A 57671-nucleotide genomic window follows, 5' to 3' on the forward strand; every position below is an offset into this window, starting at 1 on the left:
TGAGCTGCGCGGGCGTCCAGGCGTAGAAGGCGCCTTCGGCGTGGTGGCCGGTGCCGTCGTCGCTGTCGGCGTCCAGCGCGGAGGCGAACCCGCCTTCGGCGGTGGCCAGTTCGGTGATCAGGAAGTCCGCGGTCTCCAGCGCGATCCGGCGCGCGAGGTCGGAGCCGGTGGCCCGCCACAGGTGCGCGTACACCCGGATCAGCAGCGCGTTGTCGTAGAGCATCTTCTCGAAGTGCGGCACCGTCCAACTGCGGTCGACCGCGTACCGCGCGAAGCCGCCGCCGAGTTGGTCGTAGATGCCGCCGCGGGCCATCGCCTCGCAGGTGTCGCGGGCCATCTGCAGGGCGCCCTCGGCGCCGGTCCGCGCGTGGTGCCGCAGCAGGAATTCCAGCGCCATCGACGGCGGGAACTTCGGCGCCCCGCCGAATCCGCCGCGCCGCGCGTCGTATTCACGGGTCAGCCCGAGCAGCGCCGCCGACAGTTCGCTGTCACCGGGACTGACCGCCGCCCCGTACGCGCCGGACCGCTCGGCCAGGTCCCGTACGATCCGGGCCGCGACGTCCGCGACCTCCTCGCGCCGGTCCCGCCAGGCCGCGACGACCCCCTCCAGCACGTCCCGGAACCCGGGCATGCCCTGCCGCGCGGCCGGCGGAAAATACGTCCCGAAGTAGAACGGCTCTCCCTCGGGCGTCAGGAACACCGTCATCGGCCAGCCGCCCTGCCCGGTCGCCGCCTGCACGGCCTCCATGTACACCGCGTCCACGTCGGGCCGCTCCTCGCGGTCCACCTTCACGGACACGAAGTGCTCATTGAGATACGCCGCCGTCCCCGCGTCCTCGAACGACTCGTGCGCCATCACATGGCACCAGTGGCACGAGCTGTACCCGACGCTCAGCAGCACGGGCACACCTCTCTTGCGCGCCTCCGCGAACGCCTCCTGCCCCCACGGCCACCAATCGACCGGATTGTCGGCATGCTGAAGCAGATAGGGCGAGGTCGCGGCACCGAGTCGGTTCACAGGGAACAGCGTTGCACATCCCTGTCCTGGGAACGGCCCGCAGCGGGGCCGCGATTCGACGCACCGCCACCAGTCCCCGGGTCCGCTGCCCCACGACACGGTGGACCGGCTTTATCCTGATTTGCGCATCCGGCGAGGAAATTCGGTCGGCTATCGTTCAGCGTCGTCCGGCGACGGGCCGCCCGTCGAAGGTCATGCGAAGGCGTGGTCCGCGGACTTCCGGCACGTGGTGCGGCGTTCGCGTCCCATACCCGTCCGGCCCGGGCGGGCGTCGGTGCCGACGTAGGCGACGATGCCTCGGGGTGGGCACCGCCCGCGTCCGGTACGGACCTCGTCCGGGCCGCCGCGGGCCAAGGCGTCGGGCGCCCTCGGCCCGGAGCCGCCCGGCGGTTGCGAATCGGCGGTTGTGAGCGGCGTCACAGGGAACCGCCGGGGGCACGGCGACAGGTAGGTGTGTGAAGTCATCTCTGCGGACCCGGCTGCGCGCCGGTGATCCAGAAGCGTTCCGGGAACTGTTCCAGGACATGGCCCAGGCCGTGCACGCCCTCGCGTTGCGCGCCACGGGCGACCGCACCACGGCGGAGGACGTCGTCTCCCTCACCTTCCTGGAAGTGTGGCGGCTGCGTGAGCGGTTGGACGCCGGCGACGACAGCGTGCGCCCATGGGTCTACGGCGTCGCCACCAATGTGCTGCGCAACCGCGCCCGCGCCGCCCGGCGCCACCAGCGCGCGCTGGCCCGGATGCCGCGGCCCGAGGACGTGCCGGACTTCGCCGGCGAGGTGGACGGCCGGATCGACGACACGGCACGGCTCACCGCGGCGCGCAAGGCCCTGGACCGGCTGCGGCGCGGCGAGCGCGAGGTCTTCCTGCTGTGCGTGTGGTCCGACCTGAGCTACGCCGCCGCCGCGCAGGCGCTGGACGTCCCGGTCGGCACGGTGCGCTCCCGGCTGTCCCGGGCGCGGGCACGGCTGCGCCGCCTCGCCGACGAGGAGTTGGAGGGAGCACAGCAGAAAACGGAACCCGGCCCCTCCCACCGACAGATACCGGGTGACCGCGACCACGCGGTCGGTTCGACACAGGAGAGCGCACGATGAACGTTCCTGACCGCGGTGAGGCGGCCGACCGGCACGACCTCGCCCGCATCCTGCCGGCCCCCGGCGTACCGGGAATGTCTCCTGTCCGGCTCCAAGCCCTTGAGGACAGTCTGATGAACGAGATCACCCGGGTTCCCGACACCGCCGCCACCGCCGATCCGCCGCGCGCCGCGCGGCCCGCACGCCGTATACCGCGCTGGTCGCTGGCCGCGCTGCCGCTCGCCGCGGCGGCGGTGGCGGCCGTCGCGGTCGCCTCGCTCGGTTCCGGCACGGGCCACGGCAGCGACGACTTCACCGCCATGTCGCCGGTGGTCGAGGTCCGGCCCGCCACCGCCGACGGCGTGGCGGCCTTCCTCGGCCAGGCGGCCGACGCGGCGTCCCGGCAGCAGGTCCCGACGGCGGGACCCGGCCAATTCGTGTACGTCGAGAGCGAGGTGGGCTTCAGCCACCAGACCGAGGAGCGCACCTTCGACGGCCCCGTCAGGCTCGACGCGGTGCACAAGCGCGAGGTGTGGCTCGCCCAGACCCCGGGACGGGACGGCCTGATCCGGGAGGGCGGCGACGACATCGTGCTGCACGGCGAGGGTCCGGCCGACGCCGACCCCGACACGCTGGCCTCCGGCCCCGCGGTGCTGACGGCGGCACAGGTCGCCGCATTGCCGACCGACCCCCAGGCCCTGCTCAAGCTCATTTACGCCAGGACCGCGGGGCAGTCGCCCGGCAAGGACGCGGCGGCCTTCTCCTGGATCGGCGACACCGTCGCGGAGAACATCGTCCCGCCGCGGGTGATGTCCGCACTGTGGCGGGCCGCCGCCCTGATCCCCGGCGTGGAGCTGGTCGGCGACGCGACCGACGCGGCGGGCCGGCACGGCACGGCCGTCGCGCACGTGGCGAACGGCGAGCGGACCGAGTACGTCTTCGGCTCCGGCAGTCACCTCTTCCTCGGCGAGCGCAGCTACCTGGTGAAGACCACCTCGGCGGGCAAGGCCGGGACGCTGACCGGCACGAGCGCGGTGCTCTCGCGCGGCGTCGTGGACAAGAAGGGGGAGGTGCCGGCGGGCGCGTCGACGTCCTCCTGATCCCCTCCGCCGCCGGCGTACGGGGCACGGCCGGGCGCGGGACCTCGCATGTGCCGAGGTCCCGCGCCCGCGCGCGTTCCGGCCGGTGGACGTGGCGGACCGCGCGTCGCGGATCCCGGAGAACCGCCGCGTCGTCCGGGAACCGCCGTACCGGCACGGACAGGTCAGGGGAAGGGCCGCGCACGGCGGCCCCGACAGGAGTCGACGCATGAAAGTTCTCACCGGGCTCCGACGGGCAGCACTCCCCGTCACCGCCCTTCTCCTCGCGCTCCCCGGTGTGGGCGCACCGGCCCAAGCCGCACCGACGCCCGCGACCGCGGGACACATCTCGCACACCGACGCGACGACGGCCGGCGCCCGGACCACCGCGGTGACCCTGATCACCGGCGACAAGGTCCTGCTCGACGCGGCGGGCCATGTGGTACGCACCACGCCGGGCCCCGGCCGCAGCGGCACCACCTTCCGCGGCGTACGGTCCGGGGACCACCAGTACGTGATACCGAGCGACGCCTTCCGGCTGATCGGCCGCGGCGTCCTGGACCGCCGGCTGTTCGACGTGACCGGACTGCTGGCCGCCTCGTACGACGACGCCCGGTCCCCCGAACTGCCGGTGATCGTCACCTACGGGTCGGCCGCGAGGACACCGCTGCGGGCGCGGGTACGGTCCCGGGCCGGGGGCCCTCCCGGTATCGCGCTGCCCAGCATCGGCGGCGAACTCGTCCGGGTCCGCAAGGCGGCCGGCGCCGGCGTCTGGAACACGCTGACCACCCCCGTCCAGGGGAGCGTCGAGCGTGCGGCCGCTCCCGGCGTCCGCCACATCTGGCTGGACGGCAAGTACCGCGCCGCCGTGGACCCGGACAGCGGTACCGCGCAGATCGGCGCCCCCGCCGCGTGGTCCGCGGGCTACGACGGCACCGGCGTGAAGGTCGCGGTGCTGGACACCGGCATCGACGCCACGCACCCCGATCTCAAGGGCAAGGTGGTCGCCGAGCACAACTTCACCCCCGCGCCGAGCGCGGACGACTTCGTGGGCCACGGCACCCACGTCGCCTCGACCATCGCCGGTTCCGGCACCGCTTCTGCGGGCCGTCACGAGGGCGTGGCGCCCGGCGCGCGGCTGCTCAACGGCAAGGTGCTCGACGACGACGGCTACGGCGACGACGCGGGCATCATCGCGGGCATGCAGTGGGCCGTCGACCAGGGCGCGGACGTGGTCAACATGAGCCTCGGCCAGGACGACACGCCCGGCGCCGATCCGGTCGAGGACGCCCTGAACACGCTGTCGGAGCAGTCCGGCACGCTGTTCGTGGTGGCCGCGGGCAACACAGGACCGGCCGCGGGCACGGTCAGTTCACCGGCCGCCGCCGCCGAGGCGCTCACGGTGGGCGCCGTCGACCACGACGACGTGCCCGCGGCGTTCTCCAGCCGCGGCCCGACCGCGGACGGCGACCTCAAGCCGGACCTCACCGCGCCGGGCGTGGACATCATCGCCGCCAAGGCCGCGCACGGCGTGATCGGCGACCCGGCGGGCGACGGCTACGTGTCGCTCAGCGGCACCTCGATGGCCACCCCGCACGCGGCCGGCGCCGCCGCCCTGCTCGCGCAGCAGCACCCGTCCTGGGACGCGCGGCGACTGAAGGCGCAGCTCACCGCGACGGCCGTGCCCCGCGCCGGAACGACCGCCTTCGTCCAGGGCACCGGCCGGGTGGACGTCCCCCGGGCGCTCGCCGGGACGCTCACCAGCACGCCGACCTCCGTCGGCTTCGGCCTCCAGCGTTTCCCGCACGACGACGACCAGCCGGTCACCCGGACCGTGACGTACGCCAACAGCGGGGACAAGGCCGCGACGGTCGATCTGTCCCTCGACGTGAGCGGCCCGGACGGCGCGCCCGCCGCACCCGGCATGTTCTCGGTCTCACCCGCTCGTCTGGTGGTGCCCGCGGGCGGTACGGCGACGGCCGCGGTGACCGCGGACACCCGGAGCGGCGACGTCGACGGCGACTTCGGCGGAGTCCTCGTCGCCACCTCCGCCGACGGCGGCGTGACCCGCACCGCCGTCGGCGTGCAGCGCGAGGCGCCGTCGTACGACCTCACGCTCGACTTCCGCGACCGGTCCGGCGCGCCGACCGCGAACGCCACCGGCGTCGTCTACGCGGCGGACGGCACCGCCTGGTTCGCCTCCCCCGACCTGGACGGAACGCTGACCCTGCGGCTGCCGAAGGGCCGGACCTCTGTCGTCAGCACCGTGTTCGCGTCCGACGCGGACGACGGACAGGGCCCGATGTCGGTGCTGCTCGACCCCCGCGTCGACCTCGGCCACGACACGACGCTCTCCGTCGACGCGCGCCGGGCCCGCCCCGTACGACTGGCGGCGCCCGACCCCGCGGCGGCCTTCGTCGGCGGCACGCTCGCGGTCTCCGACACTTCGGGTCCCGTGCCCACCACGTACGACTGGGACGTCGACGACTTCGGAAAGCTGTTCGTCGGCCAGGCCGAGGGGCGCCTTCCCGCCGGGCAGTACACGGCGGACTACACCGGCCAGTGGACGCGCCCCGCGAGCCCCGGCAGGACCGTGTCCACCTACCGCCTGGACTGGCGGCGGACCGGCGACCTCTCGGGTTTCACCGCGCGTCCGACGACGCGGGACGTCGTCGCCGTACCGCTCGCCGTGGGTGCGGCGGGTCCGGCCAGGAAGGCGACCCTGGTCGTCACTCCCCTTCTGCCCAGCGGTGGTTGGTACGCCTCGTATCTGACGGAGGCATCGCTGCCGGTGCGCGGGACCGACTACTTCCTGCGGTCCGGCAAGGTGCTCTGGCACTACGCCGTCGGCCGGTCCGTGACCGGTCCGGACGGGGAGGAGCAGCCGGTCGACACCTTCAGCGCCGACCCGCGCGGGTTCACCGCGCCGCGTCCGCCCGCGCTGCGCTTCGGCGTCGGAGTCTTCGGGCCATCGCTTCCGGCAGGCACCCCATGGCCCGACGACGACCGCGCCCCGGCCGTGGGCGGATACCGCAAGGGCGACGAACTCACGGTGAACGTGCCGCTGTTCGACGACTCGGCCGACCACCTGGCCGACTCGTCGTACACCACGGCGCGCACCACGCTCACCACCGGCGGCACGACCGTCTTCCGTACGGACACGCCCCCGGACGGCGCGCCGCACACCGTGCCGACCGGAGCCGCCGCGTACCGGCTCACCACCGACGTCCGCCGCGACCCGGCGCTGTTCCCGCTCTCGGACCGGGTGACGGCGCGGTGGACCTTCCGCTCGGCGCACACCGACACCGGAACGCCGGCCGCGCTGCCGCTGTCCGTGGTGCGCTACGCGCCGGCGCTGGCTCCGGACAGCAGCGCGCCCGCCGGGCGGCCGTACGCCGTGCCGTACCGCGTCCAACGCTCGGCCACGGCGGGCCGCGTCGCCAGGATCGCCTTCCAGGTTTCCTACGACGCCGGCCGCACCTGGCGCGCGGTGCCGTCCCGTGGTGGCCGTGTCCTGCTCCAGCACCCGCGCGTGGCGGCCACGGTCTCGCTGCGGGTGCGCCTGTCCGATACCGACGGCAACACCCTGACCCAGACGGTGCTGGACGCGTACCGGACGCGCTGACCTTCCGAGGGGGCGGGACGAGGGGGCGGGGTCCGCGGGGGCCCGCCTCCTTCGTCTTTTGCCGTTGCTGTCCGGTCACGGCGCGGAGGCATGAACTGCGTACCGCGCCGTTGCGTACCCAGGAGTGCGTGGGGCGGTGTCCTGTCGGTTTCCTTTTTTCGTTCTGTGGTGTGGGGGTGTGTGGGGGTGGAGGTGGGTGAGTTTGTTCGGTGGGTGTGTTGGTTGTTGACGGGGATGGAGTTTCCCCGGGGTGATGCTGTGCGGTTGAGGGAGTTGGTGGAGGGGCCGCATCGTGTGCTGGCGGCGGTGCTGGAGGAGTTCGAGGCGGTGATGGAGCGGGTCCGGCGGGGGGTGTCGGGGAATGTGTCGGGGCCGTGGAGTGAGAGTTATTCGGGGGCGATGTCGTCTTTTGTGGGTGAGGGGGGTGCGGATTATGTGCGGTCGGTGCGGTTGAGTGCGGTGCGGACGGCTGATTATGCGCGGGAGACGGGTTATCAGATTTCGTATACGCAGCGGATGATTGTTGCGCAGGTGGTGCAGTTTCTGGCGGAGTGGGCGTTGACGCTGGTTCTGGCGGTGTTCAATCCGGTGGGGGCGTTGCTGGAGCAGTCGTTTTTGCGGGCGTTGTACGGGGTGGTGATGCGGAGTGTGCTGGTGCGGCTTGTGGCGGTGGTGGGGGCGTATGAGGCGTTGAATGTGGGGCTGGCGGGGGCGATGGACGGGTTGGTGCGGTGGTCGCTGAGTGCGGAGGGCCGGCGTACGGATTTCGGGTCGGATTATGCGCGGCAGTCGGTGGGGTTCGGTGCGGTGCAGGGTGCGTTCACGGTGTTCGTGCCGTTCGTGGGGTCGGGTCTGGGGGGTGTGCTGTCCAAGGGGCTGGGGCGGGATGTGACCGGGGACGTCACCGGGGCCCTGGAGAACGCCCTCGCCCACCACGGGATACGGGACGTCACGCGGGATGTGTCGCGGGACACCACGCGGGATGTCGGCCGGGATTTCACGGGCGCGGGTGTGCGTGGGGTGCCGGGCGGTCTCCCGCCCAGGGGTGCGGTGCCGGAACCGGGGCCCGTGGTGGGGCCGGTGGGAGAAGGTTTCGCGCGGGAGGTGGGTTCGCTGGTGGGGTGGGTGGCGGGTCTGGCCGGGCGGGGGAGGCTGGATACGGCGGTGCCGGGGGTGCTGCGGGTCCGGGCCGGTGAGGTCTTCGCCCGGGACCTGGGGCCCCTGGTGGGTGCGGACGCGGCCCGGGAGGCGGGGCAGCGGTGGGCGCAGGCCCTGACCGCGAATCTCGGGCGCAAGAACCTGGGCCGGTCGCTGGATGATGCGCTAGAGGGTCTGCCGGTCGGTGCCCGGGTCCGGCAGGCCCTGTCCCACGAGGTCGCCGCCGTGCTGGGCCGGGACTGGGGACGCACCGCAAGCCACCTGGCCGGTGACGCGGCCGCCAACGCCGCCCACCAGAACATTTCCGAGGGCGTCTACAACGCCGCGACCACGGGGAAGTTCACCACCAGCTGGGCAACCGGGATCTCCGGGGCCGCCGCCGGACTCGCCGGCCACGCCCTGGCCTTCCACGCCACCAATCTCGGCTCCGGCCTCCGCACCAAACTCGGCCTCGACACCCCACCCCCCACCCCAACCACCACCAGCGGCACACCCACCGCTGACATCAAGACCAGCACACCCGACATCACCACCAGCCCGGCCGAAACCGGACCCGGCACCGACAAGCCCGCCCACACCACCGGCGAACCCCACACCACCAGCGACAGCACCCCCGACCGTACGGCCATGCCCGGTGACCAGATCCCGACCGCGACAGGCCCATCCCTCCCCACGGCCACCCCCCTGCCACCCCGGACCCCCCTCAACCGACCCGGCACCCTCGACCACCCAGCCACCACCCGCCCGAACACCACCACCAACACACCCACCACCAGCAGCAACACCTCCACAAACTCAGGCAAAGACCATCCCACCCGAACCCCCACCCTTCGCACTTTCCACTTCACCGAACCCACCCCCGGCGCCTGGACACCCACCCCACCCCGACCCACACCCACGACCACCACCGGGTCCGACGCCGCCACCAACATCCGGCCCGACATCGCGGAACCTGTGGCCCTGGCGCGGGAGGAACTACCGCCCCCGCTCGATCCCACGTCGACGCGGTTCGCTGAAAGCCGCACCACCGATGAGCCGAAGGAGAAGCGGTTCGAGCTCGACGGACAGCGTCACGTCGATCCCGAGCGCCCCGATACCGTCTTCGACCATGACCCGGACGCCCCCGTCCGGCTCGAGCTGAACGGCGGGTGGACTCGCTTCTCGTCCCAGGAGCGCCACGACCTGCTGCACTTCGTCAAGGGCCACCTGACCACCCGCCCCGAGAATCTGCCGATGCCCGACGAGGACGACATCGCCGTCCTCTGGCACGACCTCACCCGCCTCCAGCAGCGACTTCCGCTGTCCCAGGTCGCCGAACACATCGCCCGCCTGTGGCTGAGCCCCGACCCGCCGAAGGTCCGCGGCGGCATGCTGCCCCACCGCCACGAGCGCGGCGCGAGCGCCCGCCGCGACGCCTCCGCGCCGTACCCCCGTCGTACGCCCGCGTCGCGGGGGAACTCGCTGTTCAGCGCGAGCGCCAGCCCCGCACCGGAGGACGCGCCGGTACCGACACCCGCGCCCGAGGAAGCGCCGGCACGGACCCCCGCTCTGCGGGCGCTGGTTCTGCCGCCCATCCTGCCTCGGCAACAGGAGAGGACAGCCGACGCGGACGTGGCCGCTGCCGAGGACTCCGCCGAGGAGTCCGATTTCCTGGCGGCGGCGCTGGCGCGGGAGGAGACGGACGAGTCCGACGCCAGTGAGTCCGACATCGACGACGCGGCGGAGAACGCAGGGGCTGTGACGGACGACGAGCGGTCGTCGATCCACGCACAGCCCAGCGCTTCCGCTCATCGGCAGCTGGGAGACGCCGCACGGGAACCGGTGTCGTCGCAGCCGGCCGGTCCACGGCCTCGCTTCACCCTTGCGTCAGTCGGACTCACCGTTGAGCAGAGGCGTGCGGTGGCGGCGCTCCTGAAGCGCGACGCCAATCGTGGCGCGACCCTTGGCGGTCTGTGGGACCACATCAATGCCGTGTACGGGCTACGGCTCACCGCGCAGCAGATCCATCGGTTCCACCACGCCATTGCCAGGAACCGGGCGGCGGAGCGCGCCGTCCGCATCCTTCCTCTGCTGACGCGGGATTACCTGCCGAACGGTGACGTGACCCGGGCCATGCGCGATTTCTACGCCTTGCCGGATCGCCGAGGCGAACGGCCGCCAAGAGACTTCGTGGTCGGAGTGGACGGCAGGCAGGTCCCCCTGGGCAGCCGTATGCGGGACTGGGCGAGGAGTGGCCTCGCTCTCAACCACTTAAGCAACGAGTTGAACGAACAGCTCGAACGGTACGGCTGGACGACCGAGATACGTGGCGGGAAGAGCTACTTGCGCTCCCAGGTGCCTGGGCTCTCCTACGACCGTGTGCCTGTCGCGGACGTCCTGGCCGAGGAATACCCCCAGGTACGGGACCTTCCGCCTCAGCGGGATGACTCGCTGACCTGGGTACGCACGCACGTGCTGGACGAGCAGCGGCCGGGGCATGACGAAATGCCCCCTTTGACCTGGGTGGGCAGGCGCGAACCGGTCCGGCGGTCGGTGCCGAGCCGCGGCCAGGATCCTGTCCGGAGTGATCCCGGGCCCGAGACGACCGATACGGTCGTCGACCCCGCCGCCTTCGGCCGTGCTCCGGAGCAGGCACCGCGCGCCATGGCGCCGGTCCTGCCGGAGCCCGTCGGCGACATCCGCAGCGAGGCGATGCCTGCGCAAGAACCGGATGAGCGGCCCCCCACGCCAGAAGAATCGGCGAACACGAAAGACCGTGCGCTGATCGATGCGCTCGACGCCTACTACGGCCACTTCGGCGGACGGCGCCGCCACGGGCTCTTGCCACCACGGGGTACCGGGATCAGGGTGGGTGCCCGCGATGTTCGGACCGTGCTGTACACGTGGAAGAACCACGGCCGCCAGGAGGAGGAGGTCGGTTCGGCGCTGCAGAGCGCCCTGCGCAAGTACGGATTCGAATTCCACCGTGCCGATGGGAAACTCTATTTGCGGCGGGCCGGGTACCGCCCCGTGAAGAATAGGTTCGGGGACAACGGGGATCTCATTCGCGCGGCCCGAATCTATTTCTCGAACCCACGGAAACGCGGCACCGTTCCTGCCGGTGGGGTTGAGGTCACCGTCGATGACAAACCCATCAAGATCGGGAATTTCATGCAGGACTGGAGGACGGAAGGGATCGCTTCGGAAAAGTTCAGTGAAGCTTTACTCGCGGAACTCCGGGGATTCGGGCTGGAAACGGAAGTACGCGGGGAAAGGATTTACCTGGCCAGCGGCGGGCGCCGGCGCGGCGGACCGCGGGCGCACGGCACGGGGACGGCGGACCGGGTGGACGGACCCCCACGGATCGCCGACACCACGCCGGACGGGCACATGCTCGCGCGCCGCCACACCGGCGCCGAGAACTCACGTCGGGTCCGGGCCGAGCTGACCGACAGGGAACTCGTGCAGGTGCGCGAACGGTGGGCCGCGGACAGGGGTTGGCGGGTGGAGAACGTCCCCGCGGACGGCGACTGCTTCTTCCACGCGCTGGTCGGCGTGGCCGGGCTGCCGATGACCGCGGCGCAGGCCCGTACCGCGCTCGCTGACGCGGTGGAAGAGGACCTGAGACGGCCGGCGCAGGCGCGGACGCTGTGGACGGTGGAGTTGAACGGTCACTTCGAGGCGATGGCGCCTCATGACGGCCGGACGCGAACAGGCGCGGAGGGTGTCGTCGCGCAGCTGCGTGCCCCCGGGGAGTACGACAACGTCACCGCGGACCTGGTCCCCTACCTTGCCTCGGTCGTGTTCGGGCTGCGCCTCCAGACGTTCGGAATGAACGCGCGCGGAGAGTTCGCGTCCACCTATACCTACGGCGAGCTGGAGCGGCCACTGGTGAGCATGCTCAGGGTGCAGCCCGAGCCACCCGCCGGGGCGCACTGGATGATCCTGCGGCCGGATCCCACGGTGCCAATGGGGGGAGGTGACCGGCGGATCTCCGCCCAAGCTCCACGTGATTCGGCTGACGAGCGGTTGGCGGACCGGGCCGAACGTGTCCTGAGGGGCGAGTCCGGTCGGCCGGCGCCGGCCGGGCCTGATCCAGCCCGGTCCGCTGCACAGCCACCGCCCCGGGAGGCACCCCGACTGCCGGACGGTCTGCACCACTTCGTGGCCACGTCGGTCCGCGGCCTCCGTCGTGACGCCCTGGCCCCGGACGCGGAAGGGGTCGCCGAGGTCTGGGCCCGCCTGCAACCCCACGAACGGCTCCTGCCGGTGCCCTACCTCGCCAATCTCATCGCGCAGATCATCATCCACGGCGGCCCCGTCCGCATGCGGGGCGCGGGTCAGCCGACCAAGGGCGAGACACCTGCCGTGCCGGGCGAGGCCGAGGCGTCCACGTCCGGTACGGCGGCGTCGCTCCCACAGCCGTACGTGGCGGACCCGCTCGCCCCGGCCGAGGGTGACCATGAGCTCTGGAGCCCAATGCCCGCGTCAGCGACAGATGTCCGGGACATCCGTTACGCGACCGCCGCGGCGGTCTTCGAACGGCGGCTGGGCGATTACCTGGCAGGGCGGCAGGAGCCGGTACGGCAACTGCGCGCGGTGGCCAGGGCGCTGTGGAACCTGGTGATCGGGCTCGCCCCGGGCAGCATCGCCAAGCTCGGCATTCCGATGCCCCATGTGACCGGGGCGGTGGGCCGTCAGCCGGCCGCACTGATGGAAGTCGTCGGCGGCGGCAATCTTCGTGAACTCGTCGCCCTGCTGCAGGCGTCCGCGTCGCGTCTCCCGCTGCGTCCGGCCTTCCCAGGCGCGGCACCGGTACATGAGTCCAGCGTGCTGGACGACATCTGGAAAGCGGAAAGAGAGCTCGGGTCCGCCTATCGTCTTGGGCCGCTCCGCGTCCAGGCGATCATGGAGGAGCGTCCGCAGCGGATCCAGGGGCCGCCGATGGACACTTGGCAGCAGCTCCGTCATGTGAATCCGCCGTTGAGCCGGCGAGAGAGGGCTTTCGCTTCGGAAGCCACGCCAGACGGGGTGCGTCTGATGTGGGAAAGGGCGGAGGACGTGACGTCCATCAGGCTCGACTCGGATCTGCACCGGAACGGGCAGCGGACAGGCGCGCTCATCAGCACGGGCACATCAGGTTCCGCAGTTCTGCATCTCGGCCTCGTGGACAACCTCGTCGAACTGCAGCGGTTCAGGAAGATCCGCAGTGAAGCGAACGGAGGAAGCGAGGTGGAGGAACTCGTCGTCGACATGAACGAAGTGCTGCTCGGGCTGACCGGCTTCTTCCTGTCGGCGGGGCATCACACCCTGCACGAGATCATGCGGAGCGCGGAGCTGTGGGACCGCGCGAACGGGAGGCGCTTCGGGTTCACCGCGGTCGACAACTGGACGCGGTACCGGAGCCTTCCGGGGATCACGGAGGCGGAGCTTCGCGAACACGTCGCGGTCGGCGGCCTGTTCCCCGACGAGATCGCCTACCAGGGGGTGGAGGATCGCTACGACGAGGCCGTGGACGTCACCGCCGGGACGGCGATGCTGGCGGAGTCGGGCATCGAGGCCGAGACCTGGCGGGCGCGGCTGGACGCGCTGGCGGAAGGTGTGCCGCCCGGTGCCGAGGTGCTCGGGCGGCAGGGTTTTCCGCAGGACCGGCTGAGCGCCTGGTCGGCGTATTGGGCGGCCGGCCGCAATGCGGCCGCCGCACAGGAGCGGGTGGCACCGCTGATGACCGGCTTGGGAGCACGGTTCGACGACCGGGCGCGGGCGGTCGCGGAAGGCGGGGAGTGGCAGGCGGCGACCCTTGCGCTGGTCCGGGCGTTGCGGGACCTGGAATCCAGGGCCGAGGACCTCCGGGCTTGGGGTCTGGTCCCGGACCGGCTGCCCGCCGTGGCGCGGGCCGAGTGGGAGTGAGGCGGGGAACGGCGCGTGACGAAGCCCCGGCGGTCCGTCGCCGCCCGAGGGGAGGCGGGCGGCGGTGGGGACGGCCGGGGCTTCGGACGGGACCGAGGTGTTACCAGTCCCAGCAGGTGAACGGGTTGACACAGGGCCCTGCCTCGGTGGCGCCGCCACTGCCTGCGGTGGCCGAAGGGGCGTTGACGAAGGCCGCGGCGGCGATGCCGAAGGCCGACAGGGAGACGCACACGGCGATTGCGATTTTGCGCATCACGGATTCCTTTGCTGCGGGGCCCCGCGTCCGCCGAGTGGCTGACGGGGGCATCAACGGTCATGTCGGCGTTGGCTCGCAGCCCCCTGCCGACCGAACGAGGAGACGGTGACGCACCTGTGTTGAAGGGCGATTGGCGGATGGTTGCCGTCATGGCCACCGTCGGGCGGGCGGTGCGGCAGCGCACGAGGACGGTTCGAGGCGAGGGCAAGGGGTTGATCGGACGATGGACATCTACTTAACATGTAACTAGAAACGCGGGTGTTCGAGGGAGAGCGCCTACTACCGCACACCGGACCAGAGGAACGGCTCATGCAGATCTCCTCCCTCCCGCGCACACGGACGGCCGCGCCGCGCACCCGGAACCCAGGCACGTCCGGTCCGCTGTTCGTGATGCTCTCCTCCCATCCGACCGCGAGTCTGACCCGCGCCGGGAGCCTGCGGCGCAGCGGTCTGCCCGGCGTGGTCGTACGGCCGTGGGGGGACCGGCTCGCCTACCGGTACCTGCGCCAGGCCGCCGGTGTGCTCGCCCTGCTCGACGCCGCGCCGGGAGAGCCGGCCGAGGTCCTGGAGCAGCGCGTGCGCGCGCTGTCGCTGCTGGCGCCCGTCGCCGTCCTCGGCGCGGCGGGTGACGCCGCCGCGCCGCTCCTGTCGGCGGGGGCGGTCAATGTGTTCGGCCCGGACCTGGACGAGAGCGTGCTGTGCGCGCGGCTCGGCGCCGACCTGCGGTGGCTGAGACGGACCTCCCCGCGCCGGGGACCGCGCGCGCTCGGGCCGTTGAGGCCGTACCGGGAGCAGTCTTTACTGCTGGAGATCCTGCTGGAGCACCGCGCCCCGCTGTGCTGTCACCAATTGCGCTGGCTGCTGGGGAAAGGCGCATCGCCGATGACACTCCCGGCGCTCCGCGCGCGTATCGGACGGCTCGAACCGCATCTCGCCGAACGTGGCTACGCCTGCGACAGAATTCCGCGCTGGGGCGCCGACACATTCGTCGTACGGCGCATGAAAGCGGCCGCCGCTCTTTCCGCCTGACGGCAGACCCGCCCGTGTGCCGGGTCGCGGAGCGTGCCGAGTCCAAAAGCGGACCGTAAATTACGCACCGGAAACTTGCCCGTATCAATCGCATGTCATTCTCTTGTTGATGCTCAGTCATCATCCGAATCCCCGGAATTTCCAGGAGGATTGACGTGTTCGACCGTACCGAAATACGTGCACGCGATCTCGCCGACGCCGCACGGCGTACGACCGATACGCGCGTGGGTGTGCGCGAGGTGTCGGACCTCGTCGACTCGCCGCGAACGGCCGTGCCGGAGAACGCGCTGGGCGCGGGAAACCTCGGCAGGACCGTGCACAGCGAGTACGAGCGCACCCGGTCGGGGCTGGCCGAGCTGGTCCGGGGTCTCGGCGATTCGCTGACCCGCATGGAGGACGCGCTGACCGCGGCCGGGGCCGCGTACCGGGCGGCGCAGACGCGGGCCCTCGGCGAGATCGGGGAGCAGCCGGGGCTGGTGTGACCCTTGGACATCAACGACGCCATAGCGGGCTGGATCACCTCCGTCATCAGGGAGTTGGGCGAACCGTCGGCGCTCGTCCCGCAGGGCGCGGCGTTCACGGAGAGCGCCGCCAGGCTCCGCGCCGTGCACGAGGCGTCGCAGCAGTCCACCTCCGGATGGACGGGCCCCGACGCGGACGCGTACGAGGCGGCGATGCGCGAGCACGCCGACGCCGTCACCGAGGCCGCGACGCTGCTGGAGACCACCGGCGCGAAAGTCGACGACCACGCGTCGAAGGCGTGGGCGATCGTGAAGGAAGTCTTCGGGATCATTCTGGAGATCCTGGAGGTCCTGCTCGCGGGAATGGCGCTCACGTGGCTCTTCTCATGGCTCGCCGACCTCCTGTGGCTTCGGCTGCTCCCGCTCATGCGGAGTGTGCTCGCCCTCCTCGTGCGATTCCGGTCGCTCATGGCGGACTTCACCGAATTCCTGCAGCGGGTCGGCAGCCTCGCGGGGCGCCTGGGAGAGCGCTTCGGGGAATTCATCGGCAAGACACTGGAAAGCGCGGTGATCGACTACCTGCCCGCGGAGGCGCGCGGATTCACCGGATTCTACGTGGGCGCCGCGGTGCCGCAGCTGATGAGCGGGCGGCCCGTCGACTGGAAGAACAACGCCTGGCAGATCGCCGTTTTCACCGGATTCGACATGGGCCTCTACATGGTCCAGGACGTCCTGGAGAAGACGGTGGCCGGAGCGGCGCTGAAGAACCTCATCGAGGGGAAGAGCGTCACGGAGAAGCCTGTCACGCGGGAGGCCACTCCCACGAGAGAGGTTCCGGCGACGGAACGGCCCGATGCGGTGACCACGCGTGCCGAACGCCGGGAGCCCGCCGCGGAGAAGGCCGAGGAGACGGCCGCGGTGAAACCTGTTCCCCACGAGCCCGTGCGTGCCGCCGAACGCGACGCGGTGCCCCCTGCCGAGGAGACAGCCGCCGTCACACCTGGCGGCATCGGCGACATCAGAGGCATCGAAGCAGCTGAGCGCGAGATCCCGGTTCTGGCGGAGGCGGAGTCGCGGGCCGTGGCCTTTCCGAAGACCGAACTGCCGCCCGTGCTCGAACGGGTGGGAGTGCCGCGCGCGCGTACGGTGTCGGAGCCGGGAGCCGTCGGCGGCGTACGGGCCGGGGCGGAGGACATGCGCCCGGCCATGGGGTGGACGCGGTCGGAGAACGACCTGCCGTCCGCTGTGCGGGCGGACGCGAAAGCACGCCCGGAGGTGGAGGCGCGGCCACAGACGGAGTTGCGCTCGGAGTCGCGACCGGAGCCCGAGCGAGCACGCCCGGAGGTGGCCCCGGAGCCGCGGCCGGAGTCCGTGCAGGCGCGGCCGGTGGTGCGGGTGTCGGAGACAGAGACCCGTTCTGTCGTCCGGGCGGAGCCCGAAATGCCTTCCCCTGTACGGCCGGAGGCCGAGCGCGCGGGCGTGCCGCGGGCGCGGGCGATGTCGGAGCCGGGACCTGGGCCCGGCGTGCGGGCCGAGACCGACGCGGTGCGTCCGCCGTTGGCGCGGGCGCGGTCCGAGAGCGATCTGCCGTCATCCGTACGGCCGGAGGCCGAATCGCGTCCCGTCTCGCGTGTGGAGGCCGAGTCGCGCTCGGTCTCGCGTGTGGAGGTTGAGTCGCGTCCCGTTTCGCGTGCGGAAACCGAGGCGGCCTCCGCGCCGAAAGCACGGCAGGAGACGGAATCCTCGCCCTCGGCGCCCGTGCCGGCTGATCCAGTGGTCGCGCCGCCCGCACCAGTGCCGACAACGGCATCGGCGCCGATTTCACCGGCGAGCATCGAGGAGATCCTCAATCCGGCCACGGTACGTGACGCGGTCGCCGAGAGTTCCGCCGTCGCGCGGCCGGCACACGCGGAAGCGCCGCCGGGCAGGCCCGACGCGCGTGGTGACTCCGAGGGGAGGGGGAGCACGTCCGAGATCGCACGCCAGGCGGAATCGGAGATGAGGGGGCTGCCGTCGACCGCCAAGCGGGACGGGATCCATCCGCGTGCCGAGGAATGGGCGAAGTACGCACCGAAGACGAAGCGCGAAGCGCTGTACTCGGGCGCCAAGGAGGGCTTGAACATCACCCTCGGCAATCTGATGACGGACGCCGTCGTGGTCCACGTCACGCACCATGACCTGACGGCGGGACAGTGGTCGTTCGAACTCCTCGGCGGTGTCTTCGGTTTCGCGCGGCACGGGCTGTACAAGGCGCTGCCGATGGGCGAGCGATGGGCGTACCGCAACCAGTCGGAGGACGGCCGGATCGTCAACCGGTGGCTGGCGGAGACCCCCATTCAGTGGTCCTACTTCACGATGTACCTCACCGCGAAGGAGGCCGCCAAGAACGGCATCTTCGGCTCGACGACACCTACCGAGCTCGACCCGGCCCACAAGCCCGAGGCGGACCCGACCGGCAAGTCCTGAGACCGAACCGCCGCCGCCCGCCGTACGTATCCCCTTGCGAAGTGCCTGGTGCGAAGCGCTCGGGCAACGCCTCGCCCACCACATCGACGCGTTGCCCGCCCGCACCCGCAACCCGTGCGGAACCCGCGCCGCGGTCCGGACAGACACCAGGTGGCCCACCGCACACCCAAGGCAAGGGGAACGGCTCAGTTGACGACACGATCCCGCCTCACCGCGGCCCTGTCCGCCGGACTGGCGCTGACACTGGCCGCGGCGGCGACCGCTGCCGCGGACCCGCACGGAGCTGCGGCGGCACCGGCGACTCCCGCCGCGTCCACGGCGGACGACACCGCCACCGTACGTCTGATCACCGGAGACGAGGTGACGCTGCGGACGGCGGTCGCGGGTCGGCAGACCGTCGCGGTGACACCGGCCGCCGGGCGACGCGGCATCACCTTCCGCACGTATGAGGAGAACGGCCGTCTCACCGTGCTCCCCTCGGACGCCGCAGGTCTGGTCAACGCGGGGCGGCTGGACCGCCAACTCTTCGACGTGACCGGCCTGGTGGCCCAGCGCTACGACCTGGCGCACAGCGCCGCCCTGCCGCTGATCGTGGCATCGGCGACCGCCGGAGCGGCAGGCGCGTCGGCCGCGGTGAGGACGGCCGGAACCGCCGCGGTGACCGCGCTCACCGCGGGCACCGTGCCGGTCAGGGACCTGGAGAGCATCGGCGCCCGCTCGGTGCGGGTGACCGCCGACCAGGCCGACGGCTTCTGGAAGCGCCTGACGGCGGGCGGTTCCGGCACGGCACGGTCCGCGTCCCTCCCCAAAGTGTGGCTCGACGCCCGCGTCGGCGCCGTGTCGGACACCGGCGTCGACCAGATCGGCGCCCCCGTCGCCTGGGAGGCCGGATACCGGGGTCAGGGCGTCAAGGTCGCCGTGCTGGACACCGGCGTCGACCGGACACATCCCGACCTGGCCGGCCGGGTCGCGCTGGCCGAGGACTTCACATCGAGCCCGTCCGGCACCGCGGACCTGTTCGGGCACGGCACTCACGTCGCGTCCATCGTCGGCGGCAACGGCGCCGCCTCGCACGGCGTCCGCCAGGGTGTCGCGCCCGCCTCCTCGCTGCTGATCGGCAAGGTGCTCGGCGACGACGGATACGGCACGGAGTCCGGTGTCATCGACGGCATGGAGTGGGCCGCGGACTCCGGCGCCCGCGTCGTCAACATGAGCCTGGGATCGGACGAACCCAGCGACGGCACCGATCCGGTCAGCCTCGCGCTGAACGGGATCAGCCGGACCCGCGGCACCCTCTTCGTGGTCGCCGCGGGCAACAACGGGAGCGGCCCGCAGACCGTCGGCACACCGGGCGTGGCCGATCGGGCGCTGACCGTCGGCGCGGTGGACCGGCAGGACGCGCTCGCGCCCTTCTCCAGCCGCGGCCCGCGCATCGGCGACGGGGCCGTCAAGCCCGACGTCACCGCCCCCGGTGTGGGCATCGTGGCGGCCCGCGCCGCCGGGACCACGCTCGGCGATCCGGTGGACCGCTACTACACCGCCGCGTCCGGCACCTCCATGGCGACGCCGCACGTCGCGGGCGCCGCGGCCCTGCTGGCCCAGCAGCATCCGGACTGGGGCGCGGACCGGCTGAAGGACGCCCTGGTGAGCACGGCGTACACGGCCGCAGGACAGCTGCCCACGGAGCAGGGCGGCGGGCGGATCGACCTCGCCGCCGCGATACCCGGTCCGGTCACCGCCACCGGCACCGTCGCACTCGGGAACTTCCCGGCAGCCGCGCACGCGGTCACCCGGACCACCACGGTGCGGTACGTCAACACCTCCGGCAGGGCCGTGTCACTCGGATTGTCGATGGAGCTGGCGACCGCGGGCGGGCGGAAGGCCGCCGCCGGTGCGGTCCGGCTCGGATCGGCCGAGGTGACCGTCCCCGCGGGCGGCAGCGCCGAGGTGCCGGTGACGGTCGATCCCGGCCGTACGCCGGCCGGTTCCTACTACGGCTATCTCACCGCGCGGTCCGCCGACGGTTCGGTACGCGTCCACACCACCGCCTCCCTGGTGGTGCACGCGCCCACGCACAGGCTGACCGTCGTCGGCTACGACTCCCACGGCGCACGGGTCACCGTCCGCCCCACCATCTGGGGCCCGAACGGCTTCGTCCAGTACTCCGACCCGGCTCCCGACCCCGCCGAGGACGCCGGTGCGGCCTCCGGCTCCGGCCCAGCGCCGACGACCGTCGACGTCGAGGAAGGCACGTACGAGGTCCAGTACGAGTTCGACGACGACGCGACGACCGGCGTCGACGCGCGCGTGGTCGTGCTCCCGCAGGTGAAGGTCACCAAGGACATGACGGTGACGCTCGACGCGCGCCGCACCACCCGGGTGGAGATCCGTACGCCCAGGCCCGCCGAGCAGCGGGGCGGCGTGAGCTACCAGACGTACCGGGAGATCGACGGCCGGTCGATGAACCAGGGCGTCGCCTTCTTCGACGGCGGCCTGCACGAGCTGTACGTCAGCCCCACGGAGCAGGTGACGGAGGGGGAGTTCGAATTCTCCTCGCGCTGGCAGATGTTCGCGCCGGACCTGACGGCGGTGGCGCCGGGGACCGGACTCGACCTGGCCCCGTACTACCTTCCCAGGTCCCCGCTGCTGGACAGCCGGGGTCCGACGCTGACAGCGGTCGACGCGGGCAGTGTGGAGGAGCCGGACCTGCGCCGGGTCCGCGGCAAGCTGGCCGTCGTCCGCAACGATTCCGGCCTGGGCGAACAGGAGTTGGCGCAACAGGCCGCCGACGCCGGAGCGCGCGCCGTGCTGATGCTCGGCTACTCCGACAACTCCTGGAGCCAGTGGAATCCCACCGGCGAACGTGACGCGCTGCCCGTGGTCCGGGTCGCCAGGTCCGCGGGCACCGCCCTGCTCAAGCGCCTCGCGTCGCGTGCCACGACGGTGCGGTTCGGCGGCACGATGCGCAGCCCGTACCTGTACGACGTCACGCAGGTCAGCTCGCAGCGGATTCCGCGGCAGGTGGTGCACACCGTGACGACGCGCAACAGCGCGGTGGTGCACAGCACGTACGCCGACAACGGCGGTGTGCCGTGGGCCAGCGAGCAGCGTTTCAGCTGGCGGCCGTACCAGGGCGCCGCCATGGAGCTGAACCGTTATGTGCCCACCGGTCTCGTCCGCACCGAGTACGTCAGCGCCGACGGCACCCTGTGGCAGCACGTGGTCAGCCACCTCGCCATGAACCTGGAGGACGAGCCGCTGCTCAGCGGCATGCGGGACGTGCCGCGCGAGTACCGGCCGGGGCAGCGGGCGGACGACGCGTGGCAGGCGGCCGTGGTCCGGCCGTCGATCCCGCGGTCGGCGCCCGCGCCCACCGTGCGCACCGGGGACGTGATGGCGCTGCGGATACCGGAGTTCGCCGACTCCGGCGCCGGCCACTGGTCGCCCGCGCTCCGCGCCTTCGACGGCGGCATCGGCACCAGGACCGACGAGCCCGTCGCCGATGTCGTGAGCGCGGTGCTCCGCCGCGACGGCGCGGTGGTCGGCAGCGCCGACACGGCGTGGACCGACATCGAGGTGCCGTCCGGCACGGCCGACTACCGGCTGGACCTGACGACGGCACGGAACTCCGCCGAATGGACGACCGCCACCGCCACGCGTACGTCGTGGTCCTTCCGCTCCGGGACCACGGACGAGGCGACGGCGCTGCCGCTGCTCCAACTCGACTACGCGGTACCGGTGGACGTCGACAACTCCGTACGGGCCGGCCGTGCGCACATCGTCGGCCTCACCGTCCGCGCCCCGGACGGTGTTCCGACGCCGACCGGAGTGCGGCTGCGGGCCGAGACGTCGGACGACGACGGCGCGACGTGGCACCGGGCCGCGGTGACCGCGCACGGCCACAACGCCTTCGACGCCGTCGTCCTGAACGGCGGGCGGGCGCACGGCTCGTCGTACGTGACGCTGCGCGTCACCGCGTGGGACGCGGCGGGGCATCGCGTCCAGCAGACGGTCGACCGGGCCTATCGGCTGCGCGGTTGAGGCAGGCCGGTTGCGACGGCCCGGTCGACACGGGGGAGCGGGTGGGCGGGCGTGTGGGGCGCCCGTCCACCCCGCTTGTCCTCCGTTCTGCCTACATGTTGGTCAGTTGCGGGCGGACTCGGGGGTTCTCCCGGTGTGCCGTTTTGGCCCGCATCATGCGAAATACCCGTGTGATACGTGGTGTTGGAACCGCCTCGGTCATGTCCCTTCTACCTAACAAGCATGTATGGTGTGCGGGACTCGTCGAACCGCCGACCGCCCGTGCGCCCGGCGTACGGCACTCGGCGGCCCGTACCGCCCGTATCCGACCCCGTTCGCGCGCGCTCGAATCTGGATGGTGACGGATGTCCACAGTTCCGTCGGAGCCGCGGCCCGCACGTCCGAGTGACGACGTGGTGGACCGTCGGCGTCCCGAGGCGCCCGCGCCGCCGGCGGTGTCCGACCGTCGGCTGCGCGTCGTCGGCCCGCGGGCCGTCCGGCTGGCCGGCGATCCGTTCTTCGCCGACCTGGAGGAGCTGGACGCCGTGATCGCGGCGGCGCACCGGCGGGGCAGGAGGGTGGCCGTCGACCTGGAGTCCAACACGTGCACCACCGACCATCCCTGGTTCCTGGCCGCGGTCGCGGCGGGCCGGGGGAGCAGGGCACGCGCCGTCTTCCGCTTCGCCGAGGGGCGTGGCTGCCACGGCGACCGTCCGCCCGACGACCGGCGCGACGAGGACGACGGGCCCGCCTGGTCGCGGGTGACCGAGCCGGACGGCCGGCCGGGACAGTGGTATCTGCACCTGACGGACCCCGGCCGGCCCGATCTCGACTGGGACGAGCCGCGGGTCGTGCAGCACTTCGACCAGGTGCTGCGCTTCTGGCTCGACCGCGCGGTGGACGAGATCCGCGTCGATCCGCCGACCGAGGCCGGCCGGCGCCATCCCGTATGGCGACGGTGGCAGGCGGTCTGCGACGAGTACACCGTCCGGGACGGCCGGGAGCGGCTGCTGCGCGAGAGCGCGGTACGCCGGGGCCCCGCCGATCCGCCGGACCGTACCGGCGCGGGCGGAAGCGGCGCGGACGACGAAGAGCCGGGGCGCGCGTTTCCGCGGCCCCGGCTGGTCGCCCCCTCGGGCGGTGAGCACCGCCGTCACTCGCGGTGACGGCGGCCCGGCGGCTCCTGGACGTCCGCGACCGCGATCGTCAGCGCGGTGGCAGAAGGCGCGTCAGATACGCCTCGACCTCCGTGACGTCGGGATCGGTGCCGCGGAAGCCGACGTAGCCGTCCGGCCGGACGACGAAGAGGGTGTCGCCGTCGACGCCGTAGTCGTGGTGGGCGTCGCCCAGGTGGTCGACGACCAGCTCCGGGTCGTCCGCGAGGGCGTGGCCGTCGGACGGCCGACCGACCACCACGCGCCGCAACCGGTCGGGGTACCGCGCGGTCAGGGCCGCCGCGACCAGCGCGCTGCGCCGGCCGAAGGCGAGGACCGTCAGGTGCGGTCCGCGGAAGAGGTCGAACAGCCGTACCCGCACGCCCTCCCACGCCACGCACACCGAGTCGGGCGCCCGGTGGCCGGGCGACGCGTACGCCGTCTCCGCGCCCGAACTGAGATCGCTGCCCGGATACCCCAGGCCCAGCTGAAGAGTGTCCTTGCCCTGACCCTCCCGCGGAACGACCTCGCCCAGGCCCCGCCCGATGAGTCGGGAGGAGAAGCCGAGCACGTCGGCGGCGGCCGGCAGCCGCTCCTGTTCGTAGCTGTCGAGCAGACCGTCCGGGGCGCCGGCCAGCACATGGGCGAGCTTCCAGCCCAGGTTGTACGCGTCCTGCACACCGGTGTTCATGCCCAGGCCGCCGGCCGGGGAGTGGACGTGCGCCGCGTCGCCCGCGATGAAAACCCGGCCGACCCGGTAGCGGTCGGCCATCCGGACGTTGGACCGCCACACCGACTGCCACCGCACGGCCCGCACGATGATGTCGGCGCGGTCGGTGCGTTCGTCGACGAGCTGCTGGATCTCGTCCAGCGGCAGTTCCTTCCCGGCCTCCGCGGGCAGCGCGGCCTGGATCTGGAAGGCGTCGGTGCCCTCCAGCGGGCACAGCGCGAGCAGACCGCCCCGAGCGGTCGGCCACATGTGCCAGAAGTCGCGGTCGAGACCTTCCAGTTCGAGGTCGCCGACAAGCATGCGGAACGTCTCGTCGGTCTCGCCGAGGAAGCCGATGCCGACCTGCTTGCGTACCGTGCTCGACGCTCCGTCCGCCCCGACGACGTAGGCCGCACGCTCCTCGTGTTCGACGCCGTCGGCGGTCCTCAGCACGACGGTCACCCCGTCGGCGTCCTGTTCCAGCGAGACCAGCGCCGTGGATCCCTCGACGCGTACGCCCCAGTCGCCGAGCCGGTCCCGCAGCACTTCCTCGGTCCGCCACTGCGGGACGAGCATGGAGCGGCTGTACGGCACCGCGGGCGTCGGGTCGTGGGCGTCGGCGTTGATCCCGCCGGTGTTCAGCACGTCGCGGCCCGCGTACCGGCGGACCGGGATCCGGAACCGTCCGGAGGAGACGATCCGGCCGGCCACGCCGAGGTCGTCGAAGACCTCGATCGTCCGCGGTTGCACGCCCTTGCCGCGCGAACCCCGTGCCGGGCCCGCGGCCGCGTCCACGACGCGTACGGCGATGCCGCGTCTGGCCAGTTCGCACGCCGCGACGAGACCCACGGGTCCCGCGCCGACGACGAGCACGCCGTCCGGGACACCGCCGCGCCCTGCTCGGCCGGTCGACCGATGGTCCACCGTTCTTTCCTGTTCAGCCATGTTCTCTCGTTCTCCCTGTGCGGCCCGGTCCCGGCCCGTACGGCCTCTGCCGTCCGTGTGCTCCCGGCTCGCTGTCCGTCCCCGGCGGCTCACACGGCTCCGGTGTCCGTGGCCGGTACGCGCACCAACTGCTGTCCCTCACCGGTCTCCACGACGTACGCCGCCACGTCCTCGGCGGCGATGCCCGTCCCGCCCACTGCGGTGAGCGTCTTCTTCCGGGCCCCGGGGACGCCGTACCCCTCCGCCGGGACGGACCACGTCAGAGCGGTCTCCCGGGTGCCGTCCCGGCCGATGACGACCAGTCGGCAGGCCAATGGGCCCCTGATGCCGCTGAGTTCGAGCGTCGTCCGGGTGCCCCATGCCGTCGACCGCGGTGACACCGACGCCCGCACTCCGGTGGTGGCGTCCACGGCCTGGACGACCGGACGGCGCACTCCCTCCAGGGCGACGGCCCGGTGGGGGCCGCCGTCCGACCCGGACGGGCCCAGCGCGAACTGCGCTCCGGCGCCCAGCAGCCCGCCCGCGACCGCCGCGGCCAGGGCCAGCCGCCCACGGCTGAACGGTCCGCGACCGCGCGCGACCCGCGCCTTGCGGTCGGGGGCGTCGGTCCAGGCGGGGGCCGCGGCCACTTCCGCGGGATCCAGGAGATTCAGGGCCCCGATGACCGGAGTGATCCGCGCCAATTCCGCGCGGCACCCGTCGCACTCCCCGACGCGGCCGGCCACGACCGTGGTCTCGACCGGATCCAGAGCCGTCAGCGCATAAGCGGCGAGATTTGTGTGATCGTGCTGGCAACTCACCGTGCTTTTCTCCTGCGTCGAGTCGGCCCCCCGGCTGACGTGCGGCCCGTCCGGTGGATCACGGCCGGCCCCCTGCGCGGATCCGGCCCCCGGACGGGCCCTGACTGTGTGTACGGGCGATGTCGGCGGAGGGTTCACCGAATGCTTTCCGGCCTGTGGTAAATGCGCCGGGACAAGAGGGGACGGGGCAGGAGAAGAACGGGACAAGAGAGGAACGAAATAGGCCGGTGCGGGCGGCGACACGGTTCGCGGGCTCGAACCCGGGAGAAGTTGAACCCGTGACTATCTGTGGCCGTAAGCAATAGAGAATGACCGCGGCGCCCGGCCTCGGGCCGGACGCCGCGCGGACTCGTGGCACCCATCGGAAAGACACCGGGAAGCAGGAGCGGAAACACATGCGTGAAGCAGTGATCGTCGGTGGCACCAGCGGCGTCGGACGTGCTCTGGCGGCGCACTACGTCGGCCGGGGCCGGTCGGTGGTGGTGACCGGGCGCGACCGGGAACGGGCGGAGCTGACCGCCGCCGACCTGACCGCCGCCTCCGGCGGCTCCGGGTCCGCGCGCGGCCTGGCCCTCGACCTGTCGCGCCCGCACGACCTGGCCGCCGCTCTCGCCGACATCGGCGAGGTGGACCGGCTCGTGCTGGCCGCCATCGAACGCGACCGCAACACGGTCGCCGACTACGACGTCGACCGCGCCGTCCGGCTGGCCACCCTGAAGCTGGTCGGGTACACCGAGGTGGTCCACGCGCTGGCGCCGCGCCTGACCGACGACGGCTCCGTCCTGCTCTTCGGCGGCGTCGCGCGGGAACGCCCCTACCCGGGATCGACCACGGTCTCGGCGGTCAACGGCGGCGTGACCGGACTGACCGCGACTCTCGCGGTGGAGCTGGCCCCGGTACGGGTCAACGCCCTGCACCCCGGCCTGATCGTCGACACCCCGTACTGGAGCGGCCAGGACGCGGTGATCGAGGCGCAGGTCGCACGCACCCTGACCAGGCGCGGCGTCACGACGGACGCCGTCGTGGACGCGGCGGTCCTGCTGCTGGAGAACCCGGGCATCGACAACGTCAACCTCACCGTCGACGGCGGCTGGATCTGAGACCGGCCCGCCCACCCGGTCACCACGGGGTCGGCGGTGCTCCCCGGCAGGGGAGCACCGCCGACCCCGTGCGTCAGGCGTCCTTCTTGACGAGCTTGCCGTCCGCGCCGACGGCGAACCACACGCCGTCCATGCCCTGCCCGTTGACGTCGCCCGGCACGGCGTCGCCGACGTAGTAATACAGCGGCCACTGACCGTACGTCACCTGCTCCACGCCCTTGGTCTGCTCCGCCTTGCCGAGCAGCTTCTCCGCGGCACCGCTTCCCGCCGTGGCCGAATGGCTGGTCAGCGCCGGCCAGACGGCGATGCACGCGGCGTCACAGTTGCTCTTGTTGTCCTTGTCCTTGGCGAACGCGTAGAGGGTGCGGCCGGACTGGTCGACCAGCACCTTTCCCAGGTCCGAATCGGCCACCTTCACCGACACATTGGACGCGGCCTTGTCGCCCGAATCCTTCGAGCCGTCGTCACCGCCGCACGCGGACAGGGTCAGCAGGGCCAGTGAAGCAAGTGGAGCCGCGATCAAGGCGGTTCGAGTGCGCATGAGTGAATTCCCCTATGGAATGGCGTCGGAGGTGTCCGGGGCCCCTGCGTCGCGTGCGTGCCGCGTCGGGCACGGCCCCTCGCCCCCTGTTTACGGCCGACGGGGACGGGGGGTTCACATGTGATTCGCCCAAAATAAAAACGCGGGAAGTGATCCCGGCGAGTGCTGCCGCCGTATGAGAGGACAGCAAGTTCGAGAGCCGGAATCCGAACAGTCACGAAAGGTCGTCAACGAAGTGCGAAAGCGTCTTCTTGCCCTCGCCGCCGCGGGGGCCGCGCTCACCATGGCAGGAATTTCTCCCGCCTACGCCCACGACGGGCACGACGGGCACGGCGGCGACAGCGCCCAGTCCAGCGGCTCCACGATCACCACGCGGGCGCAGGGCAAGACCGTCTTCCTCGGGGCCTCGCTGAGCGGTGCGCAGGAGGTCTCCGACGCGGGGGCGCCCGGTGTCGGCGACTCCGACGGCAAGGCCGTCGCCCTCGTCAGGGTGAAGGGCGACCGGGTGACGTTCGCTCTGCAATGGAAGGGCATCGGGGCCCCGACCCTCGGCCACATCCACGCGGGCAACGCGGGCACCAACGGCGACGTCAAGGTCAAGCTCTTCCTCTCCCCGATGCCCGACACGGTGAACGCCGCCGCGGGTCAGACGACGGTGGAGGACCCCGCCCTCGCCGCTCAGCTGCGGTCCAACCCCAAGAGCTTCTACGTCAATCTGCACAGCAAGGAGTTCCCCAAGGGCGCGGTGCGCGGCCAGCTCCAGAAGCTGTCGAAGGCCGTCAACCCGCTCGACATCATCGACGGCGGCAAGCTGCGCGCCCTGGCCGACGGCTCGCAGGAAGTGCCCAAGGACGCCAAGAGCAAGGTGGGTGACCCGGACGGCCGCGCCGTCGCCTTCCTCCACCCGAACGGCACCGAGGCCGACTACTCGATGGCGTGGGTGAACATCGAGCCGCCGATCCTCGGCCACATCCACAAGGGCGTGCTCGGCAAGAACGGCGACGTGCAGGTCCCGCTGTTCAAGACGCCGGTCCCCGACCAGATCTTCGCCATCTCCGGCGCGGTGCCCGACCAGGACCCCGCCGTCCTCCAGCGCATCGCCAAGACGCCGTCCAACTACTACGCCAACATCCACACCGACGAGTTCTCCGACGGCGCGGTGCGCGGCCAGCTCTTCGACGGTCGTAAGGGCCAGGACGACAGCGGCCAGGAGGACAACCAGGGCGGCGACAACGGCCAGAACAACGGCGGCCAGAACGACGATCAGGGTAACGGCAACGGCAACCAGGGAGCCGATGAGCCGAAGCCGGTCAAGGGCAACATCCTGCTCTTCGACGACCCCGGCACCTTCTCCGAGGACAACGCCTCCCAGGGCGTCTCGGGCGAGGGCTGCCAGAACGTGGGCCGGCCCGGCATCGCCTCCGCGCTCCAGGTGAGCCAGCCGGTGAAGATCTGGTCGGGTCGCGACTGCACCGGCGAGTCGAAGATCGTCAACGGCAATATCCTCGACCTCGGAACGATCGGGTTCGACGACAAGATCTCGTCCGTCTTCTTCGGCGAATTCTGAGCCCGGTCCCGAGCCTGGCACCCGCCGACAGCGACGGTTCCCCCACCGGGGCCGGACGTTCCCGCACCGGGCACGTCCGGCCCCGCCCCCGTTGGCGTACCCGGACCGTACGGGCCGCCCGCGGACACACCGCGGCACAAGAGGAGAAGACCATGACCGCGCAGACCATGAAGGCAGTCACGCAGAACGAGTTCGGCGGACCCGACGTCCTGCACGTGATCACCACCGAGAAGCCGCAGCCGCTGCCGACCGAAGTGCTCGTCCGGGTGGTGTGCGCGGGCGTCAATCCCGTCGACACCAAGACCCGGGCGGGCAGCGGCATGGCGGGCGTGCTCGGCGACCCACCGTTCACGCTGGGCTGGGACGTCTCGGGCGTCGTCGAGGAGACCGGCTTCGGCGTGCACACCCTGGAGGTCGGCGACGAGGTGTACGGGATGCCGTGGTTCCCGCGGCAGGCGGGCGCGTACGCCGAGTACGTGACCGCGCCGGCCAGGCACTTCGCCCGCAAGCCCGCCACCTTGGACCACGAGCACGCCGCCGCGGTGCCGCTGGCCGCGCTCACCGCCTGGCAGAGCCTGGTGGACACCGCGCACGTCACCGCCGGACAACGCGTCCTTGTGCACGCCGCGGGCGGCGGCGTCGGCCACTTCGCCGTGCAGTTCGCCAAGCACCTGGGGGCGTACGTCATCGGCACGGCGGGAGAGGCCAAGCACGAATGGCTGCGCGGGCTCGGCGCGGACGAGCTGATCGACTACACGAAGGCGCCCTTCGAGGACGCGGTGAGCGACGTGGACGTCGTCATCGACCTGATCGGAGACGACCACGACCACACCGGCGTCCGGTCGCTGCGCACGATGAAGCGCGGCGGGCACATCGTGGAGGTCCCCTCGGGCGTCTCCGACGACGTGTCGCGGGAGGCCGCGGCGCTGGGCATCCGCGCCTCGTCCTTCCTGGTCGAACCGGACGGCCACGCGCTGGCCGAGATCGGCCGCGTCATCGATCAGGGTGCGGTCGTCGTCGAGGTCGAGGAGGTCTTCCCGCTGGAGCGGGCCGCCGAGGCGCACCGCCGCAGCGATTCCGGGCACTCGCGCGGCAAGCTCGTGCTGCGGGTCACCGACTGACCGCGGACGTCACCGACCGATGCTCCACCGGCCGATGCCCCATCGACCGATGCATTACCGACCGACGCCCTCGCCCAGGTCGCGCAGCCGGGCCCGCGGGGTCGCGGCGGCGTCCGAGCCCAGCGTCTCCAGGATGATCAACGCGGCGTGCCAGGCCAGCCGCGCGTCGCGCTGATCGCCCGAGGCGAGGTGGGCGTCGCCGAGGCGGACGAGCGTGTCCGCCTCGTTCCAGGTGTCGGCCAGCTCCCGGTCCAGGTCCAGCGCCCGGTGGTAGCTCTCCTTGGCCTGCCGGTAGTCGCCCAGGCGGTGGTGGACGTATCCGAGGCTGTCCCACGCGGCGGCCTCCGCCTTGCGGTCACCGAGGTGCCGCAGCAGCGTCAGCGCCTGGCGGCAGTACGCCAGCGCCCGCTGGTAGTCGCCCAGCTCCGCGTGGATCCAGCCCAGATTGTTCAGCGCGTTGGCCTGGCCCGCGCGGTCGCCGTCCTCGCGGAAGAGGTCCACCGCCGCGCGTACGTGCGGCAGGGCCTCGTCGGGCAGCCCGCGGCGCAGCCGGATCATGGCCAGATTGCCGTGGATCCGGGCCCGCAGGCCGACATCGCCCAGCTCCTCGGCGAGGCCCAGCGAGCGGTTCAGGTGCTCCTCCGCCTTGTCGAGGCGGCTCGTCTCGATGAACGCGCGGGCCAGATTGCGCAGCGCGTGCGCCCGGCCGAGCCGGTCGTCGCCCCGCCGCGCCGCGGCCAGCGCGGTGCGCTGCACCGTGATCTGGTCCTCCCAGCGGCCGCACCGCTGGAGGTACTCCATCAGCGACCACGCCAACTGCCAGGTGTGCGTCTCGAATCCGGGCAGCACCGCGGCCTGCGCCACGACGCCCAGCAGCGCGGCGTGCTCACGGCGGAACCACTCCATCGCCCGCGGGTAGCCGCTGATGGTCTCCGGGACGACACCCGTCGCGGCCGCGGGAAGGACCAGCTCCGGCAGCGTCTGAGACGTCATCCGCGCGGCCTCGTACGCGGTGAGCAGGTAGTAGCCGATCAGTCGGTTCGTCGCCGCCGTACGGTCCGCGTCGTCGTCCTCGGCGTCCAGCAGTTCGGCCGCGTACTGGCGCAGCAGGTCGTGCATGCGGAAGCGGCCCGGCCGGTGCTCGCCGAGCAGGCTGGCCGAGACCAGTTCCCCGACCAGGCGGCGGGTCCGGCCGGGCGTACGGCCGGCGAGGGAGGCGACGCCGGCCGGTGAGGCGTCCGGACCCGGGTGGAGCGCGAGGAGCCGGAACAGCCGGGCGGCCTCCGGGGACAGCGCGTGGTACGACCAGGAGAAGACCGAGCGCACGTCGAGCGTGTCGTCGGCGTCGCCGAAGGCGTCCAGCGACGCCGCCTCCTCCCGCAGTTCGGCGGCGACGGTCGCCAGCGAGAAGCCGCTGCGGGTCGCGGCCCGCCCGGCCACCAGAGCCAGCGCCAGCGGCAGTCGCGCGCCTCGGGCCACGATCTCGTCGACCGCCTCGGGCTCGGCCCGTACCCGGCCGGCGCCGATCCGCCGCTCCAGGGCCTCCCGGGACTCGTCCGCGGACAGCACGTTCAAGGTCAGGTGGTGCGCGCCGTCCTTCACGACCAGACCGGACAGCTGGTCGCGGCTGGTGACGACGACCAGGCAGCCGGGCGCTCCCGCGAGCAGCGGACGGATCTGGTCCGCGTCCCGAGCGTTGTCCAGCAGGATCAGCAGTCGTCGCTCCGCCACGATCGTCCGGAAGGCCGCCGCCAGCGCGTCGACGTCCTGCGGCAGCTTCGCGGCCGTGACGCCGAGGGACTCCAACAGGAGGTACAGCGCCCGCTCCGGGGCGAGGGACGTCTTCGGCACACCGAAGCCGCGCAGGTTGAGATAGAGCTGGCCGTCGGGGTAGCGCGGCGCCATCCGGCGGGCGAAGTGCACGGCGAAGGCGGTCTTGCCGACCCCGGCCATGCCCGTGACGGCGAGCACCGTGCCCGACGCCGTCCCCTCGCCGTCCGCGGCGGCGACCACGGCTTCCAGGTGCGCCAGTTCCCGTACCCGCCCGGCGAACGTCGGCAGATCGTGCGGGAGTTGCGACGGCACGGCGGCGGCCGGTGCGTCGTCCGGCCGGTGGATCCGCGCGGCGGCCTCCGGCCGGCCGGCGCCGGTCGCCGCGCCGGGCGCGGTCTCGTCGCGTGGCGGAGCGCCGCCGGTCAGCAGTGCCGGGTCGGACCGCAGGATCCGCTCGTGCAGCCCACGCAGCGCGGGGCCGGGATCGACGCCCAGCTCGTCCGCGAGCATCGTCTGCGTCTCCCGGTACACCTCCAGGGCGGCGGCCTGCCGCCCCGACCGGTACAGCGCGAGCATCAGCATCTCCCGGAACCGCTCGTCCAGCGGATGCTCGGCCACCAGCGACGCCAGCTCGGCGGCGACGTCCTGCGAAGGACCGAGATCGAGCTGCGCGCCGAGGCACGCCTCCAGGGCGCTCAGCCGCAGCCGCGCCAGATGCGTACGCTGTGCCTCCGCCCACGGGCCGGGAAGCCCGGCGAGCGCCTTCCCGCGCCACAGACCGAGCGCCTCGCGCAGCAGGACGACGGTCCGGTCGGTCTCTCCCGCGCGGCGCGCGTGCTCCGCCTCGTCCACCCCGCGGCGGAACCGTGCCAGGTCCAGCGCCTCCGTCCCGACGCGCATCAGATAACCGCTGCTCACGGAATGGACGGCCGGGCCGCCGCCCGTGCCTTCGAGGACCTTGCGGATGCGGTGGACGTGGATACGGACCGTGCCGCTGGCCGAGGCGGGGGGATCCTCGCCCCACAGCGCGTCGACCAGCTCCTCGACGGACACCTGGGAGCCGTTCCTGATCAGCAGGACCGCGAGGACAAGGCGCTGCTGCGGGGGACCGAGGGCCAGTTCGGCGTCGCCCGCCCAGGCGCGGACGGGGCCCAGCACACTGAACCTCAGATCGTCGGTCGGCCGCATTTCCCTCACGCTCCGCGTCGGCGCGAAGCTCCTGCCGGTAGCCCGCCTTTCGCATCATATGAGGTTCGTCCGGGGTTTCCCGTGCCCTTCCCGCCGTCCCGGCGGGCCGGCGGCCGGAAGGAAAGGACCGCCGGTCGTGAACTCGCCGCACACCGCGGGCCGTATTGCACTGTGACAAGCGCCGCGCGACAACGAGGCCGGTGCTCACACGAGTGCGAGGAAGACTGAGATGCGACAGTGGCGTTACGCGTTGTTCGCGGGGGTGGCCGGAGCGATGCTCTTCGTCACGGGATGCGGTGGCAACGGTTCCGACAAGGCGGACGATGTCGTGAAGCCCGCGGCGGCCGGGGTGACCGCCAGCCCGAGCACCACCTCTTCGGCGCCGACCGGCGGTGACCCCTCCTCGGCGGCGTCGCTGACCGTGGCCAAGGACGCCAAGCTCGGCTCGCTGGTCATCGACGGCCTGGGGATGACGCTGTACCGCTTCGACAAGGACGTGCCCGGCAACGGCACGTCCAACTGCAACGACGAGTGCGCCAAGACCTGGCCGCCCGTCCTGGCCGACGACCCGGCGGCGACGTCCGACATCAACCCCGACCTGCTCGGCACCGTGACCCGCGCGGACGGCCGCAAGCAGGTCACCGTCGGGAAGTGGCCGCTGTACCGCTACTCCCTGGACACCAAGCCCGGGGACGTCAAGGGCCAGAACGTGGGCGGCGTCTGGTTCGCGGCGGCGCCGGACGGCAAGAAGGCGGGCGCCCCGCGCCCCGCGCTCAGCGTGGTGGACAACCCGAAGCTGGGCAAGATCCTCACCGACGGTCAGGGCAAGACGCTCTACCTGTTCACCAAGGACACCCCGTGGCCGATGAAGACGGCCTGCGACGCGACCTGCCTGAAGAAGTGGACGCCTTCGGGCGTCGTCACGGCGGCCGACGCCAAGGCGGCGGGCCTGGACCCGAAGGTCCTCTTCACCTTCACCACTCCGAACGGCACGAAGCAGGAGGCCTACAACTGCTGGCCCGCGTACACCTTCAACGGTGACACCGAGGCCGGTCAGACCAACGGCCAGAACGTCGGCGGCGTCTGGTTCGCCATCAAGCAGGACATCACGATCGACCGCGGCAAGACCATCCCGGCCGCCAAGGGCACCCCGGGCACGTCGGCCCCGTCGAAGTCCGGCTCGGGTTCCGACTCCGGTTCTGGTTCCGGTTCGGACAAGGACACGCTCGACCCGGACGACCTGACGCTCAACAGCGCGGGCTCGGGTTACTGACGGGCGGAATTCATAAAAAGGGGCCGAGACGCTGAAACGCGTCTCGGCCCTCGCCCGTGACTGCGCCGGGGCCGCGGCCCAGGACGGAGCCGAGAACAGCGCCCAGGACAGAGCCGAGGAGGATCGTATGTGGTGGACGCGGATCGCCGCGCGGGGAGCGCTGGTTCTCGTGCTCGTCGTCGTGGCCTGCGTCGGCGGGAGCGGGGTCGTTCCGCACGGCGCCGGACGCGGGCCGATCACGCTGGCGACCGGCCGTGACCTGACCGGCTATCTGCAACGGGTGCTGGACGGCTGGAACGCGGCCCACCCCGCGGAACGGGTGACGCTGGTGCAACTGCCGGAAGCGGCCGACGAGGTGCACGCACAGATGGCGGACAGCCTCGGCTCCCGCAGCGACAGATTCGACGTGCTCAACATCGACGTCACCTGGACCGCCGAATTCGCCGAGGCGGGCTGGATCGCCCCGCTCGACCGCGACGCGCTGCCGATGGACCGGCTGCTGCCGTCGGTGACGTCCACCGCCACCTTCCGCGGCCGGCTGTACGCCATGCCGTACGTCACCAACGCGGGTCTGCTGTACTACCGCAAGGACATCCTGGACCGGGCCGGGGTACGGCCGCCGACCACCTGGGCGGAGCTGGAACAGGACGCCAGGACCCTCGCCCCCCGGTACGGACTCGAAGGCTACGCGGGCCAGTTCCTGCCCTACGAAGGACTGACCGTCAACGTCGCCGAGGCGCTGCGCGCGGCGGGCGGCGCCATCCTCGCCGACGACGGACGCACGGTGACCGTCGACAGCGCCGCCGCTCGCGACGGCCTGGACGTGCTGGCCCGCGGTGTCCGCGAGGGCTGGATACCGCGCGAGGCGCTCACCTTCAAGGAGGAGGAGTCCCGCGCCGCCTTCGAGGACGGCAGACTGCTGTTCCTGCGCAACTGGCCGTATGTGTACGACCTGGCCTCGGCCGAGGACTCCAAGGTGGCGGGCAAATTCGGCGCGGTGCCGCTGCCGGGAGCGGGCGGGGCCACTTCCAGCGTGCTGGGCGGTTCGAACCTCGCGGTCAACTCCCGCTCCCGGCACCCGCGTACGGCGGCCGACCTGCTGGCGTACCTGACCAGCGAGGGTGTCCAGCGCAAGGTCCTCACCCTGGGGTCGCTGCCCCCGGTGTGGGTGAGCCTTTACCACGATCCCGCGCTGATCCGCCGCTATCCGTACCTCCCGGTGCTGGAACGCAGCGTGGCCGGTGCCGCGCCGCGGCCCAAGAGCCCCGCCTACGAGCAGGTGAGCCTCGCGGTGGCCGCCGTCACCAGTGACGTGCTGCGGCAGCAGGTGCCGACGTCCGTCGCCCTCGAACGGCTCGACCAGGAACTGCGCCGGATCGTCGGCACCGGCTGACCGCCGGGTCCGCGTCGGCGGGGGAGAGGGGGCTCAAACGAAAGGCAACCAGGCGTCAACACCTTGGCGCTTGGCTGGAAACTCTGTCTCCGGAAGGCAGGAGCCTCGACGGCGGCCTTCCACCCCGTTCCCCTTTGGAGGAGCACGGATGGTGAATGAACACCCGGACGGCGCGCCGCCGGGCCCGTCGGCCGGCACGGTCGCGGTCCTGGAGGAACCGCCGCCCATCCGGCGGGCCGTCGCCCTTCCCGATCCGGTCGGTACGGTCGGCGACGTGGCCACGGCTGAGACCGCGTTCCCAGGCGTGTCCGCCGCGCCCCGCACCCCGAGAAGGGGGCTGTCCGGCAGGACGATGCTCGCGGTCGCGGCATGCGCGGGAGCCCTGCTCGTCGCCGTGCCGCTGACGCTCGCCGTCCAAGGCGGCGGTCCCACTTCGGCGGGCAACGCCAGGGCGGTGGGCGACCCGCCCGGCGTCGATCTGGACGGCTCGCCGGACGCCGGCTCGGTTCCGCTGCCGCTGAACCCGTCCGACACGGGGGGCGCTCCCACGGGCTCGGGCCCCGCCGCGACGCCCGGCCGGGGTTCCCGGCCTCCGACCACCGGCCACGACCGCGCGTCCGCCAACGGCCGTACGCACGACGGCGCGTCCGGCCCGGTCGCGGTCAACGGTCCGTCCGGCAGCGGGAAGAGCAACGACGGTGCCGCCCCCTCGACCGGCAAGTCCGTGGGCGGCAAGGCGCCTTCGGGCACGAACGACACGAAGAGCGCGTCCACCAAGAGCGCGTCGAAACCGGCGGCTTCGACCACCACCAAGTCGACCGGGACCACGTCGAACACCACCAGGTCGGCTGCGGTCGCCAAGCCGGTTCCCGGCGTGATGATCTACGGCTTCGCGTCCAATCGCTGCATCGACATCGTGGGCGACAAGGGCAAGGACGGCTCCCCGCTGGAGATCCAGAACTGCGCCGGAAAAGCCTGGCAGAAGTGGGAGTTCAAGTCCGACGGCACGGTGCGGTCGATGGGACTGTGCATGGACGCGGCCTGGGGTTCGGACGCCGACGGCACCGTCGTCCAGCTCGTGAAGTGCAACGGCAGCGGTGCGCAGCAGTTCCGGCTCAACGCCGCCCATGACCTGGTCAACGTGCAGGCCGACAAGTGTGTGGACGTCAAGGACGAGCACACGCAAGCCGGTTCGCGGCTCCAGCTGTGGTCGTGCACGGGCCGGGACAACCAGAAGTGGGCCACCCGCTGACAGCGGCACGCCCGCGGCAGTACGGAAAGGGCCGCGCTCACGTGCTGAGCGCGGCCCTTCCTCCGTCCCCGCGCGGTCGGCGGACGACCGAGTAAGGGGGTCAGATGTCGGCGGCCCCGGGGGCGAACAGGCCCAGCACGCCGGCGCCACGGACCGCCGGCTCGGCTCCCGTCCCCTGCGCGGTCGGCAACTCGGTCGCGTCCAGCAGCCGGTCTAGTACGCGGGTGTCGGACGCGTCGAGCCGTCCCGGAACGCTCGGCGGCGCGCCCGCGGCCAGCTCCCGCAGCAGGATCACCGTCGCGCCCGCCCGTTCGGTGACCTTGAGGACGCGGAAGCGGCTGCCCGGACCGAACACCACCTCCGCCGGGCCTGATACCGGACCCGGGCCCGGTTCCGTCAGCGACGCGACGCGGCGGCCGGTCGCCGACCAGAACAGGTAGTGGTCGTCCGGCATCGCGGGATACGCCTTGGCCACTGTCGCGGCGGCGACCGGCCCGGGCTCGGCCAACTCCTCTCCCGGCAGCAGCAGTCGGGAACCCGCGTCCAGCACACCCGCCGGCCGCGCCGCGACGCCCCGGTAGGAGGGCAGGCGGTTCAGTCCGGAGGCGAGGCAGCACAGATACGCCAGCGCGCGGCCGTCGCGCCGGCCCAGGGCCGCCGTCAACCAGGCGTCGTTCAAGCCGTGTTCGTCCTCGTCCCGGCCGTCGGAGCCGGCGGCCGTCAGATACGCGTGCACGGCCACGAGATCCGGGCCGAGCCCCCGGTCGGCCGCGGCTCGCAGACCCGGCAGAGCGGTCAGCGCCCGCTCCACCGCGCTCGCGTGCCGGTCCCACCTGCCGCCCAACAGGCCACGCAGCGCGAGGTGTTCCGACGGCACGCTGAGCCGCCCCGGCGCCACCGGCAGGTGCGCGATCACGCGTGGTGCGGGCGCCCGCAACCCTTCGGAGGCCGTCCGGTTCGGGGCGCCAGGGCTCGGAGCGGCACGCTCGTGCGGCGTCGTCGGCCCGTCGTCCGGGAGCGGACCGTGCTCAGGCTCGGTGAGAGGCATACGCGCCGCGTTCGCGGCAGTCGGGCCGGGCGCGATGGCTGTGCTGTGGCCGGCCCGTGTCGGCCCGTCACGAGTGGCTGCGGGCTCTTCCCGGTCGTCGTCCGCACGCGTGGCTTCGCGTTCCTGCCAGTCGTCGTCGGAGCCGGGGTAGAGCGCCTCACCCGGAGGCGGCACGCTCGAAGGGGTTCGCCGATCCGGCGCCGTGGCGTCGCCCGTCGTGACGGTGCCGCTTCTCGTCGGTGCCGGACCGGTGCCGGGTACGAGGGAATCGTTTGCGGTCCGGAGTGAGCCGTCGGCCGCGTCATCAGCCCGCGACTCGACCGTCGCCCCGCCGGACGCCGGGGGTACGGGCGTGCCCGTCGGCACCACCGGGGGAGTCCGGTGCGGAGCGGCGGACGACGGGACCGCCGCAGGATCGCCCGTGGCGGGGACACCGCCTGGTACGACGGGCAGCCCCGCCGAGGCGGCGACTCCGTGTCCGCCGACCGGAGTGTCCGCCGACGGGCCGCTCGTGACGTCTGCCCGTCCGCTGCCCGTCCGCGGGCCACCGGCCGGCCGGGGATCCGACGTGGACTCCGCGCCCCTCCGCTCCGACGCGGCGGCGTCGTGGCCGCCGCTCCCGGTCTCCAGCGCCGGCCGGGCCTCCGCCCGCGCCGCCGCGGAACGGGTCGGCGGAGGCGGAACCGACTCCGGATCCGGGGCCAATTGCTCTTCTCCCTCAGGCGGGTCGGCGATCGGCCTGCGGCCCGTGACGGGCGCACCGAGCGGAGCATCGGTCTCACCGCCCGTTCCGATGCCGGAAGTCGGGGTGCCGTACTCCTCGCCGGTGCCGGGTCGTTCGGCGGCACCGCCTTCCGGGCCGCCGAGCGGCCCCGCCGGTGGCTCGCCCTCCACGCCCCGCTTCGCGGCGGAGGCGATCCCGGGACCGGGCGTCTCCGCCGGCGGTTCGCCGCCGACGCCCGGTCGCCCGGACCTGAGCGGTGCCGTCACGGACGTTCGGCGCGCCCCCGACCGGCGCTGCGAGGTGGCGGGACCGGAAGCGGCGGCAGTGGAGCCGGAAGAACGGCGGACCGGTTCCGGCAGAGGCGCGAGGAGAGCAGAGCCCGCGTCGTCGTCCGCGTCGGCCGGTGCGGCGCCCAGGGCGAGTCCGTGACGCACGGCGACACGTCGCAGAGCCTGGTGGCCCTCGGCGCTGAGGGTGCCGTGAAGCCGGACGACGCCACGTTCGCGGGGACCGTCCTCCAGGGCGGCGAAGAGGTCGTCGAGGACGGCGGTCAGCGAGTCGTCCAGCGGCTGGCCGGGCAGGCCGATGTCGATCGTCATCACCTCGGGCCTGACCGGCCGGGCGTTGACCGAGGACAGTGCCGGCCCCTGGCCGCGCCGGTCCACCCGAAGCCCCGACCTGGTCACCGCGACCTGCCAGTCGCGGTTGAGCCGCATGACGCCCGGTTCAGGGTCACGCGCGAGGCCCGGAACCGGTGGCCGCCATTCGGCCAACCGGGGGCCTGGGGAGCCGGCGGTCCCGGCGGGTTCGCAGACGACGGCCTCGACGTACGGCTGCCACAACGGCGTACCGTCGGGCCCGACATGGACCACTCGTGCGCCCGCCGCCGCGGGTGCGCCGTGTGCGGGCCGGTCGTCGTACAGCACCGGCAGCCCGCTGACGACATGCGTGGGCACACCCAGCAGGTCCGCGACCCGCTGTCCGAGGACGAGCAGGTCGCGGCCGTCGCCCGGCAGCAGCCGTACGGCGCCGCGCAGGCGTCCGGGAAGGGCCGCGACGACGGCGGCGAGGGCGTCGGCCGTCACGGGCGGCGTGCCGGGCACGCCCACGATCAGCGCGGGCCTGGCGGTGTCCGCCGGAACGGCGTAGCGGACCGAATCGGCGCCGTCCGGCGACGCCTCGGCGGCGGAGCGGATCAGCAGACCGGCCGGCACCCGCTCCACCAAGTGCCCCTCCGGCTCGGGCGGCCGTGCGCGGTCCAGCGCCTGCTGCCAGTCCGGAGCGGGCTCGCCGACGCCGAGCCGGCGCGGCACCGTACCGGGCGAGAAGCGCCACCACCCGCCCGCCGCGTCCGGGCCGCCGGGCGCGAACAGCGTGCCGCCGGGGACCAGCATCGCGGCGCCGGCCGGGGCCAGGACGTCGATGCCCCACTTCTCGCAGATCCGCCGCGCGGGCGCGGCGTGGCCGGGCCGTTCGGCCGCACCCGCCGACATGGCCAGCCGCAGCACCGTGCCGGGCGCGGTGCGGTCCGCTTTCGCGACGATCGCGTCCACCCGCGCGCACACCGCGTCGTCCAGGCGGCGGTCGGCGGAGTCCGCGACCACCACCACGGTGATGTGTCCGGGCGGCCCGCCGCGCAGCGCGTGCGCCGCGGCGGCGACCGAATCGGGCAGCGCGCCCTCGCGATGGACGACATACACACCGTCGCCGCCCGACGTCACCAGCGGAGTCCGGTCCCCGCGCGAGGTGCGGCCGGCGCGCAGCAGCCGGATCACCGGTCACCCCCGGCGGTGCGGTACGGGCGCCGGGCGCGCGGGAACCGGTCGGGGTCCGCCGTACGCCGCGCTGCGGCATGGTCCTGGCTCGACATGGCTGTCATGCGGTCCTCGATTCGTACGCTGGCAGGGGTGGAGCGGGAGGGCAGGCCCGCGCGGGTGGGGCCGGGGGTCGGGGGACGTGGCGGGGCCGGGAGGGCCGGGCGGGAAGGCCCGTGCGGTGGTTCGGCGCGGGCGGCGCCGGCGGTTCGGCCGTCCCCGTCCGCCGCTGTCGGCGGCGACGGGAGCGGACGGGCGCGGGCCGTCGCGGAGCCTCGGGTCGCCCCGAGCGGAGGAGAGCGAGGTCCGCCCCGAACTCATAAGCGCCGTCCGCGACGACGGGTAGCATGGCACCGTGCCCTCGGCGGGCGCGTCGGCCGTAGCGCGACAGGTTCGCGGCATCCCACCCGCCCACGGCCCTTTCGGTCCAGGCGTCCCACAGGCACGAGATTCCTCGCCTTCCGCATCGCACGGTGCAGCGCGCACCGGCGATTCCCGGCTCGCCATCGAGTTCTACGGAGACGACATGACGGCTTTCAGCACCCCGGCGGAGCGTCGCGGCGGCGGGCGTTCGGCGCGCGGCCGTACTTCCGGCCGGTCCGCCGCGTCCGTGAGTTCCGGCCCGCGGGCCGGAAGGCGCGGCGGGCGAGGGCCGCTCCACCTTTCGCGCCTCGCGCGCCGTCCGCTGTCCGTCCTGCTGGCCGCCGCCGCGACGCTGCTCGCGGTCCCCGCCACCGTGGCGCACGCGGACAGCGGCGCGCCCGTCACACCCGCGCCCACCGCTTCCGGGGCGGCCGGAGCGATACGTCTGCCGGTCGTCCCGGGCAGGCTGTCGTCCGGCGCGGCGTGCACCAAGGCGTCCGGCACCACCGTCAAGACGGTGCCATGGGCCCAGCAGAGCCTCCAACTGGCCCGTGCCCAGCAGCTCTCCCGTGGCGCGGGGGTCACGGTCGCCGTGGTGGACACCGGCGTCTCGCCGGGCGCGCCGGCCCTGGCGGGCCGGGTGACCGCGAACGGCGACGCCGCCAAGGACTGTGTCGGACACGGCACGTTCATCGCCGGGGTGATCGCCGCCGCCCCCGTGGGCGGCGGCGCGCTGACCGGGGTCGCCCCGGGCGCCCGGGTCCTCGCCGAGCGCGGCACGGACGCCACCGGAGTGCCGGACGCCGGCCGGGTGGCCGCCGCGATCCGGGCCGCCGTGGACGCGGGGGCGAAGGTGATCGACGTGTCGGCGGCGCTGCCCGCCGCCACGGCGGCGCTGACGTCCGCCGTGGACTACGCGGCCGGGCACGACGTGCTGGTGGTGGCCGCCGCCGTGCCCGACTCCGCGGACAGCGCGGGACAGGGCGACAGCGTGCCCAAGGCGTACTGGCCGGCCGCCGCGCCCGGAGTCCTGTCCGTGGTGGACGTGGACGTCACGGGAGCCCGTGCCAGTGGCGCACCGGAGCCCACGCCCGCCGCCGACCTGTCCGCGCCCGGTCAGGGGGTGACCGGCATCGGACCCAGCGGCACCGGGCACTTCCTCGGCAACGGCGCGTCGGTCGCGTCGGCGTTCGTCGCGGGCACGGCGGCCCTGGTCCGCTCCTACCATCCGGAACTGACGGCGGCGCAGGTCGCCCAGCGGCTGATCGCCACCGCCTACCCGGCCGCCGTACCGCGCGTGGACCCGGCGGGCGCGGTCGGGGCCGTGCTGCCGGGCGCACGCACCTCCGCGGATCCCGGCTCCGCCGGGATCACGCTCCCCGCGCCGACCGCCGAACACGACATGCGGGGGCGCGCCTTGACGCTGCTCGCGCTCTGCGCGCTGGCCCTGCTGGGCGTCGTGGCCGCCGTGGCGCTCGCCGCCCGCGCCAAGCGGACCGCGGCACCCGGCACCGCCGCCCCGACACCGGCTCCCGACGGGCCCTCCGCCGAGGAGCCGGCCCTCTCCGGGACGGAGCGACGGGCCCTCTCCGAGACCGAAGAACCGGCCCCCGACGAAGCGGCTCTTACGCCCGAACCTCCGTCGCTGTCCGGCCGTTTCTAGGGCGAGCCCGCGAGGCCGCCGCCGGGCGCCCGGCGCGCGGGTCCCCGGACGCCGCCCGAGGGTGTTCCCGCGTCGTGCCGTCGGCCCGGTCCCGGCGGACCCGCGGGGCGGACGGCCCGCCGCCGCGTGCCCGCCCGCACCGGGCCCCGCCGGCCGGTCCTGCCGGGTCCGTACGGCAGAATCCTGCACCCCCGCCGCGGCTGTTCCGCCGTCCCCGCCACGTCCCCGGCGCCCCGGCGGCGTCATGCCGGTACGTCCAGCAGCGCCGTCTGGACCTGGTGGTTGCTGCGGCGGGTGACGTACAGGCCGCGGCCCGCGGGCAGCAGGCGCGGCTTGACGTGGCCGAAGACGTAACCCTCCGAGGGCGGGCAGGACATCAGCAGGCCGGGCGAGTTGACCTCCAGCATGCGGCGGACCAGGGGGTCGCCGAGGCCGCGCATCGCGCCCGCGGCGGCGCGGGCGACGACCATGTGCAGGCCCACCTCGAAGCCCAACGGCAGGTGTTCCAGGAGGGGTTCGAAGGGGTTGCGGGTCGGGTTGGCCACCAGGTCGTAGTCGTCGGCGAGGACGAAGAGCCGGGGGCCGGTCCACCAGTCGGCCAGCCGCATGCGGGCGGGGGAGATCTCGGGGCCGGGGGTGCGGGACTTCAGGGCCCGGCCCACGCCCTTGGTGAGTTCGGTCAACTGGTCCACGGAGACGGCGTGTCCGAGCCGGTACTCCTCGGGCACCGCCTCGATCAGCTCGCGGCGGAAATCGACGACGAGAACGCGGGCCTCCTGCGGAGTGAAGCGGGAGGTGATCTGCTCGGCGATCAGCCGGAGCAGATTCGTCTTGCCGCACTCGGTGTCGCCCATGACCACCAGATGCGGGGTCTCGGCGAAGTCGTGCCAGGCGGTGCCGAGTTCGGTCTCCTCCAGACCGATGGCGATCCGGAAGAGACAGTCCGGCTGCGGCGCCGGCAGCGTGGCGGCGTCCAGCGTCTCCGGCAGCATGCGGACCGGCGGCGCCTGCGGTCCCTCCCAGCTCTCGGCGACCGCGGCCACCAGATCGCTCACACCGTCGGCGAGGTCGTCGGCGCTCTCCGCGCCGTCGATGCGGGGCAGCGCGGTGAGGAAGTGCAGCTTGCTGTCCGGGGTGAGGCCGCGGCCGGGCCGGCGCGGTACGTCCTTGGCGCGCCTGATGTCCACCAGGGAGTCCATGGCGTCGCCCATGCGCAGTTCCAGCTTGGTGCCCGCCTGGTCGCGGATGGTCGAACTCAGCTCCACCCAACGGGAGTTGCTGATCATCAGGTGGACGCCGTAGTTGAGGCCGCGGGCGGCGAGCTGGTTGACCTGCGGGATGCTGTCCTGGAAGTCCTGCCGGACGGTGGACCAGCCGTCGATGACCAGGAACACGTCGCCGTGCGCCTCGTCGGGGAACTCACCGGCCGCGCGCCGCCTGCGCAACTGCTGCATCGACTCGATGCCGTGCTCCAGGAACAGGCGCTCGCGCCGGCTGAGCAGCGCGGTCATCTCGGCGAAGGTGCGGTTCACCCGCTCGGTGTCCAGCCGGCCGGTGATGCCGCCCACATGGGGCAGCCCGGCCAGGCTGGACAGCGTGCCGCCGCCGAAGTCCAGGCAGTAGAACTGCACTTCGCGCGGGGTGTGGGTCAGCGCCAGCGCTGTGATCAGCGACCTCAGCAGGGTGGACTTGCCGCTCTGCGGGCCGCCGGAGACGCCGACGTGGCCGCCGGCCCCGGACAGGTCCACCGTCAGCAGGTCGCGCACCTGGTCGAAGGGCCGGTCGATGATGCCCACCGGCACCTTCAGCGTGCCCCGCCCGTTGCGCTCCTCCACGGTCAGGCCGTGCTCGGGGTGCGGGCTCAGCGGCGGCAGCAGCCGGTCCAGGGTCGGGGACAGGTCCAGCGGCGGCAGCCACACCTGGTGGGCGGGCGGGCCCGAGCCGAGCAGCCGCTCGATGGCCACCGACAGCAGTGACGTCTCATCGGGCTCGGGTTCGGTCACGACGGGTTCCTCGGGTGTCGCGGACTCCGGTTCCGCGACCCGTTCACCGGTCCAGGCCAGCACCTGGCTGGCGATCTGGGCCGGGGCGAGCGCGCCGGCCCGCTGCCGGTAGGGCCCGGAGACGTACGCGGCCCGGAAGCGGGTGAGCGGCTCGATACCGCTCTTGAGGTAGCCGCTGCCCGGCTGGGACGGCAGTTCGTAGGCGTCGGAGACGCCCAGGACGCCGCGGCTCTCCATCGCGGAGAAGGTCCGCAGGCCGATCCGGTAGGACAGATGGCTCTCCAACTGGTGCATGCGGCCTTCGTCCAGGCGCTGCGAGGCCAGCAGCAGATGCACGCCGAGCGAGCGGCCGAGGCGGCCGATCATGACGAAGAGGTCCATGAACTCCCGGTGTGCGGCGAGCAGTTCACTGAACTCGTCGACCACCACGAACAGGCTCGGCAGCGGGGCCAGTTCGGTTCCGGCGGCCCGCGCCCGCTCGTACTCCAGCGCCGAGGAGTAGTTGCCGGCGCTGCGCAGCAGCTCCTGACGGCGGATCAGTTCGCCGTGCAGCGCGTCCTGCATGCGGGAGACCAGGGCGGCCTCGTCGGCGAGGTTGGTGATCACCGCGGAGGTGTGCGGGAGCGAGTCCAGGCCGAGGAAGGTCGCGCCGCCCTTGAAGTCGACCAGGACGAAGTTGAGCGTCTCGGAGGAGTGGGTGAGGGCCAGCCCGAGTACGAGGGTGCGCAGCAGTTCGCTCTTGCCCGAGCCGGTGGCGCCGATCAGCATGCCGTGCGGGCCCATGCCGCCCTGCGCGGACTCCTTGATGTCCAGCTCCACCGGCCGGCCGTCCGCGCCGACCGCGATCGCCACGCGAAGCCGCCCGGCTTCCGACTCGGCCCTGCGCAGCCAGTACGCGGACGGATCGTGCCGGTGCAGATCCGGTATGCCCAGCAAGGCGGTGAGCTGGGTCTCGGAGTCCAGCGGGCGGGAGCCCTCACCGCCCGCGCCGGTCCGCTTGGGCGCCAGCAGCGCCGCCAGCGCGCGCGCCGACGCCGGGCCGAGGCGGTCGGCGCGGCCGAGCGCCGTCGCGGACTCCTTGCGGTTGCGATCGGTGCGCACCAGCCGGATCTCGCCGTGCTCCGCCTCCAGCCGCAGCACGGTGCGGCCCGGCCGCCAGGTCAGCTCGCCGGACAGGTCGAGGACGACGGTGTTGCGGAATCCTGCCCGGTCGAAGGCGTGCCCCGCGGGCACCTGTCCGCCGTCGATCACGACGACCGTGTACGGCTCCTCCTTGGTCGGCGCGGTGCCGGTCTCGAACGGCGGCCGCTCGGTGAGGTCCCCGCCGAGCAGGTCCTCCAGGTCGTTCACGCCCGAGGTGATCAGCCGTACGGGCCCGACGCCGTCGCTGTCGTGCGGGTGCAGCACATGCGGCAGCCACTTCACCCAGTCCCACTCGGCGCGGTTCTCCTGCGACAGGCAGAAGGCGATCATCAGGTCCTGCGGGGCGTGCAGGACGGCGAGTTGGGCGATCATCGCCCGCGCGGTGGCCAGCACGCCCTCCCGGTCGCCGCGCACCAGCACCCGCGCCCACGCGGGCAGGAAGATGGCGATCGGCTGGTCCGGCACGGCGGAGTAGGCGTTGACGAACGCCCGCAGCGCGTGGGCGGTGAGCGGGTCGAGGTCCTCGACGGGCTTGCCCGCGGCGGTGTTCATCCGCAGGGCCAGCCGCTGGTCGCCGACCGCGAGGCGCACCTCGCCGAAGTCCTCGTCGGACATGCGCCGTTCCCAGAGCCTGGAGGTGCGGGCCACGTGCCACAGCGCGGCCGGCGCCGGATGCCGCCAGGCCAGCGCCCGCTGCTGCTGCACGATCGCCGCCCGCACCTTGCGGCGCACCCCGCCCAGATAGCGCAGGTAGTCGCGGCGCGCACCCTTCAGCTTCGCCTTGCGGTCACCACCGCCGCGCATCATCTGGCCGAGCGCCATGGTGCCCATGGCCAGCGCCATCACGCCCACCACGACATAGGTGACCGGGCTGGAGGAACTGCCGGGCCGTACGTACATCAGCACCATCGAGCCGGACATCAGCGCCATCGGCAGATAGGTCAGCATGCCCGAACCGCTGGACGGCACCGGCTCCGCGAGGACCGGAGGCGCTTGCAGTTCCAGCTCGCCCTCCGGCATCTGCGGACCCTGCCGTCGGGCCGGCCGGCGGAAGAACACCACGCTCAACGAACGCCTCCTCGCGATTCCTGCGAACCCCGCTGGGCTCCGCTACGTAGTACGGGTCGTGACACCACGCCGGTTCGAAACCGCCAGACACCGCGCGCCCGCCGGGGCGCTCCTCGGGGCACGTGACGCCCGGGTGCGCCGCGCCCCCGGGCCGCACGCGGCCGTGCGCGGTGTCCGTCCCGGCCGAGGCAAGGGGGGCGCGGCATGAGCGAGGGTTCGGTCGCGGGACTGTGCCGGCTGACGGTGCGGGCCCCGAAGAAGGTGGTCGACCTCGCCGTACCGGCCGATCTGCCGCTGGCGGATCTGCTGCCGGTCATCGTCGACCACGCCGGCGGCGACGGCGCCGACCTCGACGAGGAGGGCGCGGAACTCGGCGGCTGGGTGCTCCAGCGCATCGGCGGCGAGCCCCTGGACACCGAGGCCACGCCGGAGATCCTGGACATCAACGACGGTGAGACGCTGCTGCTGCGGCCCCGGGCGGACGCGCTGCCCGCGGTCCGCTACGACAATCTGGTGGACGCGGTCGCCACCACCGTCCGTGAACTGCCGCACGCCTGGAGCCCGTCGGTGAGCCGGTGGACCTTCCGGGTCCTGGTGGCGGGCGCCCTGCTGGGGTGCCTGGCGCTGCTCGCGGCGCCCGGCGGCCCCGCGCTGCCGAGGGCCGCGCTCGCCGCGGGCGCCGCGCTGCTGGCGCTGGCCGGGGCGGGGGCCGCGGCCCGCGTGCTGGACGACGAGCCGCACGCGGTGCTGCTCGGCCTGGCGGCCGGCGCCTTCCTGGCACTGTGCGGCGCGCTGGCGGTGACCGGCCCTGCCACCTCGCACCCGCACCACGACATGGGCGCGCGGCTGCTCGCCGGGGCCGCGGCCGGCGACGTCGGGCTCGTCCTGGCGCTCACCGTGGTCGCGGTCCGCGCGGTCGTCTTCGTGCCGGCCGCGGTCGCCGGATCCGCCGGGATCGTCGGCGGACTGCTCATGGTGCTCATGGACGTGTCCTTCGCGCAGGCGTGTGCCGGAACGGCCCTGGTGGCACTGGTGTTCGGCGCCTTCGTGCCGATGCTGTCGTTCTCGCTGTCCGGCCTGCGGCTGCCGCCGTTGCCGACGAACGCGAGCCAGCTCCAGGAAGGCATCGACCCGGTGGCCGAGGGTGAGGTCGCCGAACGCTCGGCGCTCACCGACCGCTGGATGACCGGCTTCTACGTGGCGCTCGGCGCGGTGCTGAGCGTCTGCCTGGCCGGTCTCGCCCGGCACCCGGAGCCGTCCAGGGCCACGACCGTGGCCCTGCTGGCCCTGCTGATGGCGCTGCACAGCCGCAGCCTCGGCACGGCGTGGCAGCGGCTGGCCCATGTACTGCCCCCGGGGCTCGGCCTGCTGCTGCTCGCGGTCGGGACGGGCCGGACGCACGGCATCGACGGCCGGCTGATCGGTGCGGCGGCGCTGCTGCTGGCCGCGGCACTGCTGGCGGTCTGCTGCTGGACCGTGCCCGGCCGCCGCCTCCTGCCGCACTGGGGACGGGCCGGCGACCTGCTCCAGTCGGTGACGGCACTGGCGGTCTTCCCGGCCGCGCTCTGGGCCCTCGGCCTCTACCACGACCTGCGCTCGGTCGCGGGCTGAGCGGAGAGGGAGACATCCGGTGCAGAACAGGCGCGATCAGGTCCAGGCGCATCAGTTCGTGGTGTCCCGGCTGACCACCGGCCTGCTGCGGGCCGACCCCGACTCGCCCGAAGTGCCCACCCGGCGCACCCATCGCGGCCTGGGCCTCGGTGCCGCGCTCGGCTCGGTGGTCGCCGTCGGATCCCTGGTGTTCGGCTTCCTGTCGCCCAGCGCCTCGTCCGCGTGGCGCGACGGCCGGTCGCTCGTCGTCGAGAAGGGCACGGGCACCCGTTACCTGTACGACGGACGGCTGCGCCCGGTCCGCAACTACGCGTCCGTACGGCTGTTGCTCGGCGCCGCCCCCAAGTCCCTGTCGGTGTCCGCGAAGTCGCTTGCGGGCACACCGCACGGACCGGCGACCGGGATCGCGGACGCGCCCGAACAGCTTCCGGCCGCCGGCCGGCTCGACACCGGCCCCTGGGAAGTGTGCGCGGGCACCCGTCCCACCGACACCGGGGAACGGGCGCCGCTGACCACCGTCGTGGTCGACGCCGAGGACACCGCCGGCGGCGTGGCGGGCGACCGGGCACTGCTGGTCAGCGGGCCCGACGGCGCCTTCCACCTGATCTGGCACGGCAACAGGTTCAAGCTGGCCTCGACCCGGGCGACGGCCGACGCGCTCGGTTACGGGGCCGCCAAAACGACGCCGGTCTCCGCGTCGTTCCTCGACGCGGTTCCCGCGGGTCCCGATCTCGCACCGACGTCCGTGCCGGACCAGGGCGAGGCCGGGCCGGTGCTGGACGGACGGCAGAGCCGGGTCGGCCAGATCTTCACCGTGCGGACACCCGGCGCGGCCGAGCAGTACTACCTGCTCAAGCGTTCGGGGCTGCGCCCGCTGTCGGTCACCGCGGCGGCCCTGGCGCTCAGCGGCCCCGACGTACGGGAGAAGGCGTACGGCGGCGGCGCGCCGACCGCGCTGCCGCTGTCCGTGGACGCCCTCAACTCGGCGCTGGCGCCCCGCGACACCGTGCCGGACGACGTGCAGCGGACGGAGGCCGCGCTGCCCGCGGCGCCGCCGCCGCTGCTGACGATCGGTGACGAGACCAGCGTCTGCGTCCGGCTCGCCGTGGACGGCAGGAACACCCGGATCGGCCTGGTCACGGTCGCCTCGGCGACGCTCGGCGCGGCGGCGGTGGCGCCGCCGGAGGCGACCGCCCCGGCGTGCCTGGCGGTGGACGCCGTGGCCGTGCCGCCGGACGGCGGCAGCCTGGTACGGGTCCTCGGCAGCGCCGGCGGTGCGGTCGGCGACACCACCTATCTGGTGACCGACCAAGGCGTGAAGTACCGGCTGCCGTCCGCCGCCGCCGCGAGGGCGCTGGGCTACGACCCGGCCCGCGCCCGCGGTCTGCCGTCCCCGCTGCTCGGCATGCTGCCCACCGGCCCCGACCTGTCGCCCGACGACGCGAAGGCCGGGCGCGCCAGAACCACCGGCACGCCCGCCTGTCCGCCCGCCGCCGCTCGGACGGGTCGGACGGACGCGTCCGCGGAACCCGGGAAAGGGGGTGAGCAGATTCCGCGAATTTTGAATTAATCACCGGCTCTTGCGCCCCGGCTGAAATTCGTCTTACGCTTTCCCGGCTTGGCGACTTCCGCCGAGGCTGCCGGAGTCGGAGAGAGACGGCGAGAACGTCGCCGACACGAACGATGAGCTTCCTCATCGACGAACCGGAGAAAAGGAAACCACCATGAGCACGCCTTCGGAGACGCAGCAGCAGTCATCGACCGCGACGTACAGTTCGGCCATTCAGTCGTTGCAGAACGCGAATCAGCGCATCCAGTCGATCCAGTCGCAGGTCGAGGAGGCCAAGTCCCGTTTGGCCACCGCCTATCAAGGTGCGGACGGCCAGGCGTACGCCCAGGTCATGAACACCTGGCTGGAAGAGGTCGACCGGATCAAGATGACCTGCGAAGCCATGCAGAACCAGCTCGGCAACAGCATGCAGGCGAACAACAACGTACAGTCGAACAACTACCAGGCGGTCGCCGACCAGTTCAAGCTGACCTCGTTCGGCAGCTCCGTCGAGAACGGCGCCTATTCCGCGATGATGTCCTGAATTCCGCCGTCCCGAGCGGATGCCGCGCCCTGTGGCGTCCGTAGCGCAATCCACACCCACGGAGACTCTCATGGCCGACGACGGCATTCTCATCGATCATTCGGTGGCGTCCTCCTTCGCGGAGGAGATGGTGAATTTCACCAGCTCCATCAGGGGCGTGATCACCGACCTGGAGGGCGAACTCGCGCCCATCGCGAGCCAGTGGCTCGGCGCCGACCGCGACGTCTACTTCTCCCGGGTGCAGCCCACCTGGGAGTCCGAGGTCGGCTCGCTGTCCACGATCCTGTCCAGCCACGCCGAGACGCTCGCCAACATCTCGGACAACTACAAGCAGACCGTGTACCAGAACGCGCAGGGCTTCGAGGAGATCCGGTTCTGACAACGCGTTCGCACCGGATCACGACGCCGGCCGCGGCGAGCGGACCGCGGCCGGCGGATCCCGGTGCCTACCAGGCGGAAGGAGGCCGGGATGCCCGGCGAGCAGGATCTCACTGACCTGACCAAACTCGATGTGGCGGCACTGCGGTCGTTCATCGACCACGGCCTGACGGACTTCCAGAAGGCCATCACCACGCTCCGGACCAAACCGGCGAACGGCTCGGTCTCGCTCTACGACATGGCCGGCGACCCCCGGCCGTTCGTGATCGCCGGAATGGACCAGGACGCGGACACCGGAGCGGACAAGCTCGTGTCGAACGCGACGACTGTCGCGGACTCGATCGACACCGTCCTCAACAAGCACGCCGCGGCCTTCACCGACCTCAAGGCGAACCTGAACGACGTCATCAAGACGATGCTCGACACCCAGGACCAGTCCCTGACCAGCGTTGACGGGCAGAAGTTCCTCTCGGCCGTCGAGGAATACGAAGCGGACCTGGGCGGCGGATCGAACGCGCTCACCGACTCGCTCATCACGCAGTAGTAAACGCCAGCCAGCCCGTACGCCTCAGTGGAGTCCGCCATGCCGCTCGACAACTGGGAAAACATCATTTCGACGTTGACAGGCTGGGACATGCCGTCCCGGGCGGACTTCACCACGAGCGAGAGCGCCAAGGGATCGACCGGCATCCCGTGGATCGAGACGCTCAACATCTGGCAGGAGACGAAGCACGTCACCCTGAGCCCGAGCATCATCGAGGACCCCGACAGAATGGGGTGGTATTTCGAGTTCTACGAACGGTTCGACGGCGACAAGGTGAAGATCTGGAAGGTCCAGATTCGCTACTCGGACAAGTTCCACGGCGGCAAGCAGTTCTGGGAACGCAGTCTCGCGGTGCTGCAGCACCTGACCATGAACCAGTTCAAGTCCTACGACTTCGACACGCCGCTCGGCGGCCAGCCGACGGAGACCACCGGACTCGATCTCGCGACATTCGTCAAAGCGGCCCGGTCCTTCGACGCGGCCGGCGACTTCTTCTCCGCCCACACCCAGATCCTCCAGAACTGGCTGGACCAGCTCGGTGAGGACCAGGCCGCCTGGAAGGGCACCGGCGCCGAGGGCTTCCGGAAGCTCATCGACCATCTGCACGGCAAGTACGCGCACTACAGCTCGCAATTGCGCCCGCCGGGCTTCGAGCCGCAGCACACCTCACGAGTGCTGCCGGGTTACACGCCGAGCACCATGCATTCGGACTCGCTCATCGGCGCCGAGGCCGAACTGTACGACGTGCTGACCAAGCTCTACGGCTTCGCCTTCGACTTCTACAACGAGAAGGCCGACCTGGTACCGATCACGAAGACCGACGGGCAGCAGCACATGGTCAATGTGCCGGCCGATCCGCAGAAGATCCTGAACAACCTCATGCTGGACGTGGGGGAGTTCATCCGGGCGAACAATTGGCTGGCGAAGGACAAACTCCGGATCGGGCTCAATACCCACGTGGCCTGGGGCAGTCTCACGGACGCCAGTACGTGGTCGGCCATGGCCAATGAGGCAGTGCGGCGCTGGACGGCGAACGTCGAGCACAATCTCGATGTCAAGGCGAAACCCCTGATGGTGGAGTTGCGGACGACGTTCCAGCACACCCTCGATCCGAAGTGGAACCCCGACTTCGCCTTCGACGACAGCGACAGCGGCACCACGGACGACAATCTCACCAACAACACCGACGGCAATTTCAACGTCGACGACTTCAACAAGTCCCTCACCGACTTCGGCAACGAGATGGGGGACTTCGGCAACAACCTCGTCGGCGGCATCACCGGGTTCAGCGACAATCTGGGTGATTTCGGGAATGACCTGACCGACTTCAGCGGCGGCATCAACGGCTTCTCCAGCAGCCTCGACGACTTCAGCGGCGGCCTTGGGGACTTCGGCGACAACCTGTCGGATTTCAGCGGTGGTATCGACGGCCTGTCCACGGACCTCGGTGACCTCGGCACCGGCGACGGCACCCTCGGCGGCCTCGACCCGTCGTCCGGCACGGGTCTGGACTTCGTGCCGAACGGCTCGATCACCACCAGCCCGGAACTCAGCGATCTCGTGGACGGCGTCGTCAAGCCGGACGGCAGCGTCACCACCATCGGCGACGACGGCTTCCCGTTCACGACCCTGCCCAACGGCAGCGTCAGCACCCTCACCCCCGACGGACTCCAGCAGGTCAAGAACCCGGACGGCAGCGTCTCGACGCAGAACGCCGACGGCAGCCTGACCACGACATTCCCCGACGGCAGTTCGCGGACCGTGTCACCGGACGGCACCGTGGTGACCACCTCCGCGGACGGCACGAAGACGACCAGCCACCTCGGCACCGGTGAGACCCTGACCAATCCGGACGGCAGCACCACGTCGATCGGCAAGGACGGCACGGTGACCACCCATTTCCCCGACGGAAGCGCGGTCTCCTCCAACGCCGACGGCAGTTTCACCACGACCAACCCCGACGGCTCGCACGCGACGACCTTCCCGAACGGCACGGTGCAGTCGGTCGGCGCGGACGGTTCGCAGACCATCACCAGCCCCACGGGCAGCGTCAGCACACTCGCCCCGGACGGCACGCTGACCACCCAATTCCCCGGCGGCGGCAGCATGTCTGTCTCACCGGACGGCGACGTCACGACGGTCACCCCGGACGGGCACACCGTCACTCAGCACCTGGAGCCGGGCAAGAGCCTGATCAATCCGGACGGCAGCACCACGTCGATCGGCAAGGACGGCAGCCTCACCACGACGCTTCCGGACGGCAGCTCGTACACAGTCCACCCGGACGGCACGGTCACCACGACAGATCCCGCGGCCGACATCCCGCACGGCAGCACCAGTTCGCCCGCGCTGCCCGGCAACGGCCTCGACCTGTCCGACTTCGACAGCGGTCTGTCCACGCAGAGTCCGGACGGCTCGATCGCCACCCACTTCCCGAGCGGCACCACCTCGGTCACCGGCCCGGACGGGCTCACCACCACGACCTTCCCGGACGGCAGCAGCACGGTCGCCACGTCGGACGGTCAGTTCCAGGCGCTGCCGAGCCCGCAGACGGCCGCCGCGGAACAGGCGGCGGCCCAGTCCGCCGCCGAGCAGGCAGCCGCTCAGGCGGCAGCCGCACCGGCCGGGATGGACGAGAGCCTGATGGGTCTCAGCGGGCTGATGTCTCCCATGATGATGATGAGTATGTCCCGTATGGGACAAGGGGGACAGCAGCAGGGCAAGGAGCAGGAACGGGTCCGGGAGACCTACGAGGAAGCCGACACCGACGGCGCCTTCATCCAGCACGGCAGCGTGCTCCAGCCCATGACCGGCCGCGACGAGCCCGAGGGCGAGACCTACGAGGAGGAGGAAGAGGACTCCGACGAGCTGCTGAGCCGGACACCGACACAGCAGGAGCCCGGTTTCGGCCGGACCGCCCGACGGCCGGGCACGCAGAGCGGCGCCTCCGAATGGGCGGCCGGGCGCGGTGACGTCTGGGGAACCGAGGAAGGCGGGCTGCCGGCGTCCATCGGACGCTGACGGCCCCGGGACAGGTACGACGAGAGGAACGAACACGGTGGACGAGTCGATAGAGCTGCGCCTCCAGCAGGCGATGGAGGATTTCGAGAAGCAGCGCGCCGAACTGGAACGCGTCCGGGACGAGATCAGCACGCTCAAGGTCACGGTACGTTCGAAGGACCGGGTCGTGGAGGTCACGGTCGGCGCCCAGGGCGAACCCACGGCGATGCGCTTCCTGAACAACAAGCACCAGAAGATGACCGGCCAGGAGCTGGCCGCGAGCGTCCTGGAAGCACTGGCGCTGGCCCGCGGCGAGATCGGCGGCATCGCGCGCAGCCGGTTCGACGCGGCGGCGTCGGGCGGTATCGGCGTCGCCGGATCAGGGCTGCGCGACCTGGACCTGGAACGGCTTCTGGAGCCGCTCACCACGGGCGGCCCGCTGGGCGCCCCCACAGGCGGCGTGGGCAGGGCGACGCCCGCCGACGCCAAGAACGAAGGGGCCGAACGTGACTGACAAGGTATTCGCCGCCAGGCCGGACCACGTGCTCCGGGGTGGAGCACAGACCGACGAAGTGGGTCAGGACATCGTGGCGAAGGGAAACGACTACCTCGACCGGACGGTGGTCGACCTGACCGACCCGCCGTGGGGGAACGACGAGATCGGGAAGAAGTTCGCCGAGAACTACTTGGAGACGCGGTCAGATCTGCGTGAGGCGGTCAGCGCGCTGATCGACGCGGTGTCCAACGCGGCCAAGCTCACCGCCGATTCGGCGACGAACTTCCAGGCGGCGCAGAACGACGCCATCGACCACCTGAACACGACCCGCAGAAGAAACTAGTCATGTCCGCGGACCCCCTTCTCAGAGCGATCGTGCTCGGCCTGACCGGTGAGAAGATGCCGGAGGGGGACTCCGAGGAGATATACGCCAAGGTGGTGATCCCGCACCTCGAACTGGCGGCGTATCTGGGGGACTTCCAGAGTCTCATCGCCCAGGTGGTGAAGTCCGTCTCGGACAACGTCACCGGGCAGTGGAACGACCCTTACCGCAAGGCGATGCTGGGCTTCGGCACCGCGGAGGGCGCGGGCTACGTCGACAACCTCAAACAGACCGCCAAGGGAGTCGCCGACTACGCCCGTGAGACGGCGTACCAGATCACCTACACGAACCGGATGATCATCGCCCAGGTGATGGAGTTCCTGTTCGAGTGGGCCGTCACGCTGATCATGGCCGTCTTCAACCCGGTCCAGGCGCTCATCGAGCAGAGTTTCCTGCGGGCGCTGTACCGGCTGGTCCTGCGCAGTGTGATCCTGCGCCTGCTGGCGATGGTCGGCATGTACGAGTCGTTGAGCATCGGGCTGGGCGCGGCCATGGACGCGTTCGTCCGGTGGTCGATGGCGGACAACGGCCTCTACACCGACTTCGCGTCCCAGTACCGCGACCAGATGGTTCAGTTCGGCGCCGTGCAGGGCGCTTTCATGGTGGTCGTGCCGTTCGCCGGAGACGGGCTCGGGGCGCTGTTCGCCAAGGGGCTCGGCCGCGACGGAGCGCTGAACATCCAGAAGGCGGTGGACAAGGCGCTGCTCGGCGGTTCGCGGGACACCGCCGACGATGTCGGGCGCGGCGCGGTGCGCGACACGGGGAAGCGCACCGAGAAGGAGGGCGCCGACCTCGGCCCCGGCGGCAAGGCGCCGGTCTCCCGTGACGCCGGTCACGAGCCCGACGGCTCGGGCGCGTTGACGCTGCCGGGGTTCGGCCGCCAGGAAGACACCGCCTTCGGCCGTGACCTGGGCACCGCGGTGATGGACCTGGCCCGGCGCTTCCACGGCGAGGGCCTGGACGAGGCGGCGCGGCGGGCGTTCATCGCGGACATGGGGGAACTGTTCGCCCGCGATCTGGGCCGGGAGTGGGACGTCGCGGCGGCGCGGCAGCTCGGTGTCGAGTGGGCGCGGACCCTCCTCGCCGGGCTCGGCACGCGGGATCTGGCCATCCGACTGGCGGGCGGCCTCGGCAGGTTGCCCGCCTCGCTCGGCCCCGGCCTGCGCCGGGCGCTCTCGCACGACGTGGCGCGGGCCGTGAGCACCGACTGGGGCCGCAAGATCAGCATGGTGTTCGGACACGCGCTCGTGAACGCCGCGCACCAGAACGTCTCGGAACTGGTGTTCACCAAGGCCACCACCGGCCATGCCACGACGTCCTGGGAAACGGGGGTGTCGGGCGCCGGGGCCGGGCTCGCCGGGCATCTGCTGTCGGCGCACGCGAGCAACCTGGGGGCGGGGCTGCGAGTCAAGGCGGCGGCTCTGCTGAAGAAACCGGACTTCACCGTCGATGCCACGACCGCCGCGGGCGGCGCCAACTCCACCGATCTGCGGGCGCGTTCGCGAGACGACTCGCGTGCTCTCGTCCGCGACGCGGCGGACCGCGACTCCGCGGCCTCCGGGAAGCCCGGTGCCTCGGGCGGCGGGCGGCCGTCCGACGACCACCGGGAACTCTCCGGCCTGCCGGATCCCGGCCCCGTCCATCTCGGCGACAGCCTCCCGGCACCGGCCCTGCCCACGGTCTCGGACCTGCCTGACCTCTCCGCGTCGCCGGACGTCTCCGGCCTGCCCGATCCGTCGGCGCTTCCTGACCTGCCCGCCACGACCGGCCCACTCAGGCGCCAGGACGCGCCGGCGCCGTCGGCCGTACCGACCCCGACCGGCGGGTCGCGCCCCGCCGAAGAGCCGGCCGTACCGGCCCGCGCGGCCTCGCCCGGTCCGGACACGGCCCGGCGCTCGCCCGTGCCGGACATCGAGGCGTCCGCCGACGGCGGCCGGTGGGAGCGGCTGATCCGGCAGGATCCGCAAACGGCGGCGGAGCTGACGAAAGCGGTCAACGCCCAGCTTCGTGACTGGAATTACCTCGTGCACGACGTACCGACCAGCCGGTTGGCGGAGGCGTATGACGGCCTCGACCCGGCCTGGGACGCCGTCCCGCTGCAACGCCGCGCCGTCCTCCTGGCCTCCCGGATCGCGGGAGAACGCTACGCGCCGATGCTCGGCGCGGGCCTCCTCCCGGGCGAACCCCCCGTCTCGCCGAAGACCGCCGGCGAACCGTCCTCCGCGACGACGCACCCGGCCGCCGACCCGCCCCCCACTGCCCCTCACCCCGAGCGCCCGCGCGTCCACCACGCCACCGCCGCGGCGGCCTTCGCCACGCGAGGTCTGTCGGTGGAGGACGTGCGCGGGGACGGCGACTGCTTCTTCAACGCCTTCATCGGGGCGGCGGGGCTCGTCGGCCCCGGAGGCGCCCCGCTCACGGCGACGCAGATGCGGGCGCGCCTCGCCGACG

33 protein-coding genes (2 of these 33 running past the window's edge) are annotated in these 57671 nt (G+C 72.3%); 25 read left to right on the plus strand and 8 right to left on the minus strand.

Going from position 1 to position 57671, the window contains the following annotated elements; translation table 11 throughout:
• Positions 1–1018, minus strand: the 5' end (the start) of a protein-coding gene (locus BM076_RS23805) for a thioredoxin domain-containing protein (RefSeq protein WP_093715718.1). 1034 nt of this gene lie to the left of the window's left edge; the window shows 1018 of its 2052 coding nt (coding positions 1–1018); the start codon lies at positions 1016–1018; its stop codon lies beyond the left edge, outside the window.
• 455 nt (positions 1019–1473) lie between these two features.
• Here BM076_RS23805 and BM076_RS23810 point away from each other — a divergent pair, with 455 nt between their 5' ends.
• The 4 genes from BM076_RS23810 to BM076_RS23825 all read left to right on the plus strand — a co-directional run bounded on the left by BM076_RS23810 (position 1474) and on the right by BM076_RS23825 (position 13842).
• Positions 1474–2112 carry an RNA polymerase sigma factor gene (locus BM076_RS23810; RefSeq protein ID WP_093715719.1) on the plus strand — a complete coding sequence of 213 codons (639 nt, stop codon included), beginning with the start codon at positions 1474–1476 and terminating at the stop codon, positions 2110–2112.
• Positions 2109–3191 (plus strand): CU044_5270 family protein, encoded by a 1083-nt coding sequence (locus BM076_RS23815; RefSeq protein ID WP_143120626.1) that lies wholly within the window; start codon positions 2109–2111, stop codon positions 3189–3191. The genes BM076_RS23810 and BM076_RS23815 overlap by 4 nt, the downstream gene beginning before the upstream one ends.
• Positions 3192–3399: 208 nt before the next feature.
• Entirely contained in the window at positions 3400–6795 is a 3396-nt protein-coding gene (locus BM076_RS23820) for a S8 family serine peptidase (RefSeq protein ID WP_093715721.1), read from the plus strand.
• A gap of 264 nt (positions 6796–7059) precedes the next feature.
• Complete coding sequence (locus BM076_RS23825) at positions 7060–13842, plus strand: hypothetical protein (RefSeq protein WP_143120627.1); 6783 nt, start codon at positions 7060–7062, stop codon at positions 13840–13842.
• A gap of 100 nt (positions 13843–13942) precedes the next feature.
• On the opposite strand, the gene BM076_RS36770 is transcribed toward BM076_RS23825, so the two are convergent.
• Positions 13943–14095 carry a hypothetical protein gene (locus tag BM076_RS36770; RefSeq protein WP_177246577.1) on the minus strand — a complete coding sequence of 51 codons (153 nt, stop codon included), beginning with the start codon at positions 14093–14095 and terminating at the stop codon, positions 13943–13945.
• 312 nt (positions 14096–14407) lie between these two features.
• Here BM076_RS36770 and BM076_RS23830 point away from each other — a divergent pair, with 312 nt between their 5' ends.
• The 5 genes from BM076_RS23830 to BM076_RS23850 all read left to right on the plus strand — a co-directional run bounded on the left by BM076_RS23830 (position 14408) and on the right by BM076_RS23850 (position 23240).
• Positions 14408–15127, plus strand: coding sequence for a hypothetical protein (locus BM076_RS23830; RefSeq protein WP_093715723.1), 720 nt, complete (start codon positions 14408–14410; stop codon positions 15125–15127).
• 155 nt (positions 15128–15282) lie between these two features.
• Complete coding sequence (locus BM076_RS23835) at positions 15283–15609, plus strand: hypothetical protein (RefSeq protein WP_093715724.1); 327 nt, start codon at positions 15283–15285, stop codon at positions 15607–15609.
• A 3-nt stretch (positions 15610–15612) separates the two neighbouring features.
• Complete coding sequence (locus BM076_RS23840; protein ID WP_093715725.1) at positions 15613–18054, plus strand: WXG100 family type VII secretion target; 2442 nt, start codon at positions 15613–15615, stop codon at positions 18052–18054.
• 189 nt (positions 18055–18243) lie between these two features.
• Positions 18244–22095 carry a S8 family serine peptidase gene (locus BM076_RS23845; protein ID WP_093715726.1) on the plus strand — a complete coding sequence of 1284 codons (3852 nt, stop codon included), beginning with the start codon at positions 18244–18246 and terminating at the stop codon, positions 22093–22095.
• Between the two features lie 395 nt (positions 22096–22490).
• Positions 22491–23240: an alpha-amylase family glycosyl hydrolase gene (locus tag BM076_RS23850; RefSeq protein WP_177246578.1), complete on the plus strand. Its 750-nt coding sequence runs from the start codon at positions 22491–22493 to the stop codon at positions 23238–23240.
• Between the two features lie 40 nt (positions 23241–23280).
• On the opposite strand, the gene BM076_RS23855 is transcribed toward BM076_RS23850, so the two are convergent.
• Together BM076_RS23855 and BM076_RS23860 are read right to left on the minus strand one after the other, a co-directional pair.
• The gene (locus BM076_RS23855) at positions 23281–24882 is read right to left on the minus strand and encodes an FAD-dependent monooxygenase (RefSeq protein WP_093715728.1); all 1602 of its coding nucleotides are present in this window, start codon (positions 24880–24882) and stop codon (positions 23281–23283) included.
• An 89-nt stretch (positions 24883–24971) separates the two neighbouring features.
• On the minus strand, positions 24972–25682 hold the full coding sequence (locus BM076_RS23860) for an anti-sigma factor (RefSeq protein WP_093715729.1): 711 nt from the start codon (positions 25680–25682) through the stop codon (positions 24972–24974).
• A gap of 395 nt (positions 25683–26077) precedes the next feature.
• Between BM076_RS23860 and BM076_RS23865 the strand changes: the two genes are divergently transcribed.
• Entirely contained in the window at positions 26078–26782 is a 705-nt protein-coding gene (locus BM076_RS23865) for an SDR family oxidoreductase (protein WP_093715730.1), read from the plus strand.
• A 73-nt stretch (positions 26783–26855) separates the two neighbouring features.
• Here the strand turns inward: BM076_RS23865 and BM076_RS23870 are convergent, their stop codons facing one another.
• Entirely contained in the window at positions 26856–27323 is a 468-nt protein-coding gene (locus BM076_RS23870) for a COG4315 family predicted lipoprotein (RefSeq protein ID WP_093715731.1), read from the minus strand.
• A 235-nt stretch (positions 27324–27558) separates the two neighbouring features.
• Between BM076_RS23870 and BM076_RS23875 the strand changes: the two genes are divergently transcribed.
• Positions 27559–28890, plus strand: coding sequence for a CHRD domain-containing protein (locus BM076_RS23875; protein ID WP_245796262.1), 1332 nt, complete (start codon positions 27559–27561; stop codon positions 28888–28890).
• 152 nt (positions 28891–29042) lie between these two features.
• A complete protein-coding gene (locus BM076_RS23880; RefSeq protein ID WP_218160111.1) occupies positions 29043–30011 on the plus strand; it encodes an NADP-dependent oxidoreductase in 969 nt (322 codons plus the stop codon).
• Positions 30012–30065: 54 nt separating this feature from the next.
• Here the strand turns inward: BM076_RS23880 and BM076_RS23885 are convergent, their stop codons facing one another.
• On the minus strand, positions 30066–32972 hold the full coding sequence (locus tag BM076_RS23885; RefSeq protein WP_093715733.1) for an AfsR/SARP family transcriptional regulator: 2907 nt from the start codon (positions 32970–32972) through the stop codon (positions 30066–30068).
• Positions 32973–33201: 229 nt separating this feature from the next.
• Here BM076_RS23885 and BM076_RS23890 point away from each other — a divergent pair, with 229 nt between their 5' ends.
• From BM076_RS23890 to BM076_RS37085, 3 genes are all read left to right on the plus strand, one after another.
• On the plus strand, positions 33202–34245 hold the full coding sequence (locus tag BM076_RS23890; protein WP_093715734.1) for an SCO0930 family lipoprotein: 1044 nt from the start codon (positions 33202–33204) through the stop codon (positions 34243–34245).
• 127 nt (positions 34246–34372) lie between these two features.
• Positions 34373–35638 carry an ABC transporter substrate-binding protein gene (locus BM076_RS23895; protein ID WP_093715735.1) on the plus strand — a complete coding sequence of 422 codons (1266 nt, stop codon included), beginning with the start codon at positions 34373–34375 and terminating at the stop codon, positions 35636–35638.
• A 148-nt stretch (positions 35639–35786) separates the two neighbouring features.
• Positions 35787–36890, plus strand: coding sequence for an RICIN domain-containing protein (locus BM076_RS37085; protein WP_218160112.1), 1104 nt, complete (start codon positions 35787–35789; stop codon positions 36888–36890).
• A 100-nt stretch (positions 36891–36990) separates the two neighbouring features.
• Here the strand turns inward: BM076_RS37085 and BM076_RS23905 are convergent, their stop codons facing one another.
• Positions 36991–40437: a hypothetical protein gene (locus tag BM076_RS23905; protein WP_093715736.1), complete on the minus strand. Its 3447-nt coding sequence runs from the start codon at positions 40435–40437 to the stop codon at positions 36991–36993.
• 565 nt (positions 40438–41002) lie between these two features.
• On the opposite strand from BM076_RS23905, the gene BM076_RS23910 reads away from it, so the two are divergent.
• Positions 41003–42502: a S8 family serine peptidase gene (locus tag BM076_RS23910; protein ID WP_093715737.1), complete on the plus strand. Its 1500-nt coding sequence runs from the start codon at positions 41003–41005 to the stop codon at positions 42500–42502.
• Positions 42503–42744: 242 nt separating this feature from the next.
• Here the strand turns inward: BM076_RS23910 and eccCa are convergent, their stop codons facing one another.
• Positions 42745–46710, minus strand: coding sequence for a type VII secretion protein EccCa (gene eccCa / locus BM076_RS23915; RefSeq protein WP_093715738.1), 3966 nt, complete (start codon positions 46708–46710; stop codon positions 42745–42747).
• A 210-nt stretch (positions 46711–46920) separates the two neighbouring features.
• Between eccCa and eccD the strand changes: the two genes are divergently transcribed.
• From eccD to BM076_RS23960, 9 genes are all read left to right on the plus strand, one after another.
• On the plus strand, positions 46921–48327 hold the full coding sequence (gene eccD, locus BM076_RS23920; protein WP_093715739.1) for a type VII secretion integral membrane protein EccD: 1407 nt from the start codon (positions 46921–46923) through the stop codon (positions 48325–48327).
• A gap of 19 nt (positions 48328–48346) precedes the next feature.
• Positions 48347–49897 carry a type VII secretion protein EccB gene (gene eccB / locus BM076_RS23925; protein ID WP_093715740.1) on the plus strand — a complete coding sequence of 517 codons (1551 nt, stop codon included), beginning with the start codon at positions 48347–48349 and terminating at the stop codon, positions 49895–49897.
• A gap of 220 nt (positions 49898–50117) precedes the next feature.
• Entirely contained in the window at positions 50118–50420 is a 303-nt protein-coding gene (locus BM076_RS23930) for a hypothetical protein (RefSeq protein ID WP_177246579.1), read from the plus strand.
• 70 nt (positions 50421–50490) lie between these two features.
• A complete protein-coding gene (locus tag BM076_RS23935) occupies positions 50491–50799 on the plus strand; it encodes a WXG100 family type VII secretion target (protein WP_177246580.1) in 309 nt (102 codons plus the stop codon).
• A 90-nt stretch (positions 50800–50889) separates the two neighbouring features.
• Positions 50890–51342, plus strand: coding sequence for a type VII secretion system-associated protein (locus BM076_RS23940; protein WP_093715743.1), 453 nt, complete (start codon positions 50890–50892; stop codon positions 51340–51342).
• A gap of 39 nt (positions 51343–51381) precedes the next feature.
• Positions 51382–54363, plus strand: coding sequence for an AAWKG family protein (locus tag BM076_RS23945; protein ID WP_093715744.1), 2982 nt, complete (start codon positions 51382–51384; stop codon positions 54361–54363).
• Between the two features lie 37 nt (positions 54364–54400).
• On the plus strand, positions 54401–54856 hold the full coding sequence (locus tag BM076_RS35785) for a YbaB/EbfC family nucleoid-associated protein (RefSeq protein WP_245796264.1): 456 nt from the start codon (positions 54401–54403) through the stop codon (positions 54854–54856).
• Entirely contained in the window at positions 54849–55181 is a 333-nt protein-coding gene (locus BM076_RS23955) for a hypothetical protein (protein ID WP_093715745.1), read from the plus strand. The genes BM076_RS35785 and BM076_RS23955 overlap by 8 nt, the downstream gene beginning before the upstream one ends.
• A gap of 2 nt (positions 55182–55183) precedes the next feature.
• On the plus strand, positions 55184–57671 hold the 5' end (the start) of the coding sequence (locus BM076_RS23960) for a hypothetical protein (protein WP_093715746.1). The gene runs 14078 nt beyond the window's last position; only the first 2488 of its 16566 coding nucleotides appear in the window; its start codon is at positions 55184–55186; the stop codon falls past the right edge of the window.

The sequence above is a fragment of the Actinacidiphila alni genome (assembly GCF_900112845.1).
Taxonomy (GTDB): domain Bacteria; phylum Actinomycetota; class Actinomycetes; order Streptomycetales; family Streptomycetaceae; genus Actinacidiphila; species Actinacidiphila alni.

Bases quoted from the DNA above. Each gene is read 5' to 3' on its own strand.
- BM076_RS23815 (WP_143120626.1), top strand. From the start codon at position 2,109: ATGAACGTTCCTGACCGCGGTGAGGCGGCCGACCGGCACGACCTCGCC.
- BM076_RS23820 (WP_093715721.1), top strand. From the start codon at position 3,400: ATGAAAGTTCTCACCGGGCTCCGACGGGCAGCACTCCCCGTCACCGCC.
- BM076_RS36770 (WP_177246577.1), bottom strand. From the start codon at position 14,095: ATGCGCAAAATCGCAATCGCCGTGTGCGTCTCCCTGTCGGCCTTCGGC.
- BM076_RS23830 (WP_093715723.1), top strand. From the start codon at position 14,408: ATGCAGATCTCCTCCCTCCCGCGCACACGGACGGCCGCGCCGCGCACC.
- BM076_RS23855 (WP_093715728.1), bottom strand. From the start codon at position 24,882: ATGGCTGAACAGGAAAGAACGGTGGACCATCGGTCGACCGGCCGAGCA.
- BM076_RS23865 (WP_093715730.1), top strand. From the start codon at position 26,078: ATGCGTGAAGCAGTGATCGTCGGTGGCACCAGCGGCGTCGGACGTGCT.
- BM076_RS23870 (WP_093715731.1), bottom strand. From the start codon at position 27,323: ATGCGCACTCGAACCGCCTTGATCGCGGCTCCACTTGCTTCACTGGCC.
- BM076_RS23880 (WP_218160111.1), top strand. From the start codon at position 29,043: ATGACCGCGCAGACCATGAAGGCAGTCACGCAGAACGAGTTCGGCGGA.
- BM076_RS23885 (WP_093715733.1), bottom strand. From the start codon at position 32,972: ATGCGGCCGACCGACGATCTGAGGTTCAGTGTGCTGGGCCCCGTCCGC.
- BM076_RS23890 (WP_093715734.1), top strand. From the start codon at position 33,202: ATGCGACAGTGGCGTTACGCGTTGTTCGCGGGGGTGGCCGGAGCGATG.
- BM076_RS23895 (WP_093715735.1), top strand. From the start codon at position 34,373: ATGTGGTGGACGCGGATCGCCGCGCGGGGAGCGCTGGTTCTCGTGCTC.
- BM076_RS37085 (WP_218160112.1), top strand. From the start codon at position 35,787: ATGGTGAATGAACACCCGGACGGCGCGCCGCCGGGCCCGTCGGCCGGC.
- BM076_RS23910 (WP_093715737.1), top strand. From the start codon at position 41,003: ATGACGGCTTTCAGCACCCCGGCGGAGCGTCGCGGCGGCGGGCGTTCG.
- eccD (WP_093715739.1), top strand. From the start codon at position 46,921: ATGAGCGAGGGTTCGGTCGCGGGACTGTGCCGGCTGACGGTGCGGGCC.
- BM076_RS23935 (WP_177246580.1), top strand. From the start codon at position 50,491: ATGGCCGACGACGGCATTCTCATCGATCATTCGGTGGCGTCCTCCTTC.
- BM076_RS23940 (WP_093715743.1), top strand. From the start codon at position 50,890: ATGCCCGGCGAGCAGGATCTCACTGACCTGACCAAACTCGATGTGGCG.
- BM076_RS23945 (WP_093715744.1), top strand. From the start codon at position 51,382: ATGCCGCTCGACAACTGGGAAAACATCATTTCGACGTTGACAGGCTGG.